The organism is Streptococcus suis (assembly GCF_016743335.1).
Classification (GTDB): domain Bacteria; phylum Bacillota; class Bacilli; order Lactobacillales; family Streptococcaceae; genus Streptococcus; species Streptococcus suis_Y.
Window position 1 is genome coordinate 1 of sequence record NZ_WCJE01000010.1, and the last position, 57,671, is coordinate 57,671.

Annotated in this window: 50 protein-coding genes, 1 other RNA gene and 2 pseudogenes (1 of these 53 running past the window's edge); 42 read left to right on the forward strand and 11 right to left on the reverse strand. The window is 42.7% G+C overall.

All coding sequences use genetic code 11. From position 1 onward, the window contains the following. Window positions 1-81 precede the first annotated feature (81 nt). From F9856_RS04345 to F9856_RS04515, 35 genes and pseudogenes are all read left to right on the forward strand, one after another. Window positions 82-479 (forward strand): annotated as a pseudogene (locus F9856_RS04345) (ISAs1 family transposase); the annotation flags it as partial. Window positions 480-657: 178 nt separating this feature from the next. Next, window positions 658-3,159 (forward strand): leucine--tRNA ligase, encoded by a 2,502-nt coding sequence (gene leuS / locus F9856_RS04350; RefSeq protein ID WP_202105864.1) that lies wholly within the window; start codon window positions 658-660, stop codon window positions 3,157-3,159. 315 nt (window positions 3,160-3,474) lie between these two features. After that, a complete protein-coding gene (locus tag F9856_RS04355) occupies window positions 3,475-4,863 on the forward strand; it encodes a 6-phospho-beta-glucosidase (RefSeq protein WP_202105867.1) in 1,389 nt (462 codons plus the stop codon). Beyond that, window positions 4,850-6,250: a glycoside hydrolase family 1 protein gene (locus F9856_RS04360; protein ID WP_029173908.1), complete on the forward strand. Its 1,401-nt coding sequence runs from the start codon at window positions 4,850-4,852 to the stop codon at window positions 6,248-6,250. Before F9856_RS04355 ends, F9856_RS04360 begins: the two co-directional genes overlap by 14 nt. Window positions 6,251-6,258: 8 nt before the next feature. Continuing rightward, complete coding sequence (locus F9856_RS04365) at window positions 6,259-7,368, forward strand: DUF871 domain-containing protein (protein ID WP_202105869.1); 1,110 nt, start codon at window positions 6,259-6,261, stop codon at window positions 7,366-7,368. Window positions 7,369-7,502: 134 nt separating this feature from the next. Then, complete coding sequence (locus F9856_RS04370) at window positions 7,503-9,497, forward strand: BglG family transcription antiterminator (RefSeq protein ID WP_202105872.1); 1,995 nt, start codon at window positions 7,503-7,505, stop codon at window positions 9,495-9,497. A gap of 12 nt (window positions 9,498-9,509) precedes the next feature. Then, window positions 9,510-9,821: a PTS sugar transporter subunit IIB gene (locus F9856_RS04375; RefSeq protein WP_002939849.1), complete on the forward strand. Its 312-nt coding sequence runs from the start codon at window positions 9,510-9,512 to the stop codon at window positions 9,819-9,821. A gap of 1 nt (window position 9,822) precedes the next feature. Continuing rightward, window positions 9,823-10,155 (forward strand): PTS lactose/cellobiose transporter subunit IIA, encoded by a 333-nt coding sequence (locus F9856_RS04380; RefSeq protein WP_024379337.1) that lies wholly within the window; start codon window positions 9,823-9,825, stop codon window positions 10,153-10,155. Window positions 10,156-10,191: 36 nt separating this feature from the next. Further along, window positions 10,192-10,635 carry a DUF3284 domain-containing protein gene (locus F9856_RS04385; protein WP_044689396.1) on the forward strand — a complete coding sequence of 148 codons (444 nt, stop codon included), beginning with the start codon at window positions 10,192-10,194 and terminating at the stop codon, window positions 10,633-10,635. A gap of 43 nt (window positions 10,636-10,678) precedes the next feature. After that, window positions 10,679-12,055, forward strand: coding sequence for a PTS sugar transporter subunit IIC (locus F9856_RS04390; RefSeq protein WP_043025573.1), 1,377 nt, complete (start codon window positions 10,679-10,681; stop codon window positions 12,053-12,055). 325 nt (window positions 12,056-12,380) lie between these two features. Continuing rightward, window positions 12,381-12,959, forward strand: coding sequence for a CHAP domain-containing protein (locus F9856_RS04395; protein ID WP_024419591.1), 579 nt, complete (start codon window positions 12,381-12,383; stop codon window positions 12,957-12,959). 373 nt (window positions 12,960-13,332) lie between these two features. After that, a pseudogene (locus F9856_RS04400) lies at window positions 13,333-13,602 on the forward strand (amino acid ABC transporter ATP-binding protein); the annotation flags it as partial. A 185-nt stretch (window positions 13,603-13,787) separates the two neighbouring features. Further along, window positions 13,788-15,644, forward strand: coding sequence for an LPXTG cell wall anchor domain-containing protein (locus tag F9856_RS04405; protein ID WP_202105873.1), 1,857 nt, complete (start codon window positions 13,788-13,790; stop codon window positions 15,642-15,644). A gap of 270 nt (window positions 15,645-15,914) precedes the next feature. Then, a complete protein-coding gene (locus F9856_RS04410) occupies window positions 15,915-16,856 on the forward strand; it encodes a LacI family DNA-binding transcriptional regulator (RefSeq protein ID WP_002939863.1) in 942 nt (313 codons plus the stop codon). A gap of 285 nt (window positions 16,857-17,141) precedes the next feature. Next, window positions 17,142-23,450 carry a pullulanase gene (locus F9856_RS04415; protein ID WP_202105875.1) on the forward strand — a complete coding sequence of 2,103 codons (6,309 nt, stop codon included), beginning with the start codon at window positions 17,142-17,144 and terminating at the stop codon, window positions 23,448-23,450. 230 nt (window positions 23,451-23,680) lie between these two features. After that, a complete protein-coding gene (locus F9856_RS04420) occupies window positions 23,681-25,129 on the forward strand; it encodes a PTS sugar transporter subunit IIC (RefSeq protein WP_099811511.1) in 1,449 nt (482 codons plus the stop codon). Between the two features lie 85 nt (window positions 25,130-25,214). Continuing rightward, window positions 25,215-25,493, forward strand: coding sequence for a PTS sugar transporter subunit IIB (locus tag F9856_RS04425; protein WP_009910950.1), 279 nt, complete (start codon window positions 25,215-25,217; stop codon window positions 25,491-25,493). A gap of 62 nt (window positions 25,494-25,555) precedes the next feature. Continuing rightward, window positions 25,556-26,041 carry a PTS sugar transporter subunit IIA gene (locus tag F9856_RS04430; protein WP_024377629.1) on the forward strand — a complete coding sequence of 162 codons (486 nt, stop codon included), beginning with the start codon at window positions 25,556-25,558 and terminating at the stop codon, window positions 26,039-26,041. A 12-nt stretch (window positions 26,042-26,053) separates the two neighbouring features. Next, complete coding sequence (locus F9856_RS04435; RefSeq protein ID WP_024377630.1) at window positions 26,054-26,719, forward strand: 3-keto-L-gulonate-6-phosphate decarboxylase UlaD; 666 nt, start codon at window positions 26,054-26,056, stop codon at window positions 26,717-26,719. 5 nt (window positions 26,720-26,724) lie between these two features. Further along, the gene (locus tag F9856_RS04440; RefSeq protein WP_202105876.1) at window positions 26,725-27,588 is read left to right on the forward strand and encodes an L-ribulose-5-phosphate 3-epimerase; all 864 of its coding nucleotides are present in this window, start codon (window positions 26,725-26,727) and stop codon (window positions 27,586-27,588) included. Further along, the gene (locus F9856_RS04445; protein ID WP_002939883.1) at window positions 27,588-28,304 is read left to right on the forward strand and encodes an L-ribulose-5-phosphate 4-epimerase; all 717 of its coding nucleotides are present in this window, start codon (window positions 27,588-27,590) and stop codon (window positions 28,302-28,304) included. Before F9856_RS04440 ends, F9856_RS04445 begins: the two co-directional genes overlap by 1 nt. A gap of 82 nt (window positions 28,305-28,386) precedes the next feature. Next, the gene (locus tag F9856_RS04450) at window positions 28,387-29,004 is read left to right on the forward strand and encodes a phosphate-starvation-inducible PsiE family protein (protein ID WP_024377632.1); all 618 of its coding nucleotides are present in this window, start codon (window positions 28,387-28,389) and stop codon (window positions 29,002-29,004) included. 84 nt (window positions 29,005-29,088) lie between these two features. Then, window positions 29,089-30,777, forward strand: a complete 1,689-nt coding sequence (locus F9856_RS04455; protein ID WP_105154650.1) for a BglG family transcription antiterminator — start codon at window positions 29,089-29,091, stop codon at window positions 30,775-30,777. Window positions 30,778-30,901: 124 nt separating this feature from the next. After that, the gene (gene ulaG / locus F9856_RS04460; protein ID WP_024376139.1) at window positions 30,902-31,993 is read left to right on the forward strand and encodes an L-ascorbate 6-phosphate lactonase; all 1,092 of its coding nucleotides are present in this window, start codon (window positions 30,902-30,904) and stop codon (window positions 31,991-31,993) included. Between the two features lie 99 nt (window positions 31,994-32,092). After that, window positions 32,093-34,063 (forward strand): transketolase, encoded by a 1,971-nt coding sequence (tkt, locus tag F9856_RS04465; protein ID WP_202105878.1) that lies wholly within the window; start codon window positions 32,093-32,095, stop codon window positions 34,061-34,063. A 51-nt stretch (window positions 34,064-34,114) separates the two neighbouring features. Continuing rightward, complete coding sequence (tadA, locus tag F9856_RS04470; RefSeq protein WP_125070072.1) at window positions 34,115-34,636, forward strand: tRNA adenosine(34) deaminase TadA; 522 nt, start codon at window positions 34,115-34,117, stop codon at window positions 34,634-34,636. A 42-nt stretch (window positions 34,637-34,678) separates the two neighbouring features. After that, window positions 34,679-34,768: signal recognition particle sRNA small type (gene ffs, locus F9856_RS04475), an RNA gene on the forward strand. 217 nt (window positions 34,769-34,985) lie between these two features. Next, window positions 34,986-35,528, forward strand: a complete 543-nt coding sequence (locus F9856_RS04480; protein WP_202105880.1) for a hypothetical protein — start codon at window positions 34,986-34,988, stop codon at window positions 35,526-35,528. Between the two features lie 81 nt (window positions 35,529-35,609). Next, window positions 35,610-36,959, forward strand: a complete 1,350-nt coding sequence (locus tag F9856_RS04485; protein ID WP_202105881.1) for a glucose-6-phosphate isomerase — start codon at window positions 35,610-35,612, stop codon at window positions 36,957-36,959. 65 nt (window positions 36,960-37,024) lie between these two features. Next, the gene (locus F9856_RS04490) at window positions 37,025-37,765 is read left to right on the forward strand and encodes a metallophosphoesterase family protein (RefSeq protein ID WP_202105883.1); all 741 of its coding nucleotides are present in this window, start codon (window positions 37,025-37,027) and stop codon (window positions 37,763-37,765) included. A 116-nt stretch (window positions 37,766-37,881) separates the two neighbouring features. Next, window positions 37,882-38,406, forward strand: coding sequence for a hypothetical protein (locus F9856_RS04495; protein ID WP_024376133.1), 525 nt, complete (start codon window positions 37,882-37,884; stop codon window positions 38,404-38,406). A gap of 109 nt (window positions 38,407-38,515) precedes the next feature. After that, the gene (gene dapD / locus F9856_RS04500; protein ID WP_024376132.1) at window positions 38,516-39,214 is read left to right on the forward strand and encodes a 2,3,4,5-tetrahydropyridine-2,6-dicarboxylate N-acetyltransferase; all 699 of its coding nucleotides are present in this window, start codon (window positions 38,516-38,518) and stop codon (window positions 39,212-39,214) included. Between the two features lie 9 nt (window positions 39,215-39,223). Next, window positions 39,224-40,351, forward strand: coding sequence for an N-acetyldiaminopimelate deacetylase (locus F9856_RS04505; protein ID WP_202105885.1), 1,128 nt, complete (start codon window positions 39,224-39,226; stop codon window positions 40,349-40,351). Window positions 40,352-40,391: 40 nt separating this feature from the next. After that, window positions 40,392-40,934 (forward strand): 5-formyltetrahydrofolate cyclo-ligase, encoded by a 543-nt coding sequence (locus F9856_RS04510; protein WP_202105887.1) that lies wholly within the window; start codon window positions 40,392-40,394, stop codon window positions 40,932-40,934. Continuing rightward, complete coding sequence (locus tag F9856_RS04515) at window positions 40,918-41,595, forward strand: rhomboid family intramembrane serine protease (protein ID WP_202105888.1); 678 nt, start codon at window positions 40,918-40,920, stop codon at window positions 41,593-41,595. Before F9856_RS04510 ends, F9856_RS04515 begins: the two co-directional genes overlap by 17 nt. 19 nt (window positions 41,596-41,614) lie before the next feature. Here F9856_RS04515 and galU read toward each other — a convergent pair whose 3' ends face one another. Both galU and F9856_RS04525 read right to left on the reverse strand, forming a co-directional pair. Then, complete coding sequence (gene galU / locus F9856_RS04520) at window positions 41,615-42,517, reverse strand: UTP--glucose-1-phosphate uridylyltransferase GalU (RefSeq protein ID WP_202105890.1); 903 nt, start codon at window positions 42,515-42,517, stop codon at window positions 41,615-41,617. A gap of 18 nt (window positions 42,518-42,535) precedes the next feature. Beyond that, window positions 42,536-43,552, reverse strand: coding sequence for an NAD(P)H-dependent glycerol-3-phosphate dehydrogenase (locus F9856_RS04525; protein ID WP_105100650.1), 1,017 nt, complete (start codon window positions 43,550-43,552; stop codon window positions 42,536-42,538). A gap of 224 nt (window positions 43,553-43,776) precedes the next feature. On the opposite strand from F9856_RS04525, the gene F9856_RS04530 reads away from it, so the two are divergent. From F9856_RS04530 to F9856_RS04540, 3 genes are read left to right on the forward strand one after another with little or no spacing between them, the layout of a single operon-like run. Next, on the forward strand, window positions 43,777-44,226 hold the full coding sequence (locus F9856_RS04530; protein ID WP_202105892.1) for a MarR family winged helix-turn-helix transcriptional regulator: 450 nt from the start codon (window positions 43,777-43,779) through the stop codon (window positions 44,224-44,226). Further along, complete coding sequence (locus F9856_RS04535) at window positions 44,219-45,925, forward strand: ABC transporter ATP-binding protein (RefSeq protein WP_202105893.1); 1,707 nt, start codon at window positions 44,219-44,221, stop codon at window positions 45,923-45,925. Before F9856_RS04530 ends, F9856_RS04535 begins: the two co-directional genes overlap by 8 nt. Next, window positions 45,926-47,710: an ABC transporter ATP-binding protein gene (locus F9856_RS04540; protein WP_172099145.1), complete on the forward strand. Its 1,785-nt coding sequence runs from the start codon at window positions 45,926-45,928 to the stop codon at window positions 47,708-47,710. It abuts the gene before it with no gap. Window positions 47,711-47,792: 82 nt separating this feature from the next. On the opposite strand, the gene F9856_RS04545 is transcribed toward F9856_RS04540, so the two are convergent. The 3 genes from F9856_RS04545 to F9856_RS04555 all read right to left on the reverse strand — a co-directional run bounded on the left by F9856_RS04545 (window position 47,793) and on the right by F9856_RS04555 (window position 50,523). Next, the gene (locus tag F9856_RS04545) at window positions 47,793-48,587 is read right to left on the reverse strand and encodes a formate/nitrite transporter family protein (RefSeq protein WP_202105895.1); all 795 of its coding nucleotides are present in this window, start codon (window positions 48,585-48,587) and stop codon (window positions 47,793-47,795) included. An 82-nt stretch (window positions 48,588-48,669) separates the two neighbouring features. Next, complete coding sequence (locus F9856_RS04550; protein WP_172099144.1) at window positions 48,670-49,905, reverse strand: NAD(P)H-dependent oxidoreductase; 1,236 nt, start codon at window positions 49,903-49,905, stop codon at window positions 48,670-48,672. Between the two features lie 15 nt (window positions 49,906-49,920). Then, window positions 49,921-50,523 (reverse strand): NADPH-dependent FMN reductase, encoded by a 603-nt coding sequence (locus F9856_RS04555; RefSeq protein WP_202105897.1) that lies wholly within the window; start codon window positions 50,521-50,523, stop codon window positions 49,921-49,923. A gap of 126 nt (window positions 50,524-50,649) precedes the next feature. On the opposite strand from F9856_RS04555, the gene F9856_RS04560 reads away from it, so the two are divergent. Further along, window positions 50,650-51,009 (forward strand): YbaN family protein, encoded by a 360-nt coding sequence (locus tag F9856_RS04560; RefSeq protein WP_024419247.1) that lies wholly within the window; start codon window positions 50,650-50,652, stop codon window positions 51,007-51,009. 15 nt (window positions 51,010-51,024) lie between these two features. Beyond that, window positions 51,025-51,174, forward strand: coding sequence for a hypothetical protein (locus F9856_RS04565; RefSeq protein WP_161498491.1), 150 nt, complete (start codon window positions 51,025-51,027; stop codon window positions 51,172-51,174). A gap of 251 nt (window positions 51,175-51,425) precedes the next feature. Here the strand turns inward: F9856_RS04565 and F9856_RS04570 are convergent, their stop codons facing one another. From F9856_RS04570 to F9856_RS04595, 6 genes are all read right to left on the reverse strand, one after another. After that, window positions 51,426-51,614: a hypothetical protein gene (locus tag F9856_RS04570; RefSeq protein WP_202105899.1), complete on the reverse strand. Its 189-nt coding sequence runs from the start codon at window positions 51,612-51,614 to the stop codon at window positions 51,426-51,428. 264 nt (window positions 51,615-51,878) lie between these two features. Then, on the reverse strand, window positions 51,879-52,166 hold the full coding sequence (locus F9856_RS04575; protein ID WP_202105900.1) for a bacteriocin immunity protein: 288 nt from the start codon (window positions 52,164-52,166) through the stop codon (window positions 51,879-51,881). 37 nt (window positions 52,167-52,203) lie between these two features. Continuing rightward, window positions 52,204-52,419 (reverse strand): hypothetical protein, encoded by a 216-nt coding sequence (locus F9856_RS04580; protein WP_044672895.1) that lies wholly within the window; start codon window positions 52,417-52,419, stop codon window positions 52,204-52,206. 160 nt (window positions 52,420-52,579) lie between these two features. Then, window positions 52,580-53,209: an ABC transporter ATP-binding protein gene (locus tag F9856_RS04585; RefSeq protein WP_100664944.1), complete on the reverse strand. Its 630-nt coding sequence runs from the start codon at window positions 53,207-53,209 to the stop codon at window positions 52,580-52,582. Next, on the reverse strand, window positions 53,206-55,314 hold the full coding sequence (locus F9856_RS04590) for an amino acid ABC transporter permease (RefSeq protein ID WP_202105902.1): 2,109 nt from the start codon (window positions 55,312-55,314) through the stop codon (window positions 53,206-53,208). Before F9856_RS04590 ends, F9856_RS04585 begins: the two co-directional genes overlap by 4 nt. Window positions 55,315-55,535: 221 nt before the next feature. Next, complete coding sequence (locus tag F9856_RS04595; protein WP_202105907.1) at window positions 55,536-55,820, reverse strand: lactococcin 972 family bacteriocin; 285 nt, start codon at window positions 55,818-55,820, stop codon at window positions 55,536-55,538. Window positions 55,821-56,160: 340 nt separating this feature from the next. On the opposite strand from F9856_RS04595, the gene F9856_RS04600 reads away from it, so the two are divergent. Together F9856_RS04600 and rhuM are read left to right on the forward strand one after the other, a co-directional pair. After that, complete coding sequence (locus F9856_RS04600) at window positions 56,161-57,027, forward strand: helix-turn-helix domain-containing protein (protein WP_202105904.1); 867 nt, start codon at window positions 56,161-56,163, stop codon at window positions 57,025-57,027. Between the two features lie 273 nt (window positions 57,028-57,300). Further along, window positions 57,301-57,671 carry the beginning of a RhuM family protein gene (rhuM, locus tag F9856_RS04605; RefSeq protein WP_044672888.1) on the forward strand. The gene runs 616 nt beyond the window's last position, so the window shows 371 of its 987 coding nt (coding positions 1-371); it begins with the start codon at window positions 57,301-57,303; its stop codon lies beyond the right edge, outside the window.

Sequence of the window (57,671 nt, forward strand, 5' to 3'; positions counted from 1 at the left end):
AGCTGTTGAGGATAAAAATAATGAAATTACTACCATTCCTCGCCTCTTGCGTCAGCTAGCCCTTCGTAAGAGTGTTGTTACGATGTGAAATGGTTGAGCCAACGATATTCGAAATGGAAAAACTTCGTGGGATTGGGATGGCTAAGAATACCATTGATAAAGACGGTATCATCACGGAAGAAGTTCGTTACTTTATCCTTAGTTTCAAGGGTGATGTGCGGACTTTTTCTCAGGTTGTTTGCGGTCATTGGTCGGTTGAGAGCCTACATTGGTTGTTAGATGTGGTTTACCGAGAAGATAAGAACCAAACCTTAGATAAACGAGCGGCCTTCAATCTGAACGCTATTCGTAAAGTTTGTCTTCATCTCTTACAAAACATGATATTTCCTAAAGAAAAGCTGAGTTATCGTCGCAAACAACGCTATATTTCTGTCCATTTGGAGGATTATTTGCCGCAATTATTTGGACATCGAGGATAAGGTGCTTGTATAAAGGTAGATACTAAGTTTAAAGCAGTTATTTCCAGGGACAAAAGGAGAGAAGAAATTTTTCGGAAATTTTTCATGCGTATGACGTGCAGGATTGGTAGTCCTGCTTTTTTCTTTCCTGATTTCATGATATAATGGTAAAGATAATTTATTGACATGGAGAAATGACATGAGCTTCTACAATCACAAGGAAATCGAGCCCAAATGGCAGGAATTTTGGGCGAAAAATCACACTTTTAAGACGGGAACAGATGCGGACAAGCCAAACTTTTACGCCCTAGATATGTTCCCTTATCCGTCTGGTGCGGGATTGCACGTTGGTCACCCAGAGGGTTATACTGCGACCGACATTCTCAGCCGTTACAAGCGTGCCCAAGGTTACAACGTTCTTCACCCAATGGGTTGGGATGCCTTTGGTTTGCCAGCAGAGCAATACGCTATGGATACGGGCAATGACCCAGCTGACTTTACAGCAGAAAACATTGCCAACTTCAAACGTCAGATTAACGCCCTTGGCTTTTCTTACGACTGGGACCGCGAGGTTAATACGACAGACCCTAACTACTACAAGTGGACTCAGTGGATTTTCACTAAGTTGTATGAAAAAGGCCTAGCCTACGAGGCAGAAGTGCCTGTAAACTGGGTAGAGGAATTGGGAACTGCTATCGCCAACGAAGAGGTCCTTCCTGACGGAACGTCTGAACGTGGTGGCTACCCAGTTGTCCGCAAGCCAATGCGTCAATGGATGCTGAAAATCACTGCCTATGCAGAGCGTTTGCTCAATGACTTGGAAGATGTTGATTGGCCAGAGTCTATCAAGGACATGCAACGCAACTGGATTGGTAAGTCAACCGGTGCCAATGTGACTTTCAAGATTAAGGACACAGACAAGGACTTCACAGTCTTTACTACCCGTCCTGACACCCTTTTTGGTGCGACTTATGCTGTTCTTGCTCCTGAGCACGACTTGGTGGATAGCATTACCTCATCAGAGCAGGCAGAAGCTGTGGCAGAGTACAAACGCCAAGCCTCTCTTAAATCAGACCTTGCTCGTACAGACCTGGCTAAAGACAAGACAGGTGTTTGGACTGGTGCCTACGCCATTAACCCTGTGAACGGTAAAGAAATTCCAATCTGGATTGCCGACTATGTACTGGCAAGCTACGGAACAGGTGCTATCATGGCTGTTCCTGCTCATGATGAGCGTGACTGGGAATTTGCTAAACAATTTGGGTTAAAAATTATTCCTGTTTTGGAAGGTGGCAATGTAGAAGAAGCACCTTATACAGAAGACGGTGCCCACATCAACTCAGACTTCCTAGATGGTCTCAATAAGGAAGAAGCTATTGCCAAAATGGTGGCTTGGTTGGAAGAAAATGGTGTCGGTCAAGAGAAAATTTCTTACCGCCTCCGCGACTGGCTCTTCAGCCGCCAGCGTTATTGGGGTGAGCCAATTCCAATCATCCACTGGGAAGACGGTACTTCCACAGCAGTACCAGAAAATGAGTTACCTCTGGTATTGCCAAAAACCTCAGACATCAAGCCTTCAGGTACAGGCGAATCACCGCTTGCTAACTTGACAGACTGGTTAGAAGTGACACGGGAAGACGGCGTAAAAGGTCGCCGTGAGACCAACACTATGCCACAATGGGCGGGCTCTAGCTGGTACTACCTCCGCTACATCGACCCGCACAACGATGAGAAATTGGCAGACGAAGAGCTTCTCAAGGCTTGGTTGCCAGTGGACATCTACATCGGTGGTGCTGAGCACGCAGTCCTTCACTTGCTTTATGCTCGCTTCTGGCATAAGTTCCTTTACGACCTCGGTGTTGTGCCGACTAAAGAGCCATTCCAAAAACTCTTTAACCAGGGCATGATTTTGGGAACTAGCTATCGCGACAGCCGTGGTGCGCTTGTAGCGACCGACAAGGTGGAAAAACGCGACGGATCCTTCTTCAACATCGAAACTGGTGAGGAGTTGGAGCAGGCACCTGCTAAGATGTCTAAGTCTCTTAAAAACGTGGTTAACCCAGATGATGTGGTAGAGCAATTCGGTGCGGACACTCTCCGCGTTTATGAAATGTTCATGGGGCCACTTGATGCGTCAATCGCCTGGTCAGAAGAAGGTCTCGAGGGCAGCCGTAAGTTCCTTGACCGTGTTTATCGCCTCGTGACTACCAAGGAGCTTGTGGCGGAAAATAGCGGAGCGCTTGATAAAGTTTACAATGAAACTGTGAAGACAGTGACTGAGCATATTGAAGACTTGAAATTCAACACGGCTATCGCCCAGCTCATGATTTTTGTCAACGCAGCCAACAAAGAAGACAAGCTCTACGTCGAATACGCCAAAGGCTTTGTCCAATTGATTGCTCCATTTGCACCACACTTGGCAGAAGAACTCTGGCAAGGTCTGGAAGCAACAGGCCAGTCAATCAGCTATGTCGCATGGCCAACATATGATGAAAGTAAGCTGGTAGAAAGCGAAGTGGAAATCGTTGTCCAAATCAAGGGCAAGGTAAAAGCTCGCTTGACCGTAGCCAAAGACCTGTCACCAGCAGAGCTTGAAAAAGTTGCCCTTGCGGACGAAAAAGTCCAGGCTGAAATCGCTGGTCAAACAGTGGTGAAGGTGATTAGTGTACCAAATAAGTTGGTTAATATTGTTGTGAAGTAACCAATTTATTTGCTCATTTCCTACCTCCAACAGTCTATCCGCAGACTGTTGGAGCCAAACAAACTTGTCAATATCGTTACCAAATAACGCTTGCCTCGTTTGTTTGTCTATTTCCAACCTCCAACAGTTCACTGGACTGTTGGAGCCAACTAAATTGGTTAATATTGTTGTGAAATAAATGTAAATAATAAGAAAACGACTTCCGTATTGGAGGTCGTTTTTGGCTGTCTTGAGGGGAGTTTCCTTTATATTACGGAAAAAGACAGGAAGTGTACGCGTTTACAAAAGGTAGAAACAGGAATATAATAAGAATATATGAATAAAAAAGGAGAACAGGTCGTGAAATCAATCAAATTAGTCACGCTCGGTGGCGGATCGAGCTATACTCCTGAGCTAGTTGAAGGGATGATTTTGCGGCATCAGCAACTACCCATTCGAGAATGGTGGTTTGTAGATGTTGAAGCTGGGGTGGAAAAGCAGAAGATAGTTGTTGATTTGGCACGTCGAATGGTCAGAATGGCTGGATTAGACTGGAAAATAGAGGAGACACTGGATCGAAGGGCTGCTTTGAAGGGAGCAGACTTTGTGACATCTCAGTTCCGAGTTGGTCAGTTACAGGCACGCTATATCGATGAGACAATTCCTCTAAGTCATGGTCTACTTGGACAGGAAACCAATGGGGCAGGTGGCATCTTTAAGGCATTTCGGACCATAGAGGCTTACAAGGGTATCATTGTAGATATGAAAGATCTATGTCCAGATGCTTGGTTGATTAATTTTACCAATCCTGCAGGCATAGTAACGGAAGCGATTGTTAATGAACTGCAGTGGAACAGGGTGATTGGCTTATGCAATATTCCGATTGGTCAGAAAAAGACGGCAGCTCAGATTTTGAATTTGCCTGAGGAATCGATTCAAACCAATCATGTTGGATTAAACCATTTCCATTTTCATGAAGTTTGGGATCAGACTGGCCAGAATCGTACTGGTGAGGTCATGGAAGCTTTATACGGTAACTCAAGAGGGAATCAGGAGGTTGTTAAAAATATTACCAATTTAGATTTTTCATTCCCCTTCTTGCAGTCGATTGGTCTGTTGCCCTGTGATTACCACCGTTACTACTTTTTAGAAAAGGAGATGTTGGCAGATACCTTAGACCAGTATCGTCAAGGGAAGGTGCGGGCTCAGGTTGTTCAAGAGGTCGAAGAAGAGTTGTTTGAGCTCTACAGGGATTCAAATTTGGACTATAAGCCTAAGCAATTGGAGCAACGTGGTGGTGCTTATCACAGTGATGTTGCCTGTCAACTCATTTGTGCTATATACAACGATAGCAAGGAAATTATGACGGTTTCGACGGTTAATAGGGGAGTGATTTCTTATCTGCCAGAGGATTGCGTAGTTGAAGTCTCATCTGTCATTACTGCCCAGGGTGCGCTTCCTTTGGTATGTCCCAAAACACCGATGGTGGTCAGGGGATACTTGCAGCAAATGAAGCAAATGGAGTTGGCAACTGTTGGGGCTGCAATGACAGGAGACTACGCTTTGGCTTTACAGGCTTTTGCTCTCAATCCTCTGATTCCGAATGGAGAATTGGCAGAGCGTGTCTTACAAGAATTACTAGTGGCACATGAGGCGTACTTGCCACAATTTAGGAGTGTCATCGATCAGATAAAGAAGAAAGGAATTGGTTATGACAGAGGATAAGGTAGTTTATCATTTTCCAGAAGGTTTTTTGTGGGGGACTTCTACATCGGGTCCGCAGAGTGAGGGAACTGAGCTGGGCGATGGAAAAGGACAGAATAATTGGGACTACTGGTACAGCATTGAGCCAGAACGTTTCCATGGGAAAGTAGGTCCAGAGAGGACTTCCACTTTCTATAAGAATTTCAAAAAGGATATCGAGTTATTGGTTGAAACTGGACACACAGTATTTAGGACATCGATTCAGTGGTCGCGGTTATTTCCAAAGGGTGTTGGAGAGGTTAATCAGGAGGCTGTGACTTTTTATCGTTCTGTATTTTCTTTGATAAAAGAAAAAGGGATTCAGCTGTTTGTTAATCTCTATCATTTTGATCTTCCCTATGCTTTACAGGAGCAAGGAGGCTGGGAGAACAAGGACATTGTTTGGGCATATGAAGCCTATGCTCGTACTTGTTTTGAATTGTTTGACGACCTAGTAGATCGTTGGATTACCTTTAATGAGCCGATTGTTCCAGTTGAGTGTGGCTATCTAGGGGATTATCATTATCCTTGTAAGGTAGATGCCAAGGCGGCGGTTGCTGTTGCCTACCATACTCAGTTGGCTAGTTCCTTGGCAGTAAAAGCCTGTCATGAAGTGAATTTGGAGAAGAAAATTGCAATTGTCCTGAATCTGACACCGGCCTATCCTCGAAGTGAGCATCCTGATGATGTCAAGGCAGCTAAAATAGCTGAGCTCTTCCAAACCAAGAGCTTCTTAGATCCTTCTGTATTGGGAGAATACCCGAGGGACTTGGTTGACTTGATTGAGGAATACGGATTGAGTCCTGAAACCAGCGAGGAAGAGCTGGCGATTATTAGGGAAAATCGGGTAGATTTTTTAGGTGTCAACTATTACCAACCCCTTCGTGTACAGGCACCGACAAAGGTTTGGAAAGAGGGAGAGGTTTTGACTCCAGAGCACTTCTTCGCACCTTACGATATGCCAGGGAAAAAAATCAATCCGCATCGAGGCTGGGAAATCTATGAAAAAGGAATCTACGATATCGCAATCAATATTCGGGACCAATACAACAATATTGAGTGGTTAGTCACTGAAAATGGTATGGGAGTAGAGGGTGAAGCGGCTTTCCGACAAGATGAGGTCATTCAGGATGATTATCGGATTGAATTTATCGAAGATCACTTGATAGAATTACATCGGGCTATTGAGGAAGGGGCTAACTGTAAAGGTTATATGTTGTGGACCTTTATTGATTGTTGGTCTTGGCTCAATGCCTACAAAAATCGTTATGGGCTGGTCGAGTTGGATTTGGAGACTCAGGAGCGCAGGATTAAGAAATCGGGACGTTGGTTTAAGGCGCTGAGTGATGCCAATGGATTTAGTCGTTAGGAGGAGCAATGGTTCAATTTGGTTTTTCAATCTATCCAGAAAACTATTCTCTGGAAGAGTCTAAGGCTTATATAGACTTGCTGGGGCGTTATGGAGCACAGCGAATGTTTATGAGCCTCTTGCAGCTTGGGGGGAATGCCCAAGAAGCCTTGCAACTCTATCGGGACTTGATTGCCTATGCTCGTCAGTTGGGGATAGTCGTGATTGCGGATCTTAGCCCGAGTTTTATAGAGGCACAGGGCTGGCAGAAATCACTCATTGAAGAAGCCCATGGTTTAGGGCTGACAGGGATTCGTCTGGACGAGGCCTTGCCTTTGGAGGAGATTGTCAGCTTGACACAGAATCCTTACGGGCTCAAGATTGAACTAAATCTGAGTACCGATAAGGTCTTACTGACGCAACTGCTAGCTAGTGACGCAAATAGGGATAACATTGTTGCCTGTCATAATTTCTATCCTCACGCCTATACAGGACTATCAGAAGAACATTTTTTAGAAATGTCTTCTTTCTATCACCAAGAAGGCATACAGACGGCAGCTTTTGTGACTGCCCAGTCTGCAACGGAAGGGCCTTGGCCCTTGTCAGAAGGTCTACCTACCTTGGAGGAGCATCGCAACCAGACCTTACCTCTTCAGATTGCCTGGCTCAAGGCGACAGGTTTGATTGACTGTATTCTCATCTCCAATCAGTTCATCTCGGAGGAGGAGCTCCAGTCTATTCAATCTATCTTGGAAGAAGAGGACATTTGTTTACCTGTAGAACTTACTGGGCAAGTGACAGCTGTGGAGCGGGAAATCATTGAGTTTGATCATGTTTATCGTGGGGACGTTTCAGCTTACCTACTTCGGTCGACCATGCCCCGTGTTGTCTACAAGGATGCGACCATTCCTGCACATACAGATGGGGAAACGCTTGTGCAGCGAGGGGATGTCTTGATTGACAATGATCTATATGGTCGTTACAAGGGAGAGTTACAAATAGCTTTGAGGGAGTTCACCGTTAGTTCAAAAGTGAATCGGGTTGGACGAATTTGCCCTGACTATCTGCCCTTGCTCGCTTTTATCAAGCCTTGGCAATCCTTTCGATTGCGAATCGTTGCGTCCGATTCCTTTCATTAACAATACGGAAAAAAAGAGAACCCTTGTAGCCTGAGGATATGCTACAATAGAAATATAAAAATATGTTTTTATCAACAGGCTCTAGCTTACTAGTCTTGTTATATTTCGTATAAATCTTGCGGAGAGGAGGGAGTATGCTATCTAAAAAAGAAGTTCGTCTGGCAGATTATTTACTGACAAAACAAGGGGACTTTGTATCTAGTATAGAACTGGCAAAGGCTTTGGGTGTCAGTGATCGAACAGCAAGAAAGTATGTCCAACAACTCTCTCTTTCGCTAGAGGCTAGCGGTGCTTCTATTTTGTCCAAACAAAGTAAGGGCTACTGTTTGCTGGTAGAGAGACCGGTTGAGTTTGAAATGTTTTGGCAAGAACAGCTACGGTTGAAAAAGCAGGTGACGGACTTACGGCAACTGGAGGAAGCGACGGACCGACAACGGTATGTTTTAAGTAAGTTATTATTTGAAAATCCAATTCAGTCCATGGATCGTTTGCAACGAGAGCTGTTTATCGGAAAAACAACCCTGCATTCTATCATCGCGGATATTCGCAATTTATTTGCTCCTTACCAACTGGAACTGTTGTTCACACGGAGGGGGGTAGAATTAAGCGGGGAGGAGCCTGCTATTCGGCACTTCATCATGGATTACTTTTTTGGACAAGGGAATGGTCAGTCTCTTTATGGTTTGGTGGAAAATCAGCTCCTGCCAGACATTCGGTTTACAGACCTGATGTTGATTGTCTTGGATGAGTGCCGCGATGCCAAACTTCGCCTGTCTGACTTTGTGATGCAAAACCTGGTTCTTCATATCGCTCTGCTCTTACAACGAATGAAGGGAGGAGCTAGTTTAGAGCGATTTCCAATATCTGATCAGATTCAATCTTCCAAGGAGTATCAGGTTGCTGGACGAATTATCAAACGAATTGAAACAGAGTTTCAAGTGGCGATTCCTGTAGAAGAAGCTAACTATATTGCTCTACACCTGAAGGTAAAGTTGACAGGAAATCCCAGTCAGCTTTCAGACTTGGAGGACGGTTTGGAGGAAGAAGTAGAAAGTTGTTTACAGACTCTCTCTCAGTTGACTGGTCTGGATTTGTTAAAAGATCGACAGCTTTTCAAGGGGATTGTCGCTCATTTGCTTCCCTTACGGACGCGGTTGGAGCACCAGATTCAGTTGGCTAATCCCTTGGTGGCTGATATCCAGAGGGATTATATAGAAGTATTTGAGCTGACCAAGCAAGCTTTTGCTTCTATGCCCACCTTGTTGGCCTATAGCATTTCGGATGACGAATGGGCCTACCTGACCCTGCATGTATTGGCTGCAATTGAGCGATACGAGGGGCGGAAAAAGTTGCGGGTATTGGTCGTCTGTGCGACCGGAATTGGAAGCGCTTTAATGTTGCGAAATCGTTTGGAAAAGGAATTTGCAACAAGCTTGGAAATTGCAGATGTTGTGAGTTACTACGAGGTAACAGAGGAACGTTTAAGAGATGTAGACCTGATTATTTCTTCGATTAGCTTGTCCAATTTAATTTTCCTGACACCTGTTATCACCGTCAGTGTTTTCCTATCGGAGCAGGATATCGAGGCAATTCGTTCCTATCTTCAACAAGTGACACCTGTCCGAGTTGAGCAGAACGAGGCTTTGCCTATGGAGGAAGAGCAGGCGAGACAGATTGCAGAGGCTGTATTTTCACCCTTGCGAATAGTCTCTTTAGACAAAAAGATGAGTCGAGATAGGACCTTGTTGCAACTAATAGCGTGCTTGGATGAAGCCAAGGAATCAGGCTTTGTGGAACATTTTAGGGAACAGGTAAATGTGAGAGAGTCCTATAGCTCGGTCGTTTTTGGAGAACTATTGGCCTTTCCGCATCCAGCTATTCCCCTGACCTTCTCAGAGCAGATTGTGGTTGGAGTTTGTAAGGAAGCGGTTGAATGGGAAGAGGGGAAGAAGGTGCAGTTTATCTTTCTTCTATCCCCGTCTAAAGGGCGGAATCCGCATCTGAAGTATATTTCACCTTGTCTGGTTGCATTTATTCAAGACAGGTCTTTGCAAGAAAGGCTAGTGCAAAATCCTAGCTATCAGGAATTAGTCGATATATTTATTCCCTTGATTCAGAAACAGGGGTAGGAGGAGTTTTTTATGAAACAAATTATGTTAGTGTGCAATGCTGGTATGTCTACTAGTATGTTGGTGACCAAGATGCAGAAAGCCGCAGAAGAAAAGGGGATAGAGGCAACGATTTGGGCAGTCCCTGTGTCAGAAGCTGATAGTGAAGTTAGTCAAAAGGAGATTGATGTCCTTTTGCTAGGTCCACAGGTTAAATTTTTGCTAAATGACTACAAGGCTAAGTTCGAGCCTGCAATCAAGGTTGATGCAATCAATATGATGGATTATGGAGTGATGAATGGTGCTAAGGTGCTCGATGCTGCTTTGGCACTAATGGAGGACTAGTATGAACTCTCCGGAATACTTAGAAGCGATTATGGGGCTTATTATGTATGGGGGAGAGGCAAAGGGCTATGCTGTTCAGGCGATTCAAGCGGCCAAGCAGGAGGATTTCCAGACGGCAGAGCACTTGCTTCAAGAAGCAAACACCTCCCTAAATATTGCCCATAAGTCACAAACAGGTCTACTAGCCCAAGAGGCTGGTGGGCAAACGGTGGAAGTGACCTTGCTAATGGTGCATGGACAGGACCACTTGATGAATGCCTTGACATTTATTGATATGGCCAAGGAAGTAGTGGAGCTCTATAAGCGTTTAGCTGAACAAAAGAATTGTGGCTAGGCTACCTTATTGGATAACGGAGGTAGGAGGATAGGTATGAAAATCAAAAAAATAGGACAGGTTCCAATTGAACAATTATTTGCTGCGATTGGTCGGTCCTTGAAAGAGGATTATCAGCAAAATACTGGACGTCCTCTTCTTGATCAAGATATCCAGGAGGGTTTGACCTATGTAAAAACATTTGGAGACAAAGGAGAGCATAGTGTCAAGGTGCGTGTAGAGGAATTTCTTGCTCCCTATCGTTATGCTGTTTGCTTTCATTCCAATCGAGGAAAAGAGCATATCTGCTATGATTTGCACGCTTTGGGGGACAATCAAACAGAGATTGAATACTCTTATGAAATGGAAGCGGCAGACTTATTTATGAGAGGGAACTACTTTTTAATGGAGAAAGTCTTCTCTAAGAGTTTGAAACGGCAGACAGATGCTCAATTAGAAGCACTGATTCGGTATTCTAAAGAAGGTGCTTCGACATCGTGATTTTGTTTATACAACAATAAAAAAATAGAAAAGGAGACAGATTATGTCAAATATTTCTGAAAAGTTCATGGAAATATCAGGAAAAATCGGCTCGCAACGTCATTTGATAGCTATACGTGATTCCTTTATTTCCATGATGCCGATTACAATGGCTGGTACGGTAGCCGTCCTGCTCAATGTCTTTTTGAGGGATATTCCAAACAATATGGGTTGGACAGGTTTTGCAGAGGCTATGCAGCCTGTTATTAACATCAATGGCTATGTTTATTTTGGAACCATTGGGATTATGGCACTTGTTTTTGCCTTTGCTTTTGGTTACAACTTGTCTTTGATGTACAAGGTCAATCCTCTTGCAGGCGGTTTGATTTCCTTTGCATCATTCATCTCTACTATTCCTCAAAGTGTAACGATTTCCACTGCTTTAGACGGAGTTGATAAGTCAGTTGTTTCTGCTTTGGAAGGTTTGGGATTATCCATTGTGACGACAGATGGAGTTTCAGCCTTGGAAACAAGCCAGTGGGGAGCTATCGCATTGAAATATGGCGGTGCAACAGGTTTGTTTACAGCATTGTTTATTGGATTTCTCGCCACATGGGTCTATGCAAGTCTTGTAAAACGGAATGTCATTATTAAATTGCCAGATTCTGTTCCACCGGCAGTTAATAAGGCCTTTGCTGCTATTATCCCAGGTACTGCTGCAATTTATGCGTCATCCATTGTGGCATATCTTGCATTTACTCTAACAGGACAATCTTTGGGAGATTTAGTATCAACTTATATTCAACTGCCATTACTTGGTCTGTCACAAGGTCTTGGGTCAGTCATTCTTTTAACTTTCCTTGTACAACTTTTTTGGTTCTTCGGCCTGCATGGCCACAATGTCTTGGCGCCAATTATGGACGGAGTCTATATGGTTGCACTAAATGAAAATGCGGCTGCTTATACTGCAACTCATAGTACTGCGAATTTACCGTGGCTTTGGACTCGTGGTTCCTTTGATGCTTATGCTCAAATGGGTGGTTCAGGCGTCACTCTAGCTTTGATTATTGCTATTTTCATTTTCTCAAAACGAGAAGAATACAAAATGGTAGCTAAATTATCTGCTCCAATGGGTGTATTCAATATTAACGAACCAGTTACCTTTGGTATACCAATGGTATTGAATCCACTGTTTGCTATTCCATGGCTAATTGTTCCACCGATTTGTGCAACTATCGCATACTTAGCGACAGCGGCAGGTATAATTCCGCCAGTCTTTGCTCCTGTTCCATGGATTACCCCTCCAGGACTCTACGCTTATCTAGCAACAGGTGGTAACATTATGGCTGCGTTGGTTTCACTATTCAACCTCTTTGTTGCCTTCCTGATTTGGACACCATTTGTTATTGCAGCCAATAAGGTTAAGGCTGGTGAGGAATAATGTTTTCCAAGAACAAATCTCCTTTCTTATTGGCGCTAGGATTTTTCCTTATCGCGATTAGTCCGCTTTATGGGAATAAATATCTAAACATTATATCTGGTTTGGTTTTTATTCTAATCAGTGTACTTAGGAGTAGGAGAAAATAATTACACTAAATAGAAAACGACTTCCGTATTGGAGGTCGTTTTTTTGACAAAAAGTCCGAACACTGTAATTGTTAAGAGATTGCAAGTTATCTGTAATATTTGTTACATTTCTTTAAGCTCTCTGCAAGGATTATCCCTTAGGATAGATAGGGCAGAAAAACACGAAGGAATCAAATATTATGAGTTATCAAATGATAAAAAAACAATTCAAATTGGGACTGTTTACAGCCCTCATAGGAAATCTTTTATGGTCGGGAATGGTGAATGTCAGTGCAGATGACACAGTTATAAGCGATAGTCCGACAGTATCAGCGTTAACAAAAAAGGTTGAAGCTGCAAAAAAAGCAGCCAAAGCTGCTGCCGCTGCAAAGGCTGCTTTGGCTACCAATATGGTGTCAGAGGTTGCTGTGGAATATACGGCTAATACCTATCCAGCGGGTCAGTGTACTTGGGGTGCCAAAGAAATGGCTCCTTGGGTTGGAAACTATTGGGGTAATGGTGGAGATTGGGCAGCTAGTGCGGTAGCGCTTGGTTATGAAGTGGGAACTACTCCAAAAGTTGGCGCTATTGCTGTATGGACAGATGGAGGCTACGGTCATGTTGCCTATGTAACAGATGTGGCAGCTAACGGTCACATTCAAGTTAAGGAATCAAACTATGGTGGAGTATACTACCCAAGTAATGTCCGAGGTTTCTTTGATCCAACAACGACTAGTGAAGGAACAGTCAGCTATATTTACCCACCAGCTGGAGTATAATTATAGTCATTTGAATTAACTTTGATACATCGTCACTTTCGTCTTGCCGTACTCTACGAAAGTGACTTGCTTCGCAGGTCTTATTTCCAACCTAGAACAGCCTTTATGCTGTTCTAGCAACCTGCACCTCAGTTCCTTGTCTGAAAGCTAATTCATTCGACTATAATATGAGATATAAAGACCGAGTAGGTCTCAGATTGAAGAAAAAGTCCATTTTGGACAATTTTCTTCAATCTTTTTTCTTTATGTTGAAAATAAAAAAACTCTCAGAAACACCAGAATATAAATGTTTCTAAGAGTTTAATGACTTGCTATCTTTCGCAAACTTCTTCAATTTTTTATATTGTTAGGAGTTTGTCTACGTTCTGAGACCGAGATCATCTATTTTGATGAGCCAACCTCGGCCTTGGATCCTGAGTTAATCGGTGAAGTCCTGGCTGTCATGATGCAGTTGGCAAAAGAAGGTATGACCATGGTAGTTGTGACGCACGAGATGGGCTTTGCGCGTGCGGTAGCTGATCGAGTCATATTTATGGATGGTGGTCGGATTATCGAAGAAGGTCGACAAGAAGACATTTTTGACCAGCCAAAAGAAGAACGTACTAAGCAATTCTTAGCTCGCATTCAGAAAGAAAATGTATAGAAGGAAAACACTGGCAATGCTGGTGTTTTTTCTGTAAGTGAATGAAAAACAGAGGAAGTTATGAAAAGACGAATATTTGTCCTAATTACGCATAATCTCTTGACAGTATACTTTTTTTTTTTAGTATAATCCTATATTGTGTTCATGTAAACACCAAAAAGAATGATCTACGAGGAGGATGTAGAATGAAAGAACATTGTAAACATAGGCAGCTTGCCAAATGGGCAAAACTAGGTATTGGGTTGGTAGCTTTCACTGTTTTGGGTGGTTTAGTGGTTCCAGAAGGATTAGAAGGCTTGGAACCGATAGTCGTACAGGCAGAGGAGCAGGTTAGTCGGAGTTTGACAGTATATTATAGCCTGAAAACAGGTGAAAATTTTGGTGATAAGGAAAGGTTGCAGGAAGTTACCTATCAGTTGAAACCAGGTGAGAGCATTGACATCAGTCAGGCCTATCCAGACTATCAATTTGTGAGTTCAGAATCAGGTCAGACGGTCTACCATTACGATGACCTGAATGCCACCTTTGCAATCTATGATACTGTCACCTATCAGAGAAAGGACTATAAACCACTTTCTGATACCTTGCCAAGCCTAAGCTATACTGTCCGCTATGTAGTTGAAACGGACACAGGTCTACAGGATATTGCTACTCCAAAAAATCAGGGATTAAAAGGAGGGAGTTTTGAGTTTGTCAGTGGTCCAGAAATAGATGGTTACTATCGGTTAACAACTACTAGCGAGTTAATCCGTTATGAGGACATTCAGTCAGGACAGAAGGAAGTATTACTTTACTACAAGCCCATAGAGGCAGCTCCCTTGACCTATCAGGTAACCCTTGTCCATGCGGTTACAGGTCAGGTTTTAGAGACTTCCCAAAAGGAGATTCTTGAAGGTCGGAGTCAAGACTTAGCAACTTTCATTCCAGAAGGCTATACTAGTACGAGATTTGGATCTGGTAATCTATCCTATGATGAAGTCAAGGCTGGTAAGACCAGTGTTACCATTCTCTGTGTTCCCTTTACAGAAGAGGCGATCGGAGTGCCTATTGAGTATAGAACACAAGAGGGTGTACTTGAAGAAGCTTATCTGACCGTTAGTCCAGGAGAGAATCTAGTTGTCAAGGCCAAGGAATTTGCTGGTTATGAACTGGTACCAGGGACTGCCAGCGAGCGGACGATTCCATATAATTATGCAAAAAATTCCAAGTTACTCAAAGGAATTATGGTGGATGCTCTGGTGTTCCAATATCAAAAGATTGGGACTGGGGTAAAGCATGATATTAATTTTCCTATCCATAAAATGACAGAGGTAGAATCCAAAGCCTTTTATGAACAGCAGGTTTTGTTGTACGAAACCCTGAATAAAGCTAGTCGATTGGATAGTAGCCTATATACAGAAGAATCTCAAGAAATATTTGCAGAACTGTTTTCTTATTTAGACTTATATCATAGTAGCTGGACAGATAGTTCAATGAAATTGGAGATTGTCTCAGAGATTGAAAGTCTTGCTCCTCCAATCCATTCATTTAATCTATTTCGTAAGGATATAAAAAGAATAGAAAATGGCATGGCCGCCCTTGTTTTGAAAGACAAGGAAAATGCTGAGCAACCAACCCCACCAAGTACAGGTAGCGAAACAGACACTCCAACCCAACCAGGTGGCGGTGCCACTACAGATACTCCAAGCGAGCCAACTGCACCAGCACTTCCAAGTGACACACATGGAAGCGCCTCAAGTAATCAAGTGACGGACAAGTCGACTACCAATTCTTCCTCAGGTCAGGGAACAGGAGGTTCAGGAGCAGTTCTAACAAATAAGACAAGCAAGGCAACTGATGTAGCAAGTGATCCAATCTTGCAAACAAAGAAAACAGTCTCAGAAACTCAACCCCCTAGCAATCAAACCAAGACATCAGAGACCCAAAAAGCTCTTCCAGCTACTGGCGAAGCACATCCTTCATTTAGCTTGGTCGGTTTAGGCCTGATTGGTTTATCTAGCCTTCTGATTTCACGACGCAGGACTGATAGATCATCTCAGTAGTCTGGCTTAGAAGGTCACCAAAACGGATGAAAATTGCAAATTGAACCAATTTCCTAACTTGCTCACAGCATACGAGGCTAGTTGAAGCAGGAAATAACCCCAAAACACTGGCAGCCGCCAGTGTTTTTGTCATGCCTGAGTGAAAAAGACAGAAAAGCCTTTACAATTAGCAGAGGAATAGATATAATAACTTAAAGAAAACGTTTGCACAATTTTGACTGTTTGCTTGCTAAAAGATAAGCAACAGAAATAGAATTAGGGAGGAGTTCTATGACGACATTAGCCGATGTGGCTAGGTTAGCCAATGTATCAAAGATGACTGTTTCGCGTGTCATCAACCATCCAGAACAAGTTACACAAGAGCTGCGGACGCTCGTAACTGCTGCGATGGAAGAATTAAACTATAAGCCAAATGTGGCGGCCAAGGCCTTGGCCCAGCAACGGACACTGATTGTTCAGGCTGTCATTCTCGAAAAGATGGATGTGGTAGAGCCGTACTATATCGACCTTCTTGCAGGAATCGCTGATGAGCTCAATCATCGAAATTATACCTTGCAGTTGGTGACCAATCCAAGTCAGATCACTGATCAATGTGATGGTTACATCGTGACTGGCGCTCGCAAGGATGACTACCCTTGGTTGAAAGGGCTGCGGAAGCCATTGATTTTATTTGGAGAGAATCAAGAAGGGCTTCCTTTTGTAGATTCAGACAATCGTTTGGCGACTAGGTCCGCAACCCAGTTTGCTTTATCAAAAGGTTATGAGAGGATTGTTTTTGTAGGGATTGACTTGCCAGAAGCCTTTGAAAAAGGGAGAGAAGAAGGCTACAAAGATGCGATGCAGGGCCGAGAAACTCATCTCTATCGATTGGAAAATCGTTCTCGTGTTGCGGAAGAATTTGTGAAAAATCTTGATTATTTACCAGAAAACACCTGCTTTATCTGCGCATCGGATCGTCTCGCTCTTGGGGTTACAAGAGGTTTACAAGCTCTAGGAAAGTCTATTCCGAATGACGTTGGGGTGATTGGTTTTGACGGCTTCTTTTTAGATAGGATGTCCAGACCAGCCTTGACGACGATGAAGCAGCCGATTCGTCAAATGGGGGCTCTTAGCGTCAAACATTTAATGACGATATTGGATGGCAAGCCTCTGGCTAGACAGGGGCATTACTGCCAGGCAACCTTAATTGAAAGGGAGACTACACCTCAGTAGTCTCTTTTTTGGTCAGTGGGCGGTCTAGGAGCAAAAGAAGGGGGAGCTATTTATTCTATTCTTGTTAGATAGTAGCCCAAAACTTGTTACCGCTAACATTCGAGAAAACGTTTGCAAAAACTCCTTGGAATTGTATATACTGGTAGTGTACAATTCAAACTTATTTATACTCTTCGAAAATCAAAATCAGACGTTGTTGACTTGATTTAATGAACTTCAGTTCTATCTGCATCTGCGTCGCCTAGTCTGTTTTTGATTTTCATTGAGTATTATATGGAGGAGTCTATGAAAAAGAAATCCGTTCAGAATATGAAACGAACAGGGATGCTAGAGAAGAAACAGATTTTTGGCATTCGTAAACTAAATGTAGGTGTAGCCTCTGTTGGGATTGCGGCTGCTCTGTTTTTAAGTGGAGCAGGTCAACTAGTGCAGGCAGAGGAAGTTGTCCTCCCTGCGTCAACTAGTTCAACGATTCTTTCGGAACAGGATGGCGGCGCGGTAGAAGCGACCACAACTGCGATAGAAGCTACAGATTCTATAGTAGCTGAAGCGACAGCGGTAACAGAAACAGCCGATGCAACTGCTCCAGAGGAAGCACCAATTGAAGAAGGTAGCATTCGTCTGCACTTTGAAAATGTAGATGAAACAGCACCAGGAAGTCAAGGACTTTGGACTTGGGGAGGAGTGGCAGAGCCGTCCGATGGTAATCAGTGGCCAACGGATACAGCGAATTTTTCAAGCAGTCAGGTAGATGACTACGGTCATTACGTTGATATTAAAAAATCTGAGACACCAGGAACGATTGGCTATCTGGTTCTCAAGAATGGGGAAAAAATAACAGAATCGGACCAAAAAGTGGAGCTTCTTGTTCCGGAACAAAATGAGGCTTGGATTGCTAGCGATTATACTGTTTCTAGCTATGAGCCACTCAAAGATGAAAATGTCCTCCGTATCAACTACACACGTGAAGACAACAATTATGAAGGTTGGGGCGTTTGGACTTGGGGCGATACGACTGAAGCAAGTAGCGGCTGGCCAGCAGGTGCCGTTGATTTTAAACTTGGCAAATACGGCGCCTATGTCGACATTCCCCTCTCGAACGGTTTAGATTCTAAGCTTGGATTTCTACTAATCAATCAGAATAATCCAGATCTTGCTGGCAATAAATCGATTGATTTAGCTTTTGCAGATCGTAAACGGCATAGCCAAATTTTCCTTCGCAATGACGACGACAAAGTCTATACCAATCCATATTTTATTGAAGAGAAAGTAGAACTCGATACAAGTAAAGCGACTCCGGGTACAAAAAATGTGACACTTGAGGCTAGTAGCAAAGCACCATTCAACTACAATGAAAGTGGCTTGGTATCTGTAACTGTCACCAATCCTGAAAATGCTGAGATTGTCAAAATGGAAGTTGATGCAAGTGCCATCGGCGGAGGTCTTGTGCCAATCTCTACTGAGCTCAATCGTGTGACCATTAAAGCGACATCTAGCACAACGCCAGGTACATATAGTCTTCCTGTAAAGGTCTATGACAAGGATAACGGCTACTATGAAACAAAATTAGATGTGACCATTATAGAGCGTATCAAGGCAGATGGTGAAAAAGACTGGGACGAGCAAGTCATCTACTTTATGATGACAGACCGTTTCTATAATGGAGACACCAGCAATGATAAGCTGGTGGAAGGAACGGTCACCAACCCACGCGGTCTTTACCAGGGCGGTGACTTCAAAGGAGTGACAGCCAAGCTGGACTATCTGAAAGAATTGGGTGTGGACTCTATCTGGTTGACTCCGATTGTGGAAAATATTCCACAGAATGTTGGTAGCGTAAAAGATGGAGAGTACTATGCTTATCATGGTTACTGGGCATCCAATTTTGAGAAACTAAATCCGCATTTGGGAAGTTTAGCTGATTTCCACGAATTGATTGATGCCGCGGCAGAAAAAGGAATAAACATTGTTGTCGATGTGGTTCTTAACCATGCTGGTTATGGTACAGAAGAAACCTTTGCAGGTATGGTACGGACTAAGGAAGAAGACAAGCAGGGAGATGATCAATTAGGCTCATTATCTGGATTACCAGACTTCAAGACAGAAGAAGTAGCTGTTCGCAATCAGTTGGTTGCTTGGCAGGCATCTTGGTTGGAACGTTCAACAACTGCCAAGGGCAACTCTATCTATGCTTTCCGTGTCGATACAGTCAAACACGTTGACGATACCACATGGCAACATTTCAAAAATGAATTGGTGGATAGAGACCCTGACTTCCACTTGATTGGGGAAACATGGGGAGCGAATTATAAGGATACCAAGGGTGACTTGGGTATCGGTACTATGGATAGCTTGTTGGACTTTGGCTTCAAGGATATTGCCAAATATCTAGTCAATGGTCAACTAAAAGCAGCTGGAAAAGAGCTGGAAGAACGTAGCAAGGTTCTGACTAGTGCAGCTTCTCTAGGTCAATTCTTGGGCAGTCATGACGAAGATGGTTTCCTCTACAGTCTCGGTGGTGCAGAAAAAGAAGGAAATCTGGATAAACTGAAATTGGCTGCCAGTCTCTTGATTACTGCAAAAGGCCAGCCAGTCATCTACTACGGTGAAGAATTGGGGCAATCTGGACAAAACAACTGGCCAGTTTATGACAACCGGTACGATTTCGATTGGAGCAAGGTAGAGACAAGTGACATAGAGGACCATTACCAAAAATTGTTGGCTTTCCGTAATGCCAATTCAACATTGCTCTCACGTGGTGATACAAGCACCCTTGCTGGAAATGATAGCCAAGGTTGGCTTATCAGCAAACGCAGTTACCAAGATCAAGCTGCCTATCTTGTCTTCTCAACCAATACCGAGAGCAAGGAAATGGCGATTGAAGTATCTGGTAAAGATGTGGTTGTTACAGATGCCTACACAGGAAAAACGTATCAAGCTATCGAGAAAGACGGTAAATGGGTTGTTCAAGTCGAACTTCCGACTATGGCTCAAGGTGGCACCATGCTCCTTCAGACTCAAGCAGGTGACATCGTCAATGCAAGTGTGCAAGGAGCAACTGAAGAACCAATTGAAGCAGGCTACTTACGTGTTCACTTTAAAACTCTACCATCTGATAATTTATCTAGTCTAGGTTTATGGACATGGGATGATGTCGAAAAACCATCGTCAGATGTTGGTGCCTGGCCAATAGGTGCAACCAATTTCAGCACGGCTAAACAGGATGACTATGGCTATTATCTGGATATCAAGATGAAAGATGAAACGGCCAGCAAGATTAGTCTGTTGATTAATAACACTTCTGGTGAGAACATCACAGGTGATAAGACAATTGAACGGATTAGCACCAAGATGAATGAAGCTTGGTTTGATGAAAACTACCAACTCAGCCTTTATCAACCGCTTAAAGAAGGCTACATCCGTATCAATTACTCCCGTACCGATGGCAATTATGATCAAAAAGGTCTCTGGATCTGGGGAGATGTGACTGATGTTGCCTTGGGTGACTGGCCAAATGGTATTGATTTTGAAAACCAAGGCAAGTATGGTGCCTATATCGATGTTAAATTGACAGATTTACCAAGTTCCATTGGCTTCCTGCTATTGGATGAAAGCAAGTCAGGAGATGATGTGAAGATTCAGCAGAAAGATTATAGCTTTAAAGATTTGAAAAATCAGACACAAATCTTCCTCAAGGATGATGATGCGACTATTTACACCAACCCTTATTTTGTCAACAATGTCCGTGTGACAGGTGTTTCTCACGTTAGCCTAACAGCTTTAGAAGCAGCCTTTACAACGCTGGAAGGTGCGGATAAGGATAGCATCTTGGAGAAATTGTCTGTAACAGATAAAAATGGCCAGACAGTTGCTGTGACGGACCTTGTCTTGGACCTTGCTAGCAACAAGCTGCGAGTCCTCGGGGATTTCAACCAAGAAAATGCGGGCTATACCCTCAAATATGGCACTGATAGCTTCACAACAACTATGAGCTGGCAATTGAAGGATGAGCTCTATGCTTACGATGGAGAACTTGGTGCGCGTGTGCGTCAGGCTGGTAGTGTCGTTGATATGACTCTCTGGTCTCCAAGTGCAGACAGTGTAGCAGTTGTTCTTTATGATAAGGATGACCAGTCTAAGGTGGTCGGCAAATTGGCCATGACCAAGGGCGATAAGGGACAATGGGACCTCGAATTGAACAGTCAATCAGGTCTTGGTATCGCGGACTATCGTGGTTACTACTACCATTATGAAATCACTCGTGGAGATCAAGCTGTTCTGGTCTTGGACCCATATGCTAAGTCTTTAGCTGAGTGGAATAGTGATTTGGCAGATACAGATCCATCTTATCGGATTGCAAAAGCTGCGATTGTGGATCCATCAGAAGTTGGTTCAAGTGGCTTGGGCTATGCCACAATTCCTAACTTCAATCAGCGTGAAGATGCCATTATCTATGAAGCCCATGTTCGTGACTTCACATCAGACCCTGCTATTTCTGATGAATTGACAGCTCAGTTCGGTACCTTTGCGGCCTTTGCAGAGCGACTCAGCTACCTTAAAGACTTGGGTGTGACCCATATTCAGCTGCTCCCAGTTATGAGCTACTATTATGTCAATGAATTGAAAAATGCAGAGCGGATGAGCGAGTACGCTTCTAGCAACAGCAACTACAACTGGGGCTATGATCCACAGAGCTACTTTGCCTTTACAGGTATGTATTCTACAGATCCGACCGATCCAATGAAACGCATCGAAGAGTTCAAAAACCTGGTCAATGAAATCCACAAACAAGGCATGGGTGTGATTTTGGATGTGGTCTATAACCACACTTCTAAGACCTTCTTGTTTGAAGATTTAGAGCCAAACTATTACCACTTCATGGAGGCAGATGGTACGGCTAAATCAAGCTTTGGTGGTGGTCGTCTGGGAACTACTCACTACATGAGCCGTCGTGTCTTAGTTGATTCCATCAAGTATCTTGTGGATGAGTTTAAGGTAGATGGTTTCCGCTTCGATATGATGGGTGACCATGATGCCGAAGCAATTGAGCTGGCCTTTACTGAAGCTCAAAAACTCAATCCAAACATTATTATGCTTGGTGAAGGATGGAGAACCTTTACAGGTGATGCCAATCAGCCTGTTCAGCCAGCGGACCAAGACTGGATGAGTTCAACAGATACTGTTGCGGTATTCTCAGATGAGATTCGTAACACACTTAAATCTGGTTATCCAAACGAAGGTCAGCCAGCCTTTATCACAGGCGGTGCTAAGAGTGTTGAGTCTGTCTTCAATAACATCAAGGCACAACCAGGCAACTTCTTGGCAGATGATCCAGGTGATGTGATCCAATATATTGCTGCGCATGATAACTTGACCCTATTTGATATTATCGCTCAGTCCATCAAGAAGGATCCATCAATCGCTGAAAACTATACTGAAATTCACCAACGTCAACGCTTGGGTAATTTGCTAGTCTTGACTGCTCAAGGGACACCGTTTATCCATTCTGGTCAGGAGTATGGACGGACCAAACAGTTCCGCCATCCTGATTACAAGGAGCCAGTTACAGAGGACAAGGTACCAAACAAAGCTCATTTGTTGACAAATGCTGATGGTACACCATTTGATTACCCATACTACATTCATGATTCTTACGATTCATCGGATGCAGTCAACAAGTTTGACTGGACCAAAGCGACAGATGAGGCGCTCTATCCAGAGAATACCCGTACTCAGGCCTTTACAAAAGGATTGATTGCCTTGCGCAAATCAACAGATGCCTTCCGTTTGGGAACAAAAGAAGAAGTTGAACAGAAGGTTAGCTTGATTTCAATTCCAGGTCAAAATGGCATTGCCAAAAATGATGTGGTCATTGCCTATCAAACCATTGCAAGCAACGGTGATCGATATGCTGTCTTTGTTAACGCCGACAGCAAGGAGCGCAGCTTTGTTCTTTCTGATAGTTACAAAGAATTGCTTAAGGGGCAAGTGCTAGTCGATGGTAAGCGGGCTGGAATAGTAGCGCTGACTGATTTGGTAGGTGTGACATTGACAGATGATGCAGTTGTGCTTGCACCGTTGACTGCAACGGTGATTCGCTTGCCTTACATCACTACGGCAGTTCCAGATATAGCGCCTACTGCTGAAGAAAAACCAAGTCTAGACTTTACTACCAAGGAACGTACAGAGGAAAAAATTCTTCCTATCGTAGAGGAAATTCGCTATGATGCAAGTCTTGCAAAAGGTCAATCTTATGTGCTTCAAGAAGGTAAGGCAGGTAAGCGAGTCTTGGTTTATCAAGATGTCTTGGTTGACGGCAAGGTAGCAGCAACAAATCTGTTATCAGAAACAGTTGTTGATAGCGAAACACGTATTGTTGTGAAAGGCAGTATGGAGGCTAAGAAAGAGGCTGAAAAACCAAGTCTCTCTACTCCACCAGCTCAAGTGTCTGGACAAACTACAAGTACATCAACCAAAGAAAGCCTACCAGCTACAGGTGACCATCAAAGTGATTTGGCACTTCTAAGTCTCGGACTTGCTGGACTTGGTTTGACAGTTGCTGCGCAAGGAAGAACTAAAAAATCAGAAGAATAGTATGCTTTCCTCCCAAGAGGTTAGGGACCCTATGGTTCTTGACCTCTTTTTTATTTTGTGGGCAGAAACCAAATCGTCTTTTAAATTTTACGATTTAGAAGTAGTCAATAAAAACTTTGGTAAATAGTCCAAGAGTGAACACAAGCCTGTGCTTTATTTGGTCTTTTTGTTTCCGCTTACATAACTTATAATAAAACCATAAAAATCATTTCAAAAAAGGAGAATGAAAAATGGATTTCCTTCAAACCCCATTAAACTGGTTCTCACAGAATATCCTGCAGAATCCAGCCTTCTTCGTAGGTCTTTTGGTATTGGTGGGCTATGCCCTCTTAAAGAAAAAGCCTCATGATGTTTTTGCAGGGTTTATCAAAGCGACGGTTGGCTACATGATTTTGAACGTAGCTGCTGGAGGCTTGGTAACAACCTTCCGTCCAATCTTGGCAGCCTTGAACCACAAGTTCCAAATCGATGCGGCAGTTATTGACCCTTACTTCGGTCTTGCGGCAGCAAACGGAAAAATTGCTGAAGAGTTTCCTGATTTCGTATCGGCAGCTACAACAGCTCTCTTGATTGGTTTCGGTGTCAACATCCTCTTGGTGGCACTACGTAAGGTTACCAAAGTACGTACTCTGTTCATCACTGGACACATCATGGTACAACAAGCGGCAACAGTCTCATTGATGGTGCTCTTCCTTATCCCGGCTCTTCGCAATCAATTTGGTACAGCAGCGATTGGTATCATCTGTGGTATTTACTGGGCTGTCAGCTCAAACATGACAGTTGAGCCAACCCAACGATTGACAGGTGGCGGTGGATTTGCCATCGGTCACCAACAACAATTCGCAATCTGGTTTGTCGATAAGATTGCACCAAAACTTGGTAAAAAAGAAGAAAACTTGGATAACTTGAAGCTACCTAGCTTCCTCAACATCTTCCACGATACAGTTGTTGCTTCAGCGACATTGATGCTTGTGTTCTTCGGTGTGATTTTGTTCATCTTGGGTCCAGAAATCATGGCAAACCCAGAAGTGATCACTTCAGGTGCTCCATACAACCCAGCCAAACAAGATTTCTTCATGTATGTTTTACAAACAGCCTTCACCTTCTCAGTATATCTTTTCATTTTGATGCAAGGTGTCCGCATGTTCGTAGCAGAATTGACAAATGCCTTCCAAGGTATCTCAAGCAAATTGCTTCCTGGTTCATTCCCAGCGGTGGACGTTGCAGCTTCTTACGGCTTTGGTTCATCTAACGCAGTTCTTTCAGGTTTTGCTTTCGGTTTAATCGGTCAGTTGATTACAATCGTTCTCTTGATTGTCTTCAAGAGCCCAATCCTCATCATCACTGGTTTTGTACCTGTATTCTTCGATAACGCAGCTATCGCAGTTTACGCTGACAAACGTGGTGGTTGGAAAGCAGCAGCCATCCTTTCTTTCATCTCAGGTGTCCTTCAAGTTGCCCTTGGTGCAGTCTGCGTCGGCTTGCTTGAATTGAGCGGTGGTTACCACGGAAACATTGACTTTGAAGTGCCATGGTTACCATTTGGATTTGCATTTAAGTACCTAGGTATTGCTGGTTATGTTCTTGTCTGCCTCTTCTTATTGGCTATTCCGCAACTTCAATTTGCGAAAGCAAAAGATAAGGAAGCTTACTATCGCGGTGAGGCGCAAGCGGACTAACATCGTCATCCAGTTTATCTTTTATTACTTGGTTCATTAAGAAAAACAACAAAATATATTTTATAAAAAACAAGGAGAAAATAAGATGGTTAAAGTTTTAACAGCCTGTGGAAACGGCATGGGTTCATCTATGGTCATCAAGATGAAGGTAGAAAACGCCCTTCGTCAACTTGGCGTAACAGATTTTCAATCAGCTTCTTGCTCAGTCGGTGAAGCAAAAGGTTTAGCGGCAGGATATGATATCGTAGTTGCTTCAAATCACTTGATTTCTGAGTTGGAAGGTCGCACGAAAGGTCATTTGGTTGGTCTTGATAACCTCATGGACGACAACGAAATCAAAACAAAATTACAAGCAGTGCTATAAATAGTCGTTAGGGGTAGGGAGTCTCCCTCCCCCTTTCATATAGCGTGTAGAAGGGAAAAACTATGAATTTACAAAAATCATTTACGGAAAATAATTCCATTCGCTTGGGATTGACAGCGGAAACCTGGCAGGAAGCTGTTCACAAGGCTGTTGAGCCCTTGATTGAAAGTGGTGCTGCGACAGAAGAATACTATGATGCCATCATTGCATCGACAGAAGAATATGGTCCCTATTATGTGCTCATGCCAGGTATGGCTATGCCACATGCCCAGGCTGGTGTCGGTGTTTTGAAAGATTCCTTTGCCTTGATTACCTTGACAAAACCAGTAGCCTTTTCAGACGGTAAGGAAGTTTCCGTCCTCTTGACCTTGGCTGCGACAGATCCAAAAATCCATACTTCAGTAGCTATTCCGCAGATTATCGCCCTCTTCGAATTGGAAAATTCAATCGAGCGTTTGATTGCCTGCAAAACTCCAGAAGAAGTATTGGCAATGGTGGAAGAATCAAAAAATAGCCCATATTTAGAAGGTTTAGACTTGGATAGCTAGGAGGAAGAAAAGATGACAAAACATATCCCAAATTTACAGGTTGCATTGGATCACTCAGATTTGCAGGGAGCGATTAAGGCAGCTGTGTCTGTTGGTCATGAAGTTGACGTGATTGAAGCAGGTACGGTTTGCTTGCTCCAAGTTGGTAGCGAATTGGTGGAAGTTCTTCGCAGCCTTTTCCCAGACAAGATTATCGTTGCAGATACCAAGTGTGCGGATGCTGGTGGTACGGTGGCTAAAAACAATGCCGTTCGTGGTGCGGACTGGATGACTTGTATTTGTTCTGCGACCATTCCAACCATGGAAGCTGCTTTGAAGGCTATCAAGGAAGTGCGTGGTGACAAGGGTGAAATCCAAATCGAGCTCTACGGTGATTGGACGTTTGAACAGGCTCAACTCTGGTTGGACGCAGGTATTTCCCAAGCGATTTACCACCAATCTCGTGACGCCCTTCTTGCTGGCGAAACGTGGGGCGAAAAAGACCTCAATAAAGTGAAAAAATTGGTTGACATGGGCTTCCGTGTTTCTGTAACAGGTGGTCTTGATGTGGATACACTCAAACTCTTTGAGGGTGTAGAAGTCTTCACCTTTATCGCAGGTCGCGGTATTACAGAAGCAGCAGATCCAGCAGCAGCGGCACGTGAATTCAAAGACGAAATCCGTCGTATCTGGGGGTAAAGCCTATGGTACGACCAATCGGAATATATGAAAAGGCAACGCCCAAGCATTTTACATGGAAGGAACGCTTGGAGTTTGCCAAAGAATTAGGTTTCGACTTTGTGGAGATGTCGGTGGATGAGAGCGATGCTCGTTTGGCTCGTTTGGAATGGACCAAGGAAGAGCGTTTAGACTTGGTCAAGGCTATCTATGAAACAGGTGTCCGCATTCCGACCATTTGTTTCTCAGGTCACCGTCGCTACCCGCTTGGCTCCAATGACCCTGCTCTCGAAGCCAAGTCCCTAGAAATCATGAAACAGTGTATCGAACTAGCTCAGGACTTGGGTGTCCGTGTCATCCAGTTGGCTGGTTACGATGTTTACTATGAGGAAAAATCGCCTGAAACTAGAGAACGTTTCATCAAGAATCTCCGCAAGGCTTGCGACTGGGCAGAACAGGCTCAGGTCATGTTGGCCATCGAGATTATGGATGATCCATTTATCAACTCCATTGAAAAATACCTAGCCGTTGAAAAAGAAATCGACTCGCCTTATCTCTTTGTCTATCCAGATACTGGAAACGTCTCTGCTTGGCACAATGACATTTACAGCGAATTTTACCTAGGACATCGCTCTATTGCAGCCCTTCACTTGAAAGACACTTATGCGGTAACCGAGAACTCCAAAGGTCAATTCCGCGATGTACCATTCGGTCAGGGCTGTGTGGACTGGGATAATATGTTTGCAGTATTGAAAAAGACCAACTACCAAGGTCCATTCTTGATTGAAATGTGGTCAGAGAATTGTGAAACGGTTGAGGAAACACGAGCAGCGATTAAAGAGGCACAGGATTTCCTCTATCCATTGATTGAGAAAGCGGGGTTGAACTAATGCCAAAAGATTTACAGGAAATGCGCCAACGGGTCTATGAAGCCAATATCGCTCTACCTGCCCACGGTCTTGTCAAATTCACCTGGGGAAATGTATCAGAAGTCTGCCGTGAACTTGGTCGCATCGTTATCAAGCCTTCTGGTGTAGATTACGAAAAATTGTCACCAGAAAACATGGTCGTTACGGACTTGGATGGAAATGTGGTAGAAGGCGATCTCAACCCATCTTCTGACTTGGCGACCCACGTTGCCCTCTACAAGGCTTGGCCAAATGTACACGCGGTTGTCCATACGCATTCGACAGAAGCAGTGGGTTGGGCTCAGGCTGGTCGTGACATTCCATTTTATGGAACAACGCACGCAGACTATTTCTACGGTCCGGTACCATGTGCCCGTTCTTTGACGGCTGAGGAAGTGAATTCTGCCTATGAAAAAGAAACAGGCTCAGTCATCATTGAGGAATTTGAGCGCCGTGGCATTGACCCAGTTGCTGTTCCGGGTATTGTTGTCCGAAACCATGGGCCATTTACTTGGGGCAAGGATCCTGCTCAGGCGGTTTACCATAGTGTTGTACTTGAAGAAGTTGCTCGGATGAACCGCTACACAGAGCAAATCAATCCACGGGTGGAACCAGCACCAAGCTATATCATGGACAAGCACTATCTCCGTAAGCACGGTCCAAATGCCTACTACGGACAAAAAGGTGATGAACATTAAGTTCTTGTGTGAAAAAAAGTAGGGAAAAGTAGCAGACTCCCCAAAAAGGAGAACTGCTTTTTCTCTTTTGATGAGGAGAAAGATGAGAAAGTTTTTACAAGATAGTCTGACAGAGGTTGCCTACTATCTGGAGTTGATTTTATCAGCCATTTTAGGATTAGCCCTACTAGCATTGTCAGGTTTGTTGTTGGCGGATTTAGTTGGTTCACTGACGGGTGGTATTCAAGCGGATAACTTTATCCAGAGTTTTTTAAGCAAGGCTATGACTTTGGCAGTCGGGGTCGAATTCATCAAAATGCTTTGCAAACAATCGCCTAGTACTGTCATCGAGGTGCTCTTGGTTGCCATTGCCCGTCAACTGATTGTGGAACATGGGTCTAGTATGGATTACCTGATTGGTATTGCGTCGGTTGCTATCTTATTTGCTGTGAGAAAGTACCTCTTTACCCAGTTTGATGACTCTAATAATATCATCATGCGGGCCAGCCAGAAGGTTAAGGTTGCCAACATCATTGCACGGGTAAAAATTCCTAGTGAAGGCAGTGAAACCCTGCGTGAATTTGTGACCCGAAAACTCAATGAAGAAGAAAAAACCATTGCCATCGGTGCCTGCGTCTATCTGAAAAATGTAGCACTGCGGATTGACAATATGCATGGAGATTTGATTACACGGGTGGAGATTATCAAGAGCATCTATTGACAGATAAAAAACGCTACATATTTATATAATTGTTAGAATCTATATTATAAATATGTTAAGATAGAAAGAGAGGAGGGAAAAACGGTGTTACTAGATAAAAGCAGTTGTGCCTTATTGCGTCATTTGATTGGTATCCAAGAGCCAGAAACCATTATGGCTATTTCCAAGGAATTGCAACAATCGCGTAGAAAAATCTATTATCATTTAGAAAAAATCAATGCTGCCTTTCCAGACCATGTTGAGCCAATCGAAAGTCTACCTCGGATCGGAATCCGTTTGTCCGAAGAGCAAAAGCAAGCCTGTCGTCAACTCTTAGATTCCATTGATTCCTATAGCTATATTATGAATATGGATGAGCGGATGCAGTTGATGCTCCTTTATATCTGCATTGCACACGAACGAATTACCTTGGAAAAATTGATGGATCTGACAGAGGTTTCGCGAAATACCGTTCTCAATGATCTAAATGAAATCCGTAGTCGATTGAGTAAGGAACAGTATCAGATGACCCTCTATGTTTCTAAGTCACAAGGGTACGATCTGGCCTGTCATCCCTTGACAAAAATCCAGTATATCCACTCTCTACTCTATAGTTTGTTCACAGAATCGAGCAAGAGTTTTGTCAGCATTTTGGAAGACAAGGTTAGTCTTTTCAGTGGTTGCCAGTCCCTTTTTTCAAAAGATTTGGCCCAGTTTTTGTCCCACCAGGTATATGGTATTGAAAAAGATCTTGGTAAGAAAATCAATCGTTCTGAAATTGAACTGATGCTCAAGATTCTACCCTATATGTTGCTAACTTATCTCAATATGAGTTTGGAGCAAGAGGAGAAGGATGCGATTGTCCGAGAATTCGCCTTGGTCTATGAACGGATTGAGTACGGGGTTGCCCAAAAAATCAGTCAATCCCTAGATGAGCAGTTTGGCCTTGATTTGGACGAGATAGAGGTGTCGCTAATCGCCGTCTTGCTCTTATCCTATCGCAAGGACCGGGATGCCCATGTTACTAGCCAGGATTTTGCGGATTTGAAGAAGATTGTCGATGTCTTCATCCGTCATTTTGAGTTACATTCAGATTTTGAATTGGAGAAAAAAGAGGAGCTAGCCCATGATTTGCTGGCTCACTGCAAGGCCATGCTATTTCGTAAAACTTACGGGATTTTATCGCGCAATCCTTTGGTTGATCAAATTCGCTACAAGTATGATACTCTTTTTCGATTGACAAAATCTTCTAGTCATATTCTGGAAGAAGCCTGGCAAATCCAGTTGACAGATGAGGATATTGCTTATCTCACGGTGCATTTGGGTGGAGCCCTTCGTCGAAGCAGTAGTCGAAAGCTGACCAGTCCGACTGTCTTTCTTATCTGTGATGAGGGAGTTTCTGTGCAGAAATTGTTGATGAAACAATGTCAGCACCACCTACCTGAAAAAACCATCTCTGCCGTCTTTACAACAGAGCAATTTAAGAGCGTGGAAGACCTGTTGGAGGTGGACTTCTTGATTTCGACCAATGAAGTGACGGATACGGATTTGCCTGTGATACAAGTCCATCCGATTCTGGATTTTGATGATGTCTTGCGTTTGATTCATTTTGCCAAATACCGCAATCTGACAGACAGTCAAAAAGGTTTTGCCATAGAATTGGACAAACTCCTAGCGTCATATGTTGAAAATGGCCAGGAAGCCCTGGAATTGAAACAGCGTTTGCAAAATCTGATTGCCAATGAATTATTGGCAAGCTTAGCTAGTTCCGATTTGGAAACAGATTTGTATTAGCCATCTGCGTGCAAAAGTCCAAATGTGAACACAAGCCTGTGTTTTATTTGGTCTTTTTTTTGTGACCTTTTGCGCATATACTAGAAGCATAGAAACACAATCAGCCTTATAGGAGGAATGAAAAATGGCTAAAGTTCAAGATATTACAAGAGAATCCTGGATTCTTTCAACCTTCCCAGAATGGGGAACTTGGCTCAATGAAGAAATTGAAGAAGAAGTAGTGCCAGAAGGCAACTTTGCTATGTGGTGGTTAGGCAACTGTGGTGTCTGGATTAAGACGCCTGGCGGAGCTAACGTGGTTATGGACCTGTGGTCATCTCGTGGTAAGTCTACTAAAAAAGTGAAAGACATGGTTTGGGGACACCAAATGGCTAACATGGCCGGCGTCCGTAAATTGCAACCAAACTTGCGTGTGCAGCCAATGGTTATCGATCCATTTGCCATCAATGAATTGGACTACTACCTAGTATCGCACGTCCACAGTGACCACATGGACATCAGCACAGCTGCTGCCATCATCAACAATCCAAAGTTGGACCATGTCAAATTTGTCGGTCCAGTTGAAAGTGGCGATATCTGGGAAAAATGGGGTGTACCCGCTGACCGTATTATCCGTATCGCACCAGGCGATAGTTTTGAATTCAAAGACATCAAGGTCCACGCAGTAGAGTCCTTCGACCGTACTTGCTTGGTGACCTTGCCAATCGAAGGCTACGAAGAAAACGGTGGCAAACTAGCAGGACTTCCTGTGACAGATGAACTCATGGCTCGCAAGGCAGTCAACTATGTCTTTGAAACACCTGGCGGAACCATCTACCACGGTGCAGACTCCCACTTCTCAAACTACTTTGCAAAACACGGTCGTGACTTCAACATCGACGTTGCTATCAACAACTACGGTGACAACCCAATCGGTATCCAAGACAAGATGACCTCAATCGACCTTCTCCGTATGGCAGAAAACTTGCGTGCTAAGGTTATTATCCCTGTTCACTATGATATCTGGTCTAACTTCATGGCGTCAACAGATGAAATCTTGCAGCTCTGGAAAATGCGTAAGGAACGCTTGCAATATGATTTCCATCCATTCATCTGGGAAGTTGGTGGCAAGTACACCTATCCACTTGACAAAGACCGCATTGAATACCATCACCCACGTGGCTTTGACGACTGTTTCTTGGAAGATTCGAACATTCAATTCAAGGCCTTGCTATAAGAAGATAAGAGGGGCGGGACGAAAGTCCTGCCTTTTGAAACAGACATAGAAAACGCTTTATGGTATAATGAAACCATGACTTTATTAAAGGAGAATAAGATGTCACAACTTTCAGTAAACGCAATTCGTTTCCTTGGTATCGACGCCATTGAAAAATCAAAATCTGGCCACCCAGGTGTTGTCATGGGTGCGGCACCAATGGCCTATAGCTTGTTCACTAAAGAACTCCGTATCAACCCTGCTCAACCAAACTGGATCAACCGCGACCGCTTTATCTTGTCAGCAGGACACGGCTCTATGTTGCTTTACGGACTTCTTCACCTTTCAGGTTTTGAAGAAGTAAGCATGGACGAAATCAAAAACTTCCGTCAGTGGGGTTCAAAAACACCAGGTCACCCAGAATTTGGTCACACAGCAGGTGTAGATGCAACAACAGGTCCTCTTGGACAAGGGATCTCAACTGCGACAGGTTTTGCGCAAGCAGAGCGTTTCCTAGCAGCTAAGTACAACCGTGATGGTTTCCCAATCTTCGACCACTATACATATGTAATCTGTGGCGATGGCGACTTGATGGAGGGTGTTTCTGCAGAAGCGGCTTCTTATGCAGGTCTTCAAAAATTAGAAAAACTCATTGTTCTTTATGATTCAAACGACATCAACTTGGATGGTGAAACAAAAGATTCCTTCACAGAAGATGTGCGCGCTCGCTACAATGCTTATGGCTGGCATACAGACCTCGTAACAGACGGAACAGATGTGGATGCCATCTTTGCTGCTATTGAAAAAGCTAAGGCAGCAGGTAAGCCATCTCTTATCGAAATCAAGACTGTTATCGGTCATGGTTCGCCAAACAAACAAGGTACAAATGCTGTTCATGGTGCTCCACTTGGTGCAGAAGAAACAGAAGCAACTCGTAAGGCGCTTGATTGGAACTATGGTCCATTTGAAATCCCAGCTGAAGTCTATGCGGACTTCAAAGCTAATGTAGCTGATCGCGGTGCAGCAGCCTACGATGCTTGGGTGAAATTAGTTGAAGACTACAAAGTAGCTCATCCAGAATTAGCTGCAGAAGTAACAGCTATCTTGGAAGGTCGTGATGTAGTCGAAATCAAGCCAGAAGACTTCCCGATTTACGAAAATGGCTTCTCACAAGCAACTCGTAACTCATCACAAGATGCCCTCAACGCAGCGGCTAAGGTCTTGCCAACTTTCCTCGGTGGTTCAGCTGACTTGGCTCACTCAAACATGACCTATATCAAGGAAGATGGTTTGCAAGATTCAGTAAATCCACTCAACCGCAACATCCAATTTGGTGTGCGTGAATTTGCTATGGGTACTATCTTGAACGGTATGGCAGCCCACGGCGGACTTCATGTCTATGGTGGTACCTTCTTCGTCTTCTCAGATTATGTAAAAGCAGCAGTTCGTTTGTCAGCTCTTCAAGGACTTCCTGTGACTTATGTCTTCACTCATGACTCTATCGCAGTTGGTGAAGATGGACCAACTCACGAGCCGATTGAGCACTTGGCAGGACTTCGTGCTATGCCAAACCTCAATGTCTTCCGTCCAGCAGATGCGCGTGAAACGCAGGCAGCTTGGTACTTGTCATTGACTAGCAAGTCTACACCATCAGCCCTTGTTCTCACTCGTCAAAACTTGACAGTTGAAGAAGGAACAGACTTTGACAAGGTTGCTAAAGGTGCTTATGTAGTTTATGAAGTAGCAGGTTTTGACACAATCCTTCTTGCATCAGGTTCAGAAGTGAACTTGGCTGTTAAAGCTGCCAAAGAACTAGAAGCAGCTGGTACAAAAGTTCGTGTGGTTTCTGTACCATCAACTGAGCTCTTCGATGCTCAAGACGCAGCTTACAAGGAAGAGATTCTTCCAAATGCTATCCGTCGTCGCTTGGCCATTGAAATGGGTGCAACTCAAAGTTGGTACAAGTATGTCGGTCTTGATGGTAAAGTCCTTGGTATCGACACATTCGGTGCCTCTGCTCCAGCCCAAACAGTTATTGACAACTACGGCTTCACTGTAGAAAACGTCGTGAAATTGGTTGGAGAATTGTAATAGAGACTGTACAGACAGCCCCTCGGGGCTGTTTTCTGTTATAATAATTTTATGAACTATACACAAGAAGAAAAAGAATATTTTATGTCTCAGGCCTTGATTGAGGCTGAAAAATCGTTGGAGAAGGATGAAATTCCAATTGGTTGTGTGATTGTCAAGGATGGAGAGATTATTGGTCGCGGACACAATGCCCGTGAGGAACTCAATCAGGCAATCATGCATGCCGAAGTCATGGCCATCCAAGAAGCCAATCGAGTGGAAGGGAATTGGCGATTGCTGGATACGACCCTCTTTGTGACCATTGAACCCTGTGTCATGTGTAGCGGTGCTATTGGCTTGGCTCGTATTCCCCAGGTGGTGTACGGTGCTACCAACCAAAAGTTTGGTGCGGCAGGCAGTCTCTATGATATTTTGACAGATGAGCGACTCAACCATCGTGTCAAGGTAGAAACAGGTATTTTAGAAGCGGAATGTGCCAATATCATGCAAGATTTTTTCAGACAACGCAGAGAAAGTCAGAAGGCTGCTAAACTTATCATGAAGACGCAAGAGGAAGCGACTTCGGATAGCTAGTTTACACTCTAAACTTGCACTTTAGTCAATTTGTGTTATAATAATAAACGGAGCAACATTCGTGCGTGAAGCGGGTCAGGGGAGGAATCCAGCAGCCCTAAGCGAAGTCGGGTGTGTGCTCTTTTTGCGTACAGTCTAAAAACCCTTTGAAATCAAGCTTTCAGAGGGTTTTCTTTGGCTTGTTTTTAGAAATAGGGGCAACTGCCTTTGCAAGTACTTTTCTCTCCGTCTGGGGACTGATTTTTGGGATTTTCTATTGATTTATAGGGAAAAAGGAGTAAAATAGATTTCCTCTTAAGAAAACTTTTTGTTAGCTCTGCTATTCTACAGAGGAAAAGGAGGAAAGCCTATGTTTGTATTTGCTTTTCCAGGTATGGGGAAAACGACACTTGCCAAGCAATCTTCAGAAATTGTAGATTTAGAAATGTCGGATATCAAATATGATAATTCCAGTGTTCGTCATTTGAATAAGGAAGAAAGAAAATCAACTCCACGCCCGATTAAAGATAAGAATTATAAAAACATCTACGTGGACAAAGCCTATGCCTTGCATGAGGAGGGGAAGACGGTCCTTGTCGCGATGAATTTTCTAGTAAGGATGTTATTGGTTATGCTTGTACGTGGCGCTGTCCCGTTTCACATTTATATTCCTCACCCATCATTAAAAGAAGAATACAGACAACGCTATACTCAGAGAGGGAATAATAGCAAATTTATTTTTGAAGTGATGACAATCTGGTATATTACCCTGGTTCCCTTGTACTTATTATCAAAAATCCTGCCAAATCTGATGACAGTGACGGGTTCAGGTCAGTTTTTAGCAGACTACGAAACTCCTCAGAATTTCACTATTTTTGCAAAAAATAAACAAGTTACGCAAACCATTTCATGAAAATAAATGAAAATTGATAAATCCCTTGAAAAAAACATGATAAAGCGTTATCATATTATGGTACATAAATGGAGGAATGACATGACACATATTACATTTGACTATTCAAAAGTCTTGGGCCAATTCGTTGGAGCTCAAGAAGTAGACTACATGCAACCACAAGTTACCCTAGCTGACCAAATGCTTCGTCAAGGAACAGGTCCTGGTAACGACTTTATCGGCTGGTTGGATTTGCCAGAAAACTACGACAAAGAAGAGTTTGCTCGTATCAAGGAAGCTGCAGCTAAAATCCAAAAGGAAAGTGAAGTTTTGGTAGTTATCGGTATCGGTGGTTCTTACCTCGGTGCTAAGGCAGCTATTGATTTCTTGAGCAATGCCTTTGTAAACTTGCAAACACGTGAAGAGCGCAAAGCTCCACAAATCCTTTACGCTGGAAACTCAATCTCATCAAGCTACCTTGCTGACTTGGTAGACTACGTGGCAGACAAGGATTTCTCAGTTAACGTGATTTCTAAATCAGGTACAACAACGGAGCCTGCCATTGCTTTCCGCGTCTTCAAAGAATTGCTTGTGAAGAAATACGGTCAAGAAGAAGCTAACAAGCGTATCTATGCGACAACTGACAAGGCAAAAGGTGCTGTTAAGGTTGAAGCGGACGCAAATGGTTGGGAAACCTTTGTTGTTCCAGATGATGTCGGTGGCCGTTTCTCAGTATTGACAGCTGTTGGACTTTTGCCAATCGCAGCATCTGGTGCAGATATTGACGCTCTTATGGAAGGTGCAAACGCAGCCCGCACGACATTTACATCTGATAAGATTGCTGAAAACCAAGCATACCAATACGCTGCAGTGCGTAACATTCTTTACAGAAAAGGCTATGTAACAGAAATCTTGGCAAACTACGAGCCATCACTTCAATACTTCAGCGAGTGGTGGAAACAGTTGGCGGGTGAGTCAGAAGGTAAGGACCAAAAAGGTATCAACCCAACATCTGCTAACTTCTCAACAGACTTGCACTCACTTGGACAATTTATCCAAGAAGGAAACCGCAATATCTTTGAAACAGTTGTTCGTGTTGATAAACCAAGAAAAAATATCCTCATTCCTGACATGGCAGAAGACCTTGACGGTCTTGGCTACTTGCAAGGTAAGGACGTTGACTTTGTAAACAAAAAAGCAACGGATGGCGTATTGCTTGCCCACACAGATGGTGGCGTACCAAACATGTTTGTGACTCTTCCACAACAAGATGAGTTCACACTTGGTTACACCTTCTACTTCTTCGAGTTGGCAATTGCTATCTCTGGTTACCTCAATGCAATCAACCCATTTGACCAACCAGGTGTAGAAGCCTACAAGAAAAATATGTTCGCTCTTCTTGGTAAACCAGGATTTGAAGAACTCGGTGCAGAATTGAACGCACGTTTGTAATAGAATGAAACTGATCGGAAACGGTCAGTTTTTCTTTCCTTTAGAAATATGGTAGAATATTCTCTATGAAAAAAGATTTTTTTGTAATCGGAGATGTTCATGGTAAGTTTGAACTCCTGCTTGATATTTTAAAGAAATGGAACGAAGAGCGACAACAGTTGATTTTCCTAGGTGATTTGATTGATCGCGGGGAAAATTCAAAGGCCTGTCTTGAGTTGGTTCGACAGTTGGTGCGGGAAAAGGGTGCGATTTGCTTAACGGGCAATCATGAACGGATGTTTCTGGCCTGGTTACGTGATCCGATTGACCGCTATGACCACTATCGGAGAAATGGTGGCGATACGACGATTAACTCCCTTCTTGGGCGACCCTTGGATGCGCCAGTTGATGGTCTAGTAGATGCAAATGCAGTGATGGAACAGTACGAGGACCTGATTGATTTTGTCAAATCTTGTCCTTATCATATAGAGACTGAACGCTATATCTTTGTCCATGCTGGTGTGGACTTGACCTTACCAGACTGGCGCGAAACCAGCAATCATGATAAAGTCTGGCTTAGAACTCCTTTCCATGAGGCCGAAAATACCACAGGGAAGATGATTGTCTTTGGGCATACTCCTGTTTATAACCTTTATCAAACAAAACTCCGCATTAGCCAAATCTGGACCAGTTCAGATGGGAAAATGGGGATTGACGGTGGAGCTGTTTACGGCGGAGTTTTACATGGGATTGTACTGGATGCCACAGGTTTAGTTCAAGATTATATCGTTGGAGCTGTCAATCCAAGAAAAGAAATTGAAGATTAGATAATGATTAAAAATTAGGAGGTAAAACTTCTAATTTTTTTGATTTTCTACTTGACAACCGATATATATATATATATATATATATAATGGAATTGTAAAATTTTTTGGAGGATTATATGAAAAAAATTACATTCCTAGCAGTAACTGCTTTATCGGTGCTAACCCTTGCTGCATGTTCAACTACAGAACCAAGTAAAAAAGAAACTACCGATACCTCTAGTAGTGTTGCCCAGTCAAGCTCTGAACAAGCATCCGATACAAGCTATAAGGTGGGAGATACCATTGTTTTTAAAGATGTAGCGGAAATTACAATTACGAATATTGCATGGACTGACGAACGGAATACAGTAAGTGATATTGTAGCTAATAAAGTACTTTTGGTAACTTATAATGTGACAAACTTAACTGATGAAGATTATGTTGTTGGTGAAGATATGGATTTATATATCAACAACAAAGTGACAGAAAGTTATCCAGTTGGTACCATTCTCGAAACAATCGCACCTGGTCGAAGTATTGAAGGAGCGACGACTGCTTTTGCAGTTAATGAAGAGGGAGCTGCTGAGTTAGAGGTTGAACCAGGCTTCCAGTTTAGTACAGACATGAAACCAGCAATTGTAAAATTCGATTTACCACAATAACTTTAGGAGGCTAACTTAGCCTCTTTTTCAATTTTTTTGTTTTTCATTATCAAATTTTCAGAAAATTTTGATATAATAGTAAAAATATTATTTTTAGATTGGAAACATTATGACTGCACAAAAAATGACTGCACAAGAAATCATTGCTTTTATCGGCAATGCTGTGAAGAAGACCACTGTTAAAGTGACATTTGAAGGTGAATTGGCTGGGCCTGTTCCTGCTGAGGTGACAAAACTTGGCAATGTCCTCTTCGGTGACTGGAAGGACGTCGAGCCACTATTGGCAAACTTGACTGAAAATGTAGACTACGTGGTGGAGCAAGACGGTCGCAATTCAGCTGTGCCTTTGCTGGACAAGCGTAATATCAATGCCCGTATCGAGCCAGGTGCCATTATCCGCGATCAAGTGACCATTGGCGATAATGCCGTTATCATGATGGGGGCGGTGATTAACATCGGTGCGGAAATCGGTCCAGGTACCATGATTGATATGGGTGCGATTTTGGGTGGTCGTGCGACGGTTGGTAAAAACAGCCACATCGGTGCAGGTGCGGTCCTTGCGGGTGTGATTGAGCCGGCTTCTGCTGAGCCAGTTCGAGTTGGTGACAACGTCTTGGTAGGTGCCAATGCTGTTGTCATCGAGGGTGTGCAAATCGGTAGTGGCTCTGTAGTGGCCGCAGGTGCTATTGTGACCCAAGACGTTCCTGAAAACGTAGTGGTTGCAGGTGTGCCAGCCCGTATCATCAAGGAAATTGACGCTCAAACCCAACAAAAAACAGCCTTGGAAGAGGCTTTGCGGACACTCTAAGAGGTAGCTATGCTAGATTTAATTGCGACACGCCGGGCCCTCCACCAGATTCCAGAGCTGGGCATGGAGGAGTTCAAGACCCACGCCTTTCTTATGGAAACTATTGAAGGTTTACTTCAAGATTGTACTTTTGCCCAAGTCCGTACCTGGAAGACAGGAATCTTGGTCTATCTGACGGGCTCTGCTCCAGAGAAAACGATTGGCTGGCGGGCGGATATTGACGGTCTGCCTATCGTGGAGGAGACGGGCCTGGACTTCAAGTCCCTCCACCCAGACAGGATGCACGCCTGCGGGCATGATTTCCACATGACCATTGCCTTGGGGCTTTTGGAGAAAATGGCAGAGCAGCAGCCGAGAAACAATCTTCTCTTCCTGTTTCAGCCTGCGGAGGAAAATCTAGCAGGTGGCATGCTGATGTATGAAGCGGGTGCCTTTGGGGATTGGTTACCAGATGAATTTTATGGGCTCCATGTCCGACCAGACCTCAAAGTCGGTCAAATGGCCACCAACCGTGCGACCCTCTTTGCTGGGACCTGTGAAGTCAAGATACGGTTTACAGGAAAGGGTGGGCACGCAGCATTTCCCCATACCGCCAATGACGCCTTGGTGGCTGCCAGCTACTTTGTGACTCAGGTGCAGTCAGTGGTCAGCCGTAATGTTGACCCAATTGAGGGGGCTGTGGTGACCTTTGGCTCTATGTATGCGGGTACGACTAATAATGTTATTGCTGAAACAGCTTTTTTGCACGGCACCATTCGGGCTTTGACCCAGAGCATGAGTCTTCTGGTGCAAAAACGGGTGCGGGAAGTGGCAGAGGGAATCGCCCTGTCCTTTGGAGTGGACTTGGAAATTGAGCTCAATCCTAGCGGTTATCTGCCTGTGGAGAACAATCCCCAGCTGGCGGATGAACTGATGACCTACTTTGATGGTGTTGACGGAGTGGAGATGATTGACTGCCCACCTGCCATGACGGGTGAGGACTTCGGTTACCTGCTCAACAAGGTTCCAGGTGTTATGTTCTGGTTGGGTGTGGATACGCCTTATCCCCTTCACAATCCACGTCTCAGTCCCAAAGAGGAAGTGCTTCCCTTTGCTGTGGAAAAGTTGAGCGATTTTTTGAAAATGAAAGCAAGATAGACTGGTTTTTCCAGTCTTTTTCTGAAAGAAAGGAGTTTCTGTGGATAAAAAGAGCATTCGGCAAGAGGTCTTGCAGAGCTTGAAAGACCTGACTAGTAGTCAGCGAGCAAGATGGAGTCAGCAACTAACAGAAAGGCTCCTTTTATCTGACACCTATCAAGGCTCAAAGTCGCTTGGGACCTACCTTTCCATGCCCCATGAGTTCGACACTTCTTACCTGATTGAGCAGTCTCAAAAGTATGGTAAGCAGATTTTCATCCCTAAGACCTATTCACAAGGGCGTATGGATTTTGTAGAATATAATCCTGATGATTTGGTGAAATCAAGGTTTGGAGTTTGGGAACCTGGAACTTATTCACAACCTGTGGATAAGTCTGTGGTTAAGTTGATTCATGTCCCTGGTTTAGCTTGGAATCAAGCGGGTTTTCGAGTGGGCTATGGAGGTGGTTTTTATGATCGCTACCTAGCAGATTATCAGGGGGAGACGGTATCGACTTTGGCAGACTTTCAAGTCTATGAGTTCGAACCAGATCTATTTGATATTCCAGTAAAGGAGTTGTTGATTTTTGAAGAACTTTTTTGATAAGCGCTATCTTGTGACCAATGGCTTATTGGCAGTCACGGCTCTTGTGTTTCTTTTGATACAAGTGTTTCGATTTGGGCAGACCACTACAGCCTATACGATTTTTGAATTTGGTGGTATGTACGGGCAAGTGGTGCGTTATGATCCGACTCAGTTGTGGCGGTTGGTGTCACCTATCTTTGTCCACATTGGTTGGGAGCATTTTATCTTTAACAGTATTACCTTACTTGGTTTGGGCTATCAATTAGAAGGACTCTTTGGGTCACGTCGCTTCTTTCTTCTCTATCTCTTGTCTGGGATAATGGGCAATCTTTTTGTTCTCTTCTTTACACCAGATGTAGTTGGTGCAGGTGCATCGACCTCTCTGTTTGGTCTTTTTGCAGCTATGGCACTGTTGAGGAAATTTAGTCGCAGCCCCTATCTACAGGTTCTTGGTCAACGTTATATGGTCCTTTTGGGATTGAACTTGGTTTTGGGACTTTTTAATCCAACCATTAGCATGGCAGGACATATTGGAGGCGCTATTGGAGGTTGTTTGGTCGTGATTTTCCTTCCACCTCTTGTGGAAAAGGATCTCTTTACAGGAAAACAGATCTTTTTCAGTTTCATTGGATATTTGGGCTTGATTGTTTTTCTACTTGGGATATTTTATTTGATATAAAAAAAACTAGCGTTATTTGCTAGTTTTTCTTTTTATCTAATTTTTTACCAAGATCGATCAAGTATTGTTTCAAATCATCTTTTACTTGAGGGTGTTGGAGGGCGTAGTCGATAGAAGTTTTCATGAAACCGAACTTATCCCCAACATCGTAACGGTTGCCTTTGAATTCACGAGCGAAAACACGTTGCGTTTTGTTCAGAGTGTCAATGGCATCTGTCAATTGAATTTCGTTACCGGCACCAGGTTTTTGGTTTTCTAAAATCTCAAAAATCTCTGGGGTCAACAAGTAGCGACCAATAATAGCCAAGTCAGAAGGAGCGTCCTCAGGTTTTGGTTTTTCCACAAATGTATCCACACTGTAAAGACCGTTAATCCCTTCACCGTGAGGTGCGATGACACCATAAGCTGAAACTTCCTCATGAGGAACAGGCATAACGGCAATGGTTGAAGCATGAGTCTTATCGTAATCGTTCATGAGTTGTTTGGTCAATGGGAGAGCTTTTGTATCTGTGATGTCCATCAAGTCATCGCCGAGCATAACAACAAAAGGCTCGTTCCCGACAAAGGCTTTAGCTTGAAGAACGGCATCACCAAGTCCGCGAGGGTGGCTTTGGCGAATGAAGTGTAGTCGAATACCAGTTGTCTCATCGACCAGTTTTAACAAGTCATTTTTACCTTTTTCTTTAAGGTTGTATTCCAATTCAAAGTTTGAATCAAAGTGATCTTCGATAGAACGTTTTGACTTACCAGTGACCACCAAAATATCTTCAATACCAGAGCGAAGAGCTTCTTCAACGATAAATTGGATGGTTGGCTTGTCAACGATTGGCAACATTTCTTTGGCAAGTGCTTTTGTTGCTGGGAGGAATCGCGTTCCCAAACCTGCTGCAGGAATCACGGCTTTTCTAACTTTTTGTGACATGATAAAATCTCCTTTACTTTATGACCATTCATTTTCGTGGCGGAATTCGCCAGACATAATTTCCTTAATCGCGTCTTGGATACTTGCACCTTGATAAATCACGCTATAGATGGCTTGAGTGATCGGCATATAGACATTCAATTCTTGTGCCAGTTCATAGGCCGCCTTGGTGGTAGAAATCCCCTCGATGACCATACCCATGTTGGCTTCGATATCTTCGAGTTTTTCACCTTTCCCAAGCAAATCACCGGCCCGCCAGTTACGTGAGTGGACAGATGTACCGGTAACAATCAAGTCACCGACGCCAGATAGACCGCTGTAAGTCAAGGGATTGGCACCCATGGCTACACCGAGTCGGGTAATTTCTGTCAATCCACGAGCAATGATAGCTGCCTTGGCATTATCACCGTAACCGAGGCCGTGAAGAGCACCTGCACCAACTGCGATGATGTTTTTGAGAGCGCCGGCTGTTTCTACACCGATGACATCATTGTTAGTGTAGAGACGGAAATAGTGGTTACTGAAAAGATTCTGTACGTAGCTAGCTGTTTCCAAGTCTTTTGAAGCGGCAGAAATCAAGGTTAGGTCGCGGACAATGGTTTCTTCTGCATGACTTGGACCAGAAACTACAACAATTTCAGATCGTAGTTCAGCAGGAATTTCTTCCTCTAAAACCTCTGATAGGCGCTTGTGGCTATCAGGCTCCAGACCTTTTGAGGCGTGCATAACAACCACCTTGTGCTTGAGGGCTTGGGCCACTTGCTTGGCAACTAGACGGGTCACCTTGGTTGGTACAACGAAAAGAACAGCGTCAACACCATCAAGTGTTTCTGTTAAATCCTTATAGCCCTTGATTTTTTCGTCTAGTATAACATTTTTGAAATAGCGTTTGTTAGTATGTTCTTCATTGATTTCATCAATTTGTTCAGGGATATTTCCCCAAATACGGACAGTATGACCGTTATCGTTGAGAACTTGAGCAAGGGCGGTTCCCCATGAGCCTGGTCCCAAGACAGCAATGGTTTGTTTGGTCATAGAAAATCCTTTCTAGTAGGTATAATTTTAATACATTATAACATAATCTATGTATAAAATCTTGCAATTCATGTCAAATCTTGCTGTAAGGAAGAAAAATGTTAGCAGGAGACAGTTTGAAAATATGTGCCATTTTCAGAAAATAGGAGTTGAAATGATTGACAATAGTTGTCAAAAGAACTACAATAGTTCTCATGATAATTATATAACGGAAAGGAGATATTTTGGGACATACTATTGCAGATTTTCGGAATCTATTAAATCAGATTGAACAAATCAGTGAAACCATTGCAAAGGAATACGATGTGGAGCACTTAGCCGGTCCACAGGGTTGGGCCTTGCTCTTTATGTCGGAGCGGGTAGACGGTGAGACCTTTGTCAAAGACATCGAAGCAGAGCTTTGTATTTCCAAATCAGTGGCCAGTAACCTGGTCAAGCGAATGGAGAAAAACGGCTTTATCCAGGTCATACCTTCACAAGTTGACAAACGCTATAAGCAGTTGGTTTTGACAGAGAAGGGGCGGAGCAAGATTGAGCCATTACAAGATTTCCATGAGGAGATGGATCGTTCTCTATTTTTAGGTATTCAAAAGGAAGAATTTGATTTGATCAGACAGGTGGCCAATCAATTAAAAGAAAATATTAGAAATTATAAGGAGAAGAAACATGTTTAAAGAAGCCATTTTACGTTATAAATGGTATGCCTTGGCATCGGTCTTGCTGACTTCTATTGTTGTAGCGACGACTTTGATGCAGCCAAGTTATTTGCAGGATGTATTGACGGCTGTTTTGGCTAATGATAAGGATGAGATTGTCCGTGTCGGTAAGTTCCTCTTGTTGATTGCGGGAATTGGTCTCTTGGCTGGTCTGGCCAATACCATCATGGCGGCTAAGATTTCTCAGGGAGTATCTGCGGATATTCGTGAGAAGACCTTTCGGAAAATTCAGAGCTTTTCTTATGCCAATGTAGAGGAATTTAATGCAGGGAATTTGGTGGTTCGTATGACCAACGATGTCAATCAAATCCAAAACCTTGTTATGATGCTCTTTACGATCTTGATGCGGGTACCTCTGCTCTTTGTTGGTGCCTTTATCATGGCGGTGCGCACTTTGCCAGAACTTTGGTGGGTTATTGTGCTCATGGTCATCCTCATCATGGGAATCATGGCAGTTGTGATGGGCTTGATGGGGCCACGCTTTGGTAAATTCCAGTCCCTCATGGACAAGATGAACAGTATTGCCAAGGAAAATCTCCGTGGGATTCGTGTGGTTAAGTCCTTTGTCCAGGAGAAAAATCAATACGCTAAATTTAAAGAAGTATCCAACGAACTCTTAGATCTTAACCTCTTTATCGGTTATGGTTTTTCTATCTTGCAACCCTTAATGATGTTGATTGCTTACATGGCGATTTTTGTGTCGCTTTATCTCGTTTCAGGGATGTTAGACACTAATATCGAAGCAGTTGGGGGCTTTACTTCCTTTATGAGCTACCTCATGCAAATCATGTTTGCCATTATCATGGCTAGCTTTATGGGGATGCAGGCTTCACGTGCTGCTATTTCCATTAAACGTTTGAGTGAGGTTTTAGATACAGAGCCAGCGATGACCTTTAAAGAAGGTGCAAAAGAGGACTTGGATGGACGGATTGTCTTTGACAATGTCAGCTTCACCTATCCGCATGACACTGAGCCAACTTTGAAAAATATCTCCTTTGAGATTGAGTCTGGTCAGATGGTCGGTGTGGTCGGTGCGACGGGTGCGGGTAAATCAACACTAGCCCAGCTCATTCCGCGTTTGTTTGATCCACAGGAAGGGACTGTGTCAATTGGCGGTCGTGATTTGAAAGACATCAGTCAGGAAACCTTGAGAGATACAGTGTCTATCGTTTTGCAAAAAGCTATTCTCTTTTCAGGGACCATTGCGGACAATTTGCGTCAAGGTGCACCTGGTGCAGATTTGGAACGTTTGGAGCGGGCCGCAGGTATTGCCCAAGCAAAAGAATTTATCGACCGCTTGGATGATACCTATGAGAGTCAAGTAGAAGAACGTGGAAATAACTTCTCAGGTGGTCAGAAACAGCGGATGTCCATTGCGCGTGGGGTGATTAGTGATCCTAAAGTCTTGGTGCTAGATGATTCGACCTCAGCCTTGGATGCCAAATCAGAGAAGTTGGTACAAGAAGCCCTCAACCATGATTTGAAGGGGACAACGACGGTCATCGTTGCTCAGAAGATTTCTTCTGTTGTCAAAGCTGATAAGATTTTGGTTCTTGATGAAGGTCGCTTGATTGGTCAAGGTACCCATGCCGAGCTGGTAGCGACAAATGATGTCTACCGCGAAATCTACGAAACACAGAAAGGGAAGGAGGAATAAATGAAGACTTTACGTTTTTTCTGGTTTTATTTTAAACGCTATAAGCTGTCCTTTGCTGTGATTTTTCTAGCTATTGTGACGGCGACTTATTTGCAGGTTAAGACACCTGTTTTCCTTGGAGATGCGATTGCAGAGATGGGGAAAATTGGTCAGGCTTATTTTGCTTCGGTGCAAATGGGTCAGTCAGATTTCAAGCCTGACCTAGCTGATTTTAATGGGGTTATGCTCAATCTCTTGTTGGCCTATGTGGCGACTGTGGTATCAACCTTGATTTACACCATCCTTTTTACGCGTATCGTGGCTCATTCAACCAACCGGATGCGCAAGGGCTTGTTTGGCAAGTTGGAACGCTTGACAGTTGCCTTCTTTGACAGCCACAAGGATGGGGATATTCTTTCTCGTTTTACCAGTGATTTGGACAATATCCAAAATGCTTTTAACCAGTCCTTGACTCAGGTAGTGACCAATATCGCTCTTTACATCGGTATGGTTATCATGATGTTCCGTCAGGATACTCGCTTGGCTTTGGTAACTATCGCATCTACGCCAGTTGCCTTGATTGCCCTAGTGATTATCATTCGCCTGTCACGGAAATATACTGACAAGCAACAGGCTGCCGTGTCTAAACTCAATGCCTACATGGATGAGAAGATTTCAGGGCAAAAAGCGATTATTGTACAGGGTGTGCAGGAAGAGACGATTGATGGTTTCTTGGAGCTCAATGAAGAAGTTCGTCGCACGACTTTCAAGGGACGTTTGTTTGGTGGGATTCTCTTTCCATTTATGAACGGAATGAGCTTGGTTAATACTGCCATTGTTATCTTTGCAGGATCCAGCATCGTTCTCAATGATAGCTCGCTGGAAACAGCTGCCGCACTTGGTCTGGTCGTGACTTTTGTTCAATATTCGCAACAGTATTACCAGCCAATCATGCAGATTGCATCTAGCTGGGCAGAATTGCAGTTGGCTTTCACTGGTGCTCATCGTATTCAGGAAATGTTTGATGAGCCTGAGGAAGTCCGCCCTCAAAACGCTCCGCTATTTACCGAATTAAAAGAAGGTGTTGAAATCAAGGACATCGACTTTGGCTACCTGCCAGGTCAGAAGGTCTTGGACAAGGTGTCCATTTCAGCTCCTAAGGGCAAAATGGTGGCGGTCGTTGGGCCGACGGGATCTGGTAAGACCACCATTATGAACTTGATCAACCGCTTCTACGATGTCAATGGTGGTAGCGTAGCCTTTGACGGTCGCGATATTCGGGAATATGATTTGGATAGTTTGCGGGATAAGGTCGGTATTGTCTTGCAGGAGTCAGTCCTCTTCTCTGGTACTATTGCGGATAATATCCGCTTTGGTGATGAGAGTATTTCGCAGGAAATGGTGGAAACCGCAGCTCGTGCGACGCATATTCACGACTTTATCATGAGCTTGCCAGAGGGTTATGAAACCTATGTGACCGATGATGAGAATGTCTTCTCCACAGGTCAGAAACAGCTGATTTCCATTGCCCGTACGCTCTTAACAGATCCACAGGTCTTGATTTTGGACGAAGCAACGTCTAACGTTGATACCGTAACGGAAGCCAAAATCCAAAAGGCCATGGAGGCTATTATCGCTGGACGGACAAGTTTCGTCATTGCCCACCGCCTCAAAACCATTCTCAATGCGGATGAAATTATCGTCCTCAAAGACGGAAAAGTCATCGAGCAAGGCAACCATAGCCAACTCCTTAAACAGGGCGGCTTCTACGCTGAGCTCTACCACAACCAGTTTGTGTTTGAATAGTAAAAAATAACAGCCAAGATAAGCAGGCCACAATCCTTAAACTTTTAGGATGTGGTTTATCTTGGCTGTTTTTGTAGTATCATTACTGTTCAAGATAGTTGGTTTTGGTCTGATTGAGCCAAGCATAAGCAATTCCAATAAAGAGTCCGGCTCCAAGCCAATTTCCAAAGAAAACAACAATCCACTGACGAAGAATATTTACTATAGTAAAGGTATCTACATTAGTACGAGCAGCATTAAAGGCTAAGAGCATGAATGATGCGAAATTAGCAACTAAGTGTTCGTTGATAAGGAAAACAAACATAAAAATAGCAGATACAATAACAAAGAATTTGGCGGATTGTTCCTTGAGTAGCATGTACCCAAGGATAGCCATATTCACAAACATATTGGCAGTAATTCCCTCAAAGAAGTTACTCCAGTCGGATTTTCCTAGTTTGATGGTGACAGCGTTGACAACAAAACTTTCGTTAGATAAGTTAAGGTAGGAGAAGGACTGATTGAAAAGCCAAGCCAGAATGGTAGCACCTACAAAGTTGAAGAAGGTGCAGTAAAGTAACATCAGCGTTACTTTTTTCCAAGTAATTTGCTTATAATAGGCACCAGTCGTTAGATACATCATATTAGATGTAGCCAATTCGCCACCAAAAATAAGAACAAAAATCAGTCCGATAGCAAAGATAAAGGTAAAAACAAAACGCGATAGACTTGGGAATTGACTTGAGATGACATCCGCTCCAATAATACCAACAGCTGTTGACATGGTCAAATAAGCTCCTGCATACATGGAGCGTAAGGCGTAACGGCTTAGACTTTCATCAAAAAGGGATTCTTTTTTTGAAACTGCAACCGAAATTTTTTCTTGAAATGGGGACATGGGGCCTCCTTGTGACATAATCATCAAAAATTTATTGAAAAATATAGTGGAAAGGGAGCCCCTTCCCACTAGTTTTTATTTGTTAGTGAGCAGATGCACCAGAATTGGCATCTGTCGGTGTGGAAGCTGTAGGGGTACTACCTGTATCTGAAGCGCCAGAGGTTGCATCAACATGGGCAGGAGATGCGGTGTTTCCTGCACCCCCCACCAAGCGTTGTCCAGTGGTTTCAAGATACCAATCTAACCATGGCTTAAAATTAAAGATAATTTCATTGATACCAGCGTAGGACCCGTCAGGATAGTACATAGCTTGGTAGTTATGAGTATTGATAATTTCAGGTGGTGTGCCTGGGACGATTGTTCGAACGTACTCTTGGTTACCATTACGTAAGGTTCCAACAACCCATTCGACATTCTTCATGCGGGCAGGAGGTAGCGTACCGTGGACAGTTGACAGACGATTTCCTACTTGAGCAAGTACCCGTTTACCCAACATGGTTTCAGGTTCTTGGTGACTATTGTTGTAATAGAGGAACTGATTGTTATCATCTGCATAGGTCAACTCAAATGGCATCGCATTGAGGAACATATTGAGTTGGTTAACGGTCAACAGACCATTGTCCAGTTTAACATAGGTATCTCCCTCAACTGCATTAACCAATTTAGAAGCCTTTTCCAGCCAGTCTGGGTCATCTGGGTCCACACCTGTGATGGTCGTTGCGATTGGATGGTTACAGTCTAAATCTTCTGGTGCAATTGGCTTGGGTTGTTTCAATTTAGATACAACGCCGACATACTTGATAAAGTTGTCTAGACAGCTTTCCAAGAATTTCACAGTCCCTTCATTGATAATGTTCCCTTTATCATCAAAAGCTTCTTTCGCTTTACCAAGGAGGAATTCATTACCTGGTAACGTGTAGGCATTGACACCTGGAGCGTCCAAAATTTTTCTCAAGTGGACTTGAGCACGAGACGTTCCTTGGTCGTAGTAAGAAGCCCCGATAATCATAACTGGTTTATTTTCAAATGGATGTAAATTGAAACTGAGCCACTCTAGAGTACTCTTAAGAGCAGGTGTGATGGTGTGGTTGTGTTCAGGTGTAGCAATGATGACACCATCAGCACGTGTGATTTTGTTGTAAAGGTATTGGATCGCAAAACTATTAGACTGGTCTTCGTCCTGATTGAACATTGGGACATCTTTGATTTCCAAAAGCTCTAATTCAAATTTTACTTTAAAGTGGCGTTGAATAAATTGCAATAGCATGCGGTTATAAGATTGGTCTGCATTAGACCCGACGATTCCGACAAATTTCATGATTGTTCTCCTCTCTTACAAGTTTTCCCAGTCAAAGTTTTCAGCTTCTTTTTGAAGTAACTCTTTGGCGCTAGACAGTTTACTTGTCATCTTGACAAAGAGACGGAAGTCATCAAAGATGGCATCCAGTTTTTGACTGATTTCTAAATCAATGAGCTCACCGTTTGTATCAAAGGCTTTCATGGAATTAGATAGTAAGAACTCATCTGGTAAAACAGTAGCTTTGAGTTCAGGAGCGTTGAGAATTTGACGTAGCTGTAGTTGGGCACGAGAGGAACCAAGTGTTCCATAAGAAGCACCAGTAATCATAACTGGTTTGTTTAATAGTGGATAGACACCGTATGATACCCAAGCAAGGGCATTCATAAGGACAGCTGGAATAGAGTGGTCATATTCGGGAGTTCCGATGATGACTCCGTCAGCAGCCTCAATTTTTGCGACCAATTCTTTGACAATTTCTGGTAATTCTCGATTGGCTGGTTTATTGAATATTGGGAGTTCCTTGATTTCAACCAGTTCGATATCTGCCTTATCAGCGAAGTGCTGTTCAATGTACTGCAAGAGTTTGCGGTTGGTTGAGCGAGCGGAGTTTGTTCCGACCAGTCCTAGAAGTTTCATAGCGTCTTCTCTCTTTCCTAAATTTGCTACCTTTATCATACCCGTTTATCTGATAAAATGCAAGCGTTTTCTGAAAATGTGATAAAATTGTTCAAAAATTCACGAGTTTTTTGGTATAATATTAGTATGCAAAGAATATTCTATCTAGTATTTGGTTTTGTTAGTTTGGTGGTTGGTGTCATTGGGATTGTTTTGCCGATAGTTCCGACAACTCCTCTTTTACTTTTGGCTGGTTTTTGCTTTGCGAGAAGTTCAAAAAGGTTTGAAAAATGGCTACGCAATACAAAAATTTATCAATTTTACGTAGCTGATTACGTTGAGACCAAATCTATTTCCCGCAAACGAAAAAAGCAAATCATCTGGCAAATTTACTTACTCATGGCAATTTCTATCTGGCTGGCTCCTATTTTATTGGTCAAAATAGGACTGGGACTATTAACAATCTTCATTACTTACTATTTGTTTTGGGTCATACCGGAGAAATAAAGTCAGATTTGAGGATTGAACATCGTCCTCAAAGACGGAAAAGTGATTGAGCAAGGCAACCACAGCCAGCTCCTCAAGCTCAACGGCTACTACGCCGAACTCTACCACAACCAGTTTGTGTTTGAATTGCACACTTCAAAAATCACAGCCTATTTCATTGAATAATAGGAGGGACAGAGTTCCATCTGTATCGTAAAGTCTGATTTTGAATGTTATATGGTATAAGAATGTGAACAGCAAAAACCAGTCAATCTCTATTTCTGTGATTGACTGGTTTTTAAGTATTTGTTCTACAAGACTTCAAGATTAAGCTAGATAACTTGATACATTCAGTCTCGTATAAATTTTCTTGGAATGTTTTCATATCCATCTGATGTAGTTTATTAGCAATTTTCTAGTTAGTGAGTCGTTGATGACTAGGGGTTATTTTTTGTTACTAAGAGATAAGCAACTGAAAAACCGACACTAATCCCTAGGGTAATCCACCATTTGAAGGGTTGGTGGAACATCCAAGAGCGAAGTCCACTAAGTAGGAAGACAACTAAGTGGAGGCCAATTAGAGTGAAAACGGTCGATGTTTTATGAAAAAGATTGGTTGGTTTCATAACTGTTTTCCCTTCCAAAATACTCTATGTGGGATTAAAATAGAAAAGAAAGTGAACTTGCCAGAGCAATAAGTAGGAAAATCCCTTTCAAAATTGGGAAATCTTTCTGAATGAACTTGTCCCCGTACAATGCAAGGGCTAGAGAAATCCAGAGAATGATTATTTTCAAGTAAACCATGTCGAGCACAACCTAAGAAAATGGTTGGATTTATCCCTGAGATTAGCAGATAATCAAGATGTTTATGTTGGTTATGTCCTGCCCATTTATTTGATTTTTGGAACAAGAAAATTCCAAATGGCAGCAGCTCGTGTTGCTGGGTGCTGTCTGTTTATTTCAAGAAATAACCCTGAAACTTCTGGAGACAATGAGTTGCTTATTGCAAGAGGCGAAAGTTCTTGTTTTAAGTAAGCGATGACCTTTAAAAGGTGGTCGTCGTGTTGAAGGGCAGTTTGTGCATGTTTTAATATCGCAAGTTCTTGGACCGATAAGAGCTGTGTGTTAAGGATAGTCTCAATTTGCCCTAATAAGGTTTTATTCGTTTTGATATCCATTATTGTCTCTCCTTACATATATCACAAAATTCGAAGCCTAAGTATTGATTCCCAGTACGACAACAAATGTTGTAAGATAGGCTACGATAAGCAAAAATAGGCTATAGAGACCAATGATTCCCCATTTTTTTGCAGGAGATACTTGCTTTTTATTTAATGTTTTAACTAGTTTATAACCTAGAAATAAACAAGCAAGGAATAGAATGAGGGCTAATACTTTTATGATTAAAAAAATGATGAATGCAGCAGTCATTGTTGCACCTCCAGGCTGTATTTTATGAAAGAACTAGATAAGTGTTGTGTTTATTTATCGTAAACTTGGGTCAAGTGATGCATGGCATACGTTCTAGAGCATTGATTTTTGCAGTTGTAGTGGAATGCCTGATTCGCCAAGAGTGTAGAAACTATCTAAATTATAAACGAATAACTCGCTGACACTTATCGGCGATATATGGATCGTGTGTGACGATAATCACTGTCTTACCACGATTATTCATTTCTATGAGAAATTGTAGGATTAAGTCCCTATTTTCCTGATCTAATGATCCCGTTGGCTCATCTGCTAAGATAAGATTGCTTGGTTTGAGTAGAGCCCGAGCGATAGCAATTCGTTGCTGTTCTCCTCCAGATAGCTCGGAAATTTTTTGTTTTAGCGTGTTTGCTAGTCCGATTTTTTCTAGTATATTTTTTATAGACTCTTCCTTTTCCCTTTTTGATAATCTGGTATATTTTAATGCCATCAGGAGATTATACTCGACGCTTTCGTTCTCAATTAGAGCAAAATTTTGGAATAGATAGGAAATTTGTTCCCGAATTATTTTTTGAGATGTCCTAGTGTTTACAGGTACGTTTGAATGACCAAATAGGAGATAATTTCCTTCGTATTCACCGTCAAGCAAGCCAATGATGTTTAGTAATGTTGTTTTTCCGCTGCCACTTTTTCCAACAATTGCGACTAATTCACCTTGTTCAATGTGGAGGGAAAAATCATGTAGGATATGTTTTTGACCAATCTTTTTAAAGATATGTTCTAAATGAATCATAAGTTCTCTCCTTTCAAGTATTGTACAAGATTTTTTTGCTCCATACTCAGCGATGTAAATAGGAAGATACCTCCATCAGCAATGGCAAATAGTAAAAAAAGTACAAGAGGAAATAGTGACTTACCAGCTATTAAAATAACTGGAAGAGGTAGCAAATAAAGTAATGCTAGTCCAATTAGAATTGGTTTATAGCGGTCAAGGAGTGACCATCCTAAAAATTTCATTGTGAAGATATGAGATTTTCTCCATAGGAACATACTCCTCACGATAAAATAGGAAACAACAATGCTCAGTAAGCAGATAATCGCAAACAAGGTGATGAAGTTACGACTAGCATCGCGGAAACTATCTACACGTCCTTGTTGAATAGATTTTATTGATGAGAACTTGAAATAGCTATCATCAGGCAATTTCTGAAGAATTTGTTCGATTTTTTGTTGATTTTGAGGGGTATTTGCAATTTTAATTGGGCTACTTAATCCAGTATTTGACAGGTGTGCTTTATCTTCCCACGACATGTCGTTGTCATTGACCAAACTAATGATTGGATTAGTGAAATTGTTGGATAAGGTTTCATTGTAAGGGAAGAATGTCCAGTCACTTTCATAATAAATGCATTCAACCTCTACTTCGTTGATTGTTTTTATCACTTGTTCTTCATATTTCAGTGACAGCAAACCAATCAATTTTGCTAGATTTTCGTCAGACTCTTCATTTTCTTTCATTGATGCTGGAAAGAGTACAGTTAACTGTTTACTTGTATGTGGGATAGGAAATCCTATACTCTCGAGATAGGCTTTGTTGGCATATAGAACAGGGATGTCATTAGCCAATGTTGAATGTTCAAATTCTTTGAGATGTGAGAAATTGCCAGGGTTTATGATACTAGAACGAATATAGTAGGTTGGAAGATTTTCTGTCAGATTCTTATATAAGGAGTAATAATATTGATGAGCTTTGTCGGAACCAGACAGGCTATCTTGCCAGAGTTGATTTCCTGATTTTACGGTTTCGAGTGTTAGGAAATCTCCTTGTTTTTCCCACTGTTCTTGATAGTTCAACTCTTGATGTTCCTCATACATGCTATTTCCGACACCAATCATCAATATAGTGATAAGAAGTGTGAGACAGCATTTGAAGAAATTATTGATATAGAATCCTGTTTTGAAGGAAACAAATCCTTTTATGATAGATGCGGCATTGATGCGTTGGATAATTGTGATGACTAAAATGTTGATGAGTAGATAGACTTGAAGGAGGATAAAATGTGCTAGCAGCATCATAGCTGAAAAACCTTGAGGAATGTAGTCAAAAAACAGAAATGGTAAACTATTTAGAATGATACTACCGATCCCCATGATTAGTATGTTTTGTTTTACATAGCGATAGAAAATCTCTAAGTTACTATATCCAAGTATTTTTTCAACGCCGATATGTTTGATATCTAAAATTGGTTGGTAAACAGAAGTTAATGAAAGGAGTAAAAATGCGATACAGCAGATGAGTGCTACTAGTAGCAAGTCTCTATTTATCAATTCTACTGCTGTTTCAAAGGTTGGTGTCAATAGTGTGGAAGAATCAATATTGAAAAAATGACTCAATTCCTGTACTATTTCAGTATCGTTTATTGATTTTGTTGTTGTGACGGTATACTGACCATTTAGTGTATGGGATGTATCTTGAAAATAGTTTTTTAAAGTGATGAGCCGTATCGTCTTAGCCTGCAAAAATGTTGGGATATGCCCTAGTTTGTCGGAGGATTGTATATTTGTATAAGTTCCACTTCCGTCTTCGTTAAAAGTAAGTTGCTGGATTCCAAAATCTTTATAAGGAAAGGTCTCATGAGAAAAAACACCTGCTTTTATTATCTCGGTGTTGCTATCTGTTTTGATAATTGAAACGTCGTATTTATCAGCAATTTTTTCAAAAAAATGCAGTAAATCCTGTGAAGGAACGGCACTATCGCGTAAATAAAATTGAAATGAATAGTCAGTCGTTCCTAATTCGCGTATGCGATTGATTTCCTTAGTATAGTGTAGATTTACAACGATAAAACTGACACAACACAGAAGTAGAATCATACAGAAATGGTTTAGCCTTTTCATCTGAACACCTCCTTATATACGTTTTCCGACCAGCACACCAATAGAGCTGGTCGGAAACTAACTATCTTTTTGGATTTGACTATCAGTCATTTAGCAATTGATGAGTAACAGTTGTTCCCGATTACCCTACTATCAAACATTTCTGAGCATGGTAATCGTTTGTTTCACAATTCCATCATTTGTGGATTCCTGATTTATTTTTAGTGTACACCTAGTGTTTATCAAAAACCATAGAAATATTCCATGCCAGTTGGTGGGATTTTGGTAATTGATGCTTTAGCCCATATACCCGCACCTTGGCGTTGACGGTTTTCATGTTGCCCATTTTTTACAGTAGCAGTATGAGAACGTGTTGGATGATGGTAGTTGGAATATCCGTAGGTTCCTGTCCATCCAACTCCATAATGCCATTCACCACCATCGACGAAGTCTGCAAAGGCGACTGTGGATGCCATTAAACTACAAGCGATTCCCACCGCAAAAACTAATTTAGCAAACTTTTTTATGATAATTTTCCTTTCTAAGTGTATTTTTATTTTCAAGATTAGCTTTCCCATCCTCTCCACCCAACATATAGTTTCCAGTCTTTTTCCTCCTTTCCAGAGTGGTGAGATGGTAGTAGCTTATTTATTTGTTGACAATTGGTATAATTAGATTCCATCCATCTCCTAAAAGTTGAGGGGCTAGTAGGATGGCTGAGTAAGTTAAAAGCAAGAGATAGTTTTTCCAATTTTTCATAAGAGTGCCTCCTATTATTTTGTTTGTTTTTCTTTACTATTATGGTATCATAGAATAAATTCAAAAGATGAAAACGCAAACAATTCTCACATTTTTTGGAGGTCTTGTATGAAATGGGATTTTGGAACAGTCTTAAAGGAAATTCGTAAGTCCAAGGGGCTTAGCCAGCAGGAAGTTTGTGGAGATGCCTTGTCACGGACGACCCTATCAAAAATTGAAAACAACAAAGAATATCCGACCATCGCCCACTTTTCCCATATCCTTCGTCAGTTGGATATGACCTTCGCAGAGTTTGACTATATCTGCCATGCCTATCAGCCTTCGGAGCGTTCGTCTATCATCCATCGCTTTGAAAATCTGAGAGGACGATTTTTTTCCGAATTAGGTTGCCAAGATTTTTTGTACCAAGTAGAGCAGTATTTGAAGAAGCAAGAAGATATACGGGTTCAACGAATTGAGCAACAATTACGCTTAATCTTATCCATTTATCAAACGGGAGATGGGGAGCGGACCAGACAGTTGGGGCAAGCCCTTTGGAAGGAATTGGAAAAATCGGATACTTGGTATTTAGCTGATTTTCGTAAGTTAGGCCTGGTGCTTCCAATCATTCCTGTATCTCATTTGAAAGGCTTTGTAGATAAAATCTTGCTTTCCTTGGACAAGTATAAGGACTTCAGAGATGTACAGGTTAGCCAGTTTGCTTTTCTCTATAATCTATCGACCGTTTTACTGAAAAATGAAGAGTATAAACTTTGTATTTCAGTAATGGAGAGAGTTTATGCTATGGCTCAGGAAAGTATGCGGATTGATTATGTAGGCATGGCCAATGTTCGCATGGGTATCTTTCAGCAGGATAGAGGGATGGTGGACAAGGGGATCGCTATTCTCCGAGCTGCAGACTTGCTGGAGCTGGTTGAACAGTTGGAGAAAGAAGTCGAGGAGTATTGGGATATTTTTGATTCGGAAGAGGTTTGAACTGCTTGAGCTAGTTTATAGTAGCAACACCTGTTTGTCAGGTGTTTTTTTGTTGAATATCACAGGCTTTTACGAATTAGTGTATAATAGAGCTATGGTTAGAATACGAGTTGTAGTGTCTATCTTCGCAAGGTTGACCAAGACTTGTGGCTACGTGCGGCTCGCTTTGATGACGAGTATGCCTTTCCCTTAACCACACTTTTTGCATTTGTGACGAAAAATGCGAATGAATCTGTAGTAGGGAGTAAGCCCTAAATAATTAAAGAGGCAAATATGAAGGAATTACAATTTTTAATTTACCGAGCAGAAAATGACCAAGAAAAGGCTAGTGTTATTGTCAGTGACGAGACGATTTGGGCCAGTCAGAAGGAAATGGCAAGATTATTTGATGTTGGTGTACCAGCTATCAGCAAACATTTGAAAAATATTTTTGAAGAAGGCGAACTAGATGAGCATTCAGTTATTTCCAAAATGGAAACAACTGCAAGTGATGGTAAAAATTATCTAACTAGTTATTACAATCTCGATGCCATCATTTCCGTCGGTTACCGTGTCAATTCTCAAAAGGCTACTAAGTTTAGGCAGTGGGCAACGACTGTACTTCGAGAATACATGATTAAAGGTTTTGCCATGGATGATGAGCG

Coding starts and splice junctions, on each gene's coding strand:
- leuS (WP_202105864.1), top strand. CDS start 658: ATGAGCTTCTACAATCACAAGGAAATCGAGCCCAAATGGCAGGAATTT.
- F9856_RS04355 (WP_202105867.1), top strand. CDS start 3,475: ATGAATAAAAAAGGAGAACAGGTCGTGAAATCAATCAAATTAGTCACG.
- F9856_RS04360 (WP_029173908.1), top strand. CDS start 4,850: ATGACAGAGGATAAGGTAGTTTATCATTTTCCAGAAGGTTTTTTGTGG.
- F9856_RS04365 (WP_202105869.1), top strand. CDS start 6,259: ATGGTTCAATTTGGTTTTTCAATCTATCCAGAAAACTATTCTCTGGAA.
- F9856_RS04370 (WP_202105872.1), top strand. CDS start 7,503: ATGCTATCTAAAAAAGAAGTTCGTCTGGCAGATTATTTACTGACAAAA.
- F9856_RS04375 (WP_002939849.1), top strand. CDS start 9,510: ATGAAACAAATTATGTTAGTGTGCAATGCTGGTATGTCTACTAGTATG.
- F9856_RS04380 (WP_024379337.1), top strand. CDS start 9,823: ATGAACTCTCCGGAATACTTAGAAGCGATTATGGGGCTTATTATGTAT.
- F9856_RS04385 (WP_044689396.1), top strand. CDS start 10,192: ATGAAAATCAAAAAAATAGGACAGGTTCCAATTGAACAATTATTTGCT.
- F9856_RS04390 (WP_043025573.1), top strand. CDS start 10,679: ATGTCAAATATTTCTGAAAAGTTCATGGAAATATCAGGAAAAATCGGC.
- F9856_RS04395 (WP_024419591.1), top strand. CDS start 12,381: ATGAGTTATCAAATGATAAAAAAACAATTCAAATTGGGACTGTTTACA.
- F9856_RS04405 (WP_202105873.1), top strand. CDS start 13,788: ATGAAAGAACATTGTAAACATAGGCAGCTTGCCAAATGGGCAAAACTA.
- F9856_RS04410 (WP_002939863.1), top strand. CDS start 15,915: ATGACGACATTAGCCGATGTGGCTAGGTTAGCCAATGTATCAAAGATG.
- F9856_RS04415 (WP_202105875.1), top strand. CDS start 17,142: ATGAAAAAGAAATCCGTTCAGAATATGAAACGAACAGGGATGCTAGAG.
- F9856_RS04420 (WP_099811511.1), top strand. CDS start 23,681: ATGGATTTCCTTCAAACCCCATTAAACTGGTTCTCACAGAATATCCTG.
- F9856_RS04425 (WP_009910950.1), top strand. CDS start 25,215: ATGGTTAAAGTTTTAACAGCCTGTGGAAACGGCATGGGTTCATCTATG.
- F9856_RS04430 (WP_024377629.1), top strand. CDS start 25,556: ATGAATTTACAAAAATCATTTACGGAAAATAATTCCATTCGCTTGGGA.
- F9856_RS04435 (WP_024377630.1), top strand. CDS start 26,054: ATGACAAAACATATCCCAAATTTACAGGTTGCATTGGATCACTCAGAT.
- F9856_RS04440 (WP_202105876.1), top strand. CDS start 26,725: ATGGTACGACCAATCGGAATATATGAAAAGGCAACGCCCAAGCATTTT.
- F9856_RS04445 (WP_002939883.1), top strand. CDS start 27,588: ATGCCAAAAGATTTACAGGAAATGCGCCAACGGGTCTATGAAGCCAAT.
- F9856_RS04450 (WP_024377632.1), top strand. CDS start 28,387: ATGAGAAAGTTTTTACAAGATAGTCTGACAGAGGTTGCCTACTATCTG.
- ulaG (WP_024376139.1), top strand. CDS start 30,902: ATGGCTAAAGTTCAAGATATTACAAGAGAATCCTGGATTCTTTCAACC.
- tkt (WP_202105878.1), top strand. CDS start 32,093: ATGTCACAACTTTCAGTAAACGCAATTCGTTTCCTTGGTATCGACGCC.
- tadA (WP_125070072.1), top strand. CDS start 34,115: ATGAACTATACACAAGAAGAAAAAGAATATTTTATGTCTCAGGCCTTG.
- F9856_RS04480 (WP_202105880.1), top strand. CDS start 34,986: ATGTTTGTATTTGCTTTTCCAGGTATGGGGAAAACGACACTTGCCAAG.
- F9856_RS04485 (WP_202105881.1), top strand. CDS start 35,610: ATGACACATATTACATTTGACTATTCAAAAGTCTTGGGCCAATTCGTT.
- F9856_RS04490 (WP_202105883.1), top strand. CDS start 37,025: ATGAAAAAAGATTTTTTTGTAATCGGAGATGTTCATGGTAAGTTTGAA.
- F9856_RS04495 (WP_024376133.1), top strand. CDS start 37,882: ATGAAAAAAATTACATTCCTAGCAGTAACTGCTTTATCGGTGCTAACC.
- dapD (WP_024376132.1), top strand. CDS start 38,516: ATGACTGCACAAAAAATGACTGCACAAGAAATCATTGCTTTTATCGGC.
- F9856_RS04505 (WP_202105885.1), top strand. CDS start 39,224: ATGCTAGATTTAATTGCGACACGCCGGGCCCTCCACCAGATTCCAGAG.
- galU (WP_202105890.1), bottom strand. CDS start 42,517: ATGTCACAAAAAGTTAGAAAAGCCGTGATTCCTGCAGCAGGTTTGGGA.
- F9856_RS04525 (WP_105100650.1), bottom strand. CDS start 43,552: ATGACCAAACAAACCATTGCTGTCTTGGGACCAGGCTCATGGGGAACC.
- F9856_RS04535 (WP_202105893.1), top strand. CDS start 44,219: ATGTTTAAAGAAGCCATTTTACGTTATAAATGGTATGCCTTGGCATCG.
- F9856_RS04540 (WP_172099145.1), top strand. CDS start 45,926: ATGAAGACTTTACGTTTTTTCTGGTTTTATTTTAAACGCTATAAGCTG.
- F9856_RS04545 (WP_202105895.1), bottom strand. CDS start 48,587: ATGTCCCCATTTCAAGAAAAAATTTCGGTTGCAGTTTCAAAAAAAGAA.
- F9856_RS04550 (WP_172099144.1), bottom strand. CDS start 49,905: ATGAAATTTGTCGGAATCGTCGGGTCTAATGCAGACCAATCTTATAAC.
- F9856_RS04555 (WP_202105897.1), bottom strand. CDS start 50,523: ATGAAACTTCTAGGACTGGTCGGAACAAACTCCGCTCGCTCAACCAAC.
- F9856_RS04560 (WP_024419247.1), top strand. CDS start 50,650: ATGCAAAGAATATTCTATCTAGTATTTGGTTTTGTTAGTTTGGTGGTT.
- F9856_RS04570 (WP_202105899.1), bottom strand. CDS start 51,614: ATGAAACCAACCAATCTTTTTCATAAAACATCGACCGTTTTCACTCTA.
- F9856_RS04575 (WP_202105900.1), bottom strand. CDS start 52,166: ATGGATATCAAAACGAATAAAACCTTATTAGGGCAAATTGAGACTATC.
- F9856_RS04580 (WP_044672895.1), bottom strand. CDS start 52,419: ATGACTGCTGCATTCATCATTTTTTTAATCATAAAAGTATTAGCCCTC.
- F9856_RS04585 (WP_100664944.1), bottom strand. CDS start 53,209: ATGATTCATTTAGAACATATCTTTAAAAAGATTGGTCAAAAACATATC.
- F9856_RS04590 (WP_202105902.1), bottom strand. CDS start 55,314: ATGAAAAGGCTAAACCATTTCTGTATGATTCTACTTCTGTGTTGTGTC.
- F9856_RS04600 (WP_202105904.1), top strand. CDS start 56,161: ATGAAATGGGATTTTGGAACAGTCTTAAAGGAAATTCGTAAGTCCAAG.